Here is a 57,671-nt window from a genome sequence, read left to right on the forward strand (position 1 = left end):
ATTCCGAAAAGCCATTCAAGCAAACAAAGCTCAAATCACTGACTATTTTCATGATAAATACAACACTCAACAGTCAGCTTCCTTTTGGAGTACTTCCTACGGAGGAGAAATCCCGCTGGAGTTATTAAAGAAAAAAGCGTTGGAAGATTGTGTGCGCATTAAAGTTCAGCAGATTATCGCAAAAGAGCAGGGAGTAATGTCGGATATCAGTTACGAAGGTTTTCTGAAAAGCTTAAAAATTGAAAACGACAGAAGGCAAAAAGCAATCAATGATCATAAGGTTATTTTCGGACCTGTCCAATACACGGAGAATGCCTATTTTGAATATGTGATGAGCAATGCGAAACTGGCCGTTACAAAAAATATGACAATAAATGGATGGAGGCCGGATGAGCAGCAGTCAAAACAGTTTTATGAAGCGAAAAAAAGTCTATTATACCAAGCGCCTGCGTCAGTTAAAGTGAAGCAAATATCGTTTTCCTTTCTCGATGCAAGCCAGAACATCAATGAACAGCTCAAAGCCGAGGCGAAGCTAGAAATGGAAGCGGCTTCAAGCAATATTTCTTCCGGAATATCATTTGAACAGGCAGCAAGAGAAATGGGACAAAATGTACAAGTTACGGAGCAGCAATATAAAATGGACAACTATGTCCATGTCTCCAGAAGTCCTGTCATTCAAGCTGCTCAGAATCTTGAGCTTGGAGAAGTCGGAGGAGTGATTGAAGAAAATGGCTCTTTTTATATCATCAAATGCCTTGAAAATGAAAAGCTTGGCTCAAGATATCTGCCATTCGATAGTGTTAAGGACAGAGTTGTAAATGACTATATGGATAGCAGGTATAAGGAGTTTGTTCATAAACGGTTATCCGATGCGCAGATTGTTTTGAATGAAGAAGAGTACCGGAAATTTGAAATGTAAAGCCTACATGGCATTACATAATTAAAAAATGAAGGGAACGATTTATTTGAGAAAATGCTTCAAAAAGATTGCTTGTATGTTCCTGGTATTTTCTATGCTTTGTACATGGTTTGTCGTTTCTCCAACAAATGCAATGGATACGGGAAAAACCTACTATGTCGACAGCACTGGAGGGGATGACAGTAATGATGGTATGAGCGAAGTTGCCCCCTGGAAATCGCTGGATAAGGTCAATGAGACTACTTTCGGCCCAGGTGACAAAATTTTGTTCAAGTCCGGGGAAAAATGGAATGGCAGACTGTGGCCCAAAGGTTCCGGAGAAGAAGGCAATCCGATCGTAATTGATAAGTACGGCTCCGACGACCCCGAAAACAAGCCATTAATAGCGGGTGTGACCTCCGAAATGGAAGCGGTTTATTTGAAAAATCAGGAGTATTGGGAAATAAATAACCTGGAGGTTACAAATAGTTCGTCACTTCCTTTTGATAGAAACTGGGAAAACATACGCGGTCAGCGTCGTGGAGTATATATATTGAATGAAGAAGCAGGTATTCTACATCATATTTATATAAAAAATATGAATATTCACGATGTCGATGGTTCATATACGACCCGCTCCGGGGGAATTATAGTTGACTCCGTCGGGTCAACAACACCAAGTGCTTTTGATGACATTCTAATTGACGGTAATACGCTGACGGATGTAGATGCTTATGGCATTTATATCGGTTCCAATTGTATATTGCGATACGGTATGGGGGATTTGTGGCCTTGGGTTCAAAAGCCTTATGGACCATGGACTCCCTCCAAAAATGTAAGGGTTTCCAATAATTCCGTGGTCAGAGCCGCAACAGGAGGGATCGCATGGAATGTTACAGATGGTGCTGTTGTCGAACACAACACGGTACAAGAAGCTACTTATCTGGCAACAAACGCTTCGATCTGGTGGGCATATGCGGACAATAATCTCGTTCAGTTCAACGAGTCCTTTGGGTCTGTACACGGAGAAGAGGATGGACATGGTTTCGATGTAGACGCAGGTAACATCGGTTCTCTGGTTCAGTATAATTACAGCCATGATAACGCCGGTGGGTTTATGCTTTATGTCAATGATACGTACTGGACGCTCAACACTGTCGTCCGGTACAATATCAGCCAAAATGACAAAGGCAGCATATTCCGATACAGCGGATCGATTGATAATGTTTATAATTACAACAATACGGTTTATGTGGGAGAATCATCCGGCAATCCGGTTATGAGTGATTACTATGTAAAGGCTTCTGGTGAACCGCGCAACATTAAAAACTACAATAATGCGTATTATAGCGTCGGAGATAAAGGATGGAATTTAACAGGTCAAACCTTCGACTACAATGCCTATTTCGGTGGAAACACGACAGTAGAGTCTGATGCCCATAAGGTAACTGCCGAACCGGGATTTATCGCTCCTGGAACAGGGGGAAATGGCATGGACACAGTCGGTGGATACAAGCTGCATGAAGGTTCTCCTTTAATTGGCGCAGGTATCCGCATTAGCGATGCCGGGGGACAGGATTATTTCGGCAATCCGCTATATAACGAAGCTCCTGATATCGGTGCTTATGAATACGAAGGAACTGTGCCTCCAGCCGGTGAAGATATGCCTGCTCCAATCGAAGTTGTTGAGCTCCGTCCTATCGACACCCCTAATGATGATTTGGCTCTTCAGGCGGTTGCAAGTACGAGTTTCACAACGTCATCTTCACAACCTGTAGCAAACCTTAACGACAAATATTATGATACTGCATGGTCTACTGAGGGTTCCCCAAGTTTTCCGAACGATATAACACTGGATTTTGGTGGAAAGACAGTTTCCGCCAATCAATTAAAGTTAAATATAAGATCCGGTAAAACATATGGTATAACGAAATTCGATCTGGAATATGAAAATGGATCTGAATGGGTTCCAATCAAGACAGACATTCATCTAAATTGGGATTCGGATAATGGTCTTGATGAGATTAAAACAGTCGAATTTCCTCTCACCAGGTTTTCTAAAATTCGGTTAAAGGTAAATGAAGGGACCGTTCAATCAGGGCCTATTGCAGTGAACGAACTCGAATTATATAACAATCCTGAGTTAAACATGGACATGGTCACCTCGACCTTCCCTTCAGGAGATAACCCAATTACAAATATTATCGACGGCAATATAAACTCAGCATGGGGAACACCTGGCAACCTTGATAAAAACCGTGACTTTCCAGGCTATATCACAATTAACTACAGCAATAATCCGATAACTTTCAACAAGCTCACTTTGTATACGCATTTTGGAAAAGATCAAGGAATTACAAATTTTGATGTGGAGTATTACGATGGCAGCGCCTGGAAGACGGCTTTATCCGACGCAAAGATAGAATGGAAGCTGAGTGACAGCACCAGAGAGCCTCAATCAGTCACTTTCCCAACGGTTACCGCACAAAAACTTCGTTTGAAGGTTACGGGTGCAAATTTGATATGGGACTGCATTGCGCTTACTGAACTTGTTGTTGAGTATATCCCAGATAAGGTACCCGTCACAGGAATTCGGCTTGACAAATCGGAGGTATTCTTTAATCCTACTTCCAGCAGCATAGCATTGCAGGCTGTAGTTATGCCAGATAACGCAACCAACAAAAAAATGACATGGAGAACGGATAATGTTCAGGTTGCGACTGTAGACGACAAAGGACTGGTGACAGCAGTAGGTGAAGGAAAAGCTGTCATTACAGCGACCTCGGAAGAAGGAAGCTTCCAAGTCTCCAGCAATGCTATTGTTGACTGGACAGCTCCGGTAATCACTATTGGTTCATTAGTAACCTCTGAGAATAACACGGGTCTTTTTCAACCGGAGAAATTTGAAGTGACAGATCATCTGAGCGGAATCGACAATACGAAAACAACCGTTATGTTAGACGGAAAGATCCTGACGGATTTAAAGGATATTGCGATGAACACGCTTGAGCTCGGAACACATAAATTTTCAGTTAAAGCCAGTGACTTGGCTGGAAATACTGCTACGAAATCTGTTGATTTTCATGTGAAAAGTACAGGCGGGGGAAGCACATCAGTACCTACGGCGCCAACACCAGCACCAGAGACTTCTGTTACAAGTGACGGCAATACTACAATGATAACTGTTGAAGTACAGACATCAACCGATATAGCAACCGGTATAGCCATAGCAAAGATTGAAGCCGGTACAATAACATCCTTGATTGACAATGTAAAAAAAGCTGAAGCCTCCGGACAAAAATCGGTTGTTGAAATCAAGGTGAAACTGGCGGAAGATGCAAAAGCTATTGAAGTGCAAATTCCCTCAGATGCTTTTAAGAAGATTGCTGAAACCGCAAAAGCAGAAGTGAAAATTGACACCGGAATTGGGACTATCATCTTTGATAAAAAAGCAATTGTCTCCATTAGTAGTACGGTATCAGCAGACATTATCAGCATTCAGGCTAAAAAGGTTGATAATACTTCCTTGACCGAGGCCGTAAAGGCAAAGCTAGGGAACAGACCCGTTTACAGTTTTACAGTACAGGCTGGAAGTACTCTAGTATCAAGCTTTGGCCGAGGAAGCGCACAGATAAGCATACCGTATACACCTAAACCTGGAGAAAAGTATAACTCAGTTGTGGTTTACAGTATTGATAATGATGGAAACCTAACTACTCTTTTGGGCAAATTTGACCCGGTAACAGGAAAAGTGAATTTTGCTGTTTCGCGTTTTTCACAGTATGCAGTAGGATATAATGAAGTAAACTTCAGCGATGTGGCCGAGAAAGACTGGTACAATGAGGCTGTCGGTTTCATGGCTGCAAGAAATGTTGTATCCGGTATAGGCGGAGACAGATTTGCTCCTAACAATAGTGTGACCCGTGCCGACTTCCTTATCATGTTAATGAATACTTATGGTATAGAGTTGGATAGCAGTATCAAAGACAATTTTGATGATGCGGGCAGCAAATACTATGCTAAGTACCTTGGCACAGCAAAACACCTTGGCCTCGTATCAGGAGTAGGGAATAACAAATTTGAGCCGGAAGCTGCGATCAGCCGGGAGGATATGTTTGTTATCTTATACCAGGCATTAAGAACTCTTGACAAGCTGCCAACGGAAATGAAAGGAAAAAATCTTGAAAACTTTAAGGATGCCGGGGAAACAGCAGATTATGCAAAAGATGCTATAAAATTGTTCGTTGAAACCGGAATTATTGCAGGAGACGGAACAAAACTAAATCCAAAGGGAATTTCTACAAGAGGAGAAACTGCACAGCTATTATTTAATCTGATTTCAAATGGTATTTTATAAAAACGAGGAATTTCTGCACTAAATGATAGGATGCTCCCCTTTGAGTAGATAGGTTTGTAAATAAACCGACTACTTGGAGGGGAGCATTGCTTTGTCAAAAATAGACACATTTACGATAACAAGTTAAACGAACTGGAAGACTAACGAAAATATAGATAAAAATTGATTATATATAAAGTTTACCTAGGAACTAGATGGCATTTTACAGTAAAATTTAAGGTAGAAAAGCTGAAAGGAACGATGTATCAATGTTAAACAAGGTGGTTTTCATTTAAGTCCACAGAAAAACTTTCTCATTTTTAGGATTATTTTGTGGTAATTGAAGTATGGGAAGTCGTTGCAAGAATTTTGACTGGAGGAGATATTATAAATTATAACGAGGTTGTTAAAATCAATAATGAGTATTTACTTACATTAGTATCAGAGTTGTTCGGATTAAAAGATTATGAAATCCAACTTATTCCCGCGCATGAAGGTGGACGAAATGTCGTTTATACCTGTGAAAAAGAGGGTGTCGACGCAAAAATACTAAGAATCGCTTTCTTAGCTGACAGGAACCGGGAAGATTTTCTGGGAGAAGTTGAGTATATCAAGTATCTATTTGAGCACGGAGGAAGTGTCTCGGATGTAGTCAGTTCTAGCACAGGGAATTTACTGGAAGTGATTACGTATGATAACCATACCTTTTATATCTGCTTGTTTAAAAAGGCCAAGGGAAAAATGCTCGTAGAGAATAATTATCAGTACCGGGAAGGAGCTCCAATTACCGAGTACTATTATAATTGCGGTAAAGTCCTGGGTAAACTGCACCAAATATCGAAAGGGTATACTCCCGTCCATCGCCGGTATAGTTTTTTTGACAAATACAATGCCGAATATATCGATAAATTGATACCAGAATCCTTCTCTCTGCTAAAGGAGAAGCTGGTAGAGCTCCTTAATAACTTAAAAGGATTGGATACGAACCAGGAGACTTTCGGTATGATTCATTTTGATTATAACGATGGGAATTTTTCGATAGATTTTGAAACTGGGCAAATAACCGTATATGATTTCGATAATTCATGTTTCGGTTGGTATATGTATGACCTTGCAGATCTCTGGACACACGGAGTAGGCTGGATTCAATTTGAACCAGACGCAGGTAAACGTAAAAAGTTTATGGATGATTATTTTGAAACAGTCCTCGCGGGATACAAATCCGAGACCAAAATTGAAAATTCAATGCTGGATAAGTTACCCTTATTTATTCAAGTCACCCTTTTGGAAAATATAATAGGTGAATTTGAGGAAATGCAGAGTAACGGTGAGGAACCAAACTGTGACGAGGAACTGTCATATCTCATAAAATGTTTGGAGGACGATATCCCATATAAGGGATTTTTCGATGGCATTTATTCTAGTAAAGAACCCTTTGAGTATGAGGAACGATTAACAGATACGGAGCGAGAATGTAAAAACTAGAGATGCCTCGATTATGAGTTAGACCGATAACATGAATACATGTTTTCTTGGTCAAAGTTATTCAATTAACGGGTTACGCTAGTTCAATACAATTGATTAAAACCTTTCATTAGAAGCAAGCCTAGATTTATTAGGTCTAATGGGAGGTTTTATTATGAATTTAAGTGAATTGTGAAGACTGTATGTAGCTAATTAGCAGATTCAGGGATTTAGTCCAAACACATTAAATGCATACGACTTGCAACTAAAAAAGGATAAGCGTATTCCAAGGTTCTTAATCGAGGAAGATCTGTGAAATAAAGTATTATAGGTTTGTAATAATATCAAGGAGGGACCGTATTATGACAAGCGGTAGGAAAGAGCAATTGGCAGAGGTTCAAATGGATGGTCGTGATATTTTTTTGAGATTTGCTCAGATGTCCGATCTGGATGACTATTTTACTTTTTTACAAGATCCTGAGAGTAATCGGCTGACGGGCTCACAAAGAGAATTCACTCGTGATGAAATTGCAGCTTGGATTAAGAAAATCAGCGTCATAAGCAGTGATCGTGTTGATTTTATGATCCTATTAAAAAGAACTAATGAGCTGCTGGGTGAAGTCGTGTTAAATGAAATTGATTCTATCAACCGAAGCGCGAGCATTCGTATTGCAATTCAAGGGAATCAGCATCGAGGTAAAGGTTACGGTACGGAAGCTATGATCCAAATGCTTCGATTTAGCTTTGACGTGTTAAAGCTGCATCGAGTATATTTAGAGGTTTATACTTTTAACCCACGAGCGATTCATGTTTACGAGAAAATTGGTTTTAAACGTGAAGGGTTACAGCGAGATGCTCTGTATATGAATGGCGAATACCATGATATGATCACGATGGCTATTCTCGAAGATGAGTTCCGATTATTACATAAGTCGCTACGCTAAATGGATACGTTAGTTGAACAATATAATCACCATTTAGTTGAAATCTGGGGATGAACATACGTTTTCTTTTACGTTATGATTATAAAGAATTAAAGTATTAACGTGATAAAATGAGGTGTGTAGTATCCTCAAGACGTATTACATATTGGCGACTCACTTACAAGCGATATCGCAGGCGCCCAAAGTGCAGGAATTAAAGTTGCTTGGATAAATCGTAAGAACAAAGAATTACCTCAAGGTTTTTCTCCAGATTACGTAATAAGTTCGTTTGAAGAACTATTGCCTATATTAGGATGACGATGTCTATTGAACTAACGGGAAACGATAGTTGAATAATACACATTAATGAGCGCTTCGGCATTTTGCTCTTTTTATTAAGATTACGAATAGATTAGCTTGAAAGGAAGAAAAGAAATATTGAGAGTTGAAGACGTGATTAACTTGGGGGTGGCTTCTATGAAAGTATGGGTGAAACATCAAAATCCAAACAATAAGTATGGAGCGAAATATACTTTAGGTGAAAGAGATGTACAATTACCGGAGAGCGCTATTATTTCAGTTACACGCGGAGAAAGATTCAATTTTATCAGAACAATAATTAATGGAGTTATTAATTAATTTGTAAAGAAACAACTTAGAACGAATGAAAATTTATTATATGTAGAACTCTCCGGACAACTGCAGGGGGGGGGGATTGGTCAGACTGTTACAGTATGGAAAGATGGACACGCAATGAGTAATTTTAGAAATAGAGGATCCCATAAATTTGCAAAGAGGTTTTTTAATCTCGACTGTCTAAGGACTCGAGGGCGCCAAGTGGGGCTGGACGAACTGGTGCGGCAAGCTTGAAAAGGTGTTGGAACAATAATCGCCCGTTTATTACGAAAAAATCAAAACCGGCTGCAGGCTGTTTGCAGCCGGTTTTGATTTATATCAAATGGACAATATATGCTACTTCATTAGAATTGGGAACAGCCACTTTATTACGGCGATCGATAGTTGAACGGAAAATGGAGCAGCTGCCGCGGCAAACTACTCCATTCATTATTTTACAAACGAGCAGATTTCTTCAATTAATTTTAAAAAAGGTAATGGTCATTTTGGGAAGAATATGTAGTAATCAAGAAAGATAAAGGAAGGTAGAAGTGAACTAGGGTGGGTTTTCGTTTACAATACTAAGCTTAATGCACCGTAATTTTTCATCACCAACGATGTTTGAGCACTCAGATAAAAACTAGGAAGAGACTTTGGACAAAATAAAACAATTAGCTGGAAAATTAGAAGATATTACAAATTTAAAAAGTGAATCGAGGTTTGAAAATGATTGTGAAACGAATTGTAGCCAATATAAATACGCAGAATGTTTCGGCAGCGAAAAGCTTTTACCAGGACATGCTCGAACTTGATTTATTGATGGATCATGGTTGGATTGAAACATACGGCTTACTTGGGAAGGAGAACATTCAAATAAGTTTCGCCTCACAGGGCGGTTCCAATACGCCTACGCCTGATCTTTCGATTGAAGTTGATGATGTCGATGCAGTGTTTGAACGCATGAAGAGTGCTGGTTACAAGATAGAGTATGGACTTGCTGATGAGCATTGGGGAGTTCGGCGATTCTATGTCCGCGACCCATTTGGCAAGCTTATCAACATCCTTGCTCATGGACATTAGACCAACGGTCACCGCGAGCAGAAACCTTGCTTGTTAAACTATCAGGACGGGTAACGATAATTTAACATATATGGAGCAGTTTGCTGCTGCAGCTGTTCCCTTTATTTGTTAATCTAACGGGCAGGATAGTTTCAAATACAGGACTTCATGTTGGTTGTAGAAACTGGTTGTTAATTTTCTTGTCTAGTTGTGAACAAATAATTGAACTAAAACGTTTTCTATGGTAAACTAACACTCGATAGTGAAACTAACGACCGATAGTTAGTTGAGGGGGCGAGTAAAATGACTGCACAAAAAATTATGAAAATTGCGCTTAGCCATTTTGCTAAAAATGGATTTGAGGGTGCCTCGCTTGCAGATATCGCTGCTGAAGTTGGGATTAAAAAACCTTCTATTTATAATCACTTCAAAGGAAAAGATGATTTATTCATGGCTGTTTATCAGGATGTAGCGTCGAGAGAGTTACACTTTGTTGAAGAATATCTAAAACCAAATCGTTTATCGTCACTTGAAAATCAGTTGTTTGGTTTTTTGATAGGGTACAAGGAGCGATATGAAAAGGAAGAGGACACGAAGTTTTTTTTACGAATGTCTTTTTTTCCTCCCGTACATTTGCAGCAAGAATCGATGAAGTTGAGTCTGTTTTATGTCGATAAAATGGCTGAATTAGCCAAAGTATTGTTCCAATCAGCAAACCAGAATAAATTAATTCATTCAGACGTTTCGATTGAACATGCTACAGGCGCATATATGGCGGTTCTCGATAGTTTATTTGTTGAGATGCTTTATGGTGATCAAGATCATTTAATCAAAAGACTTGAAGCATCTTGGCATGTTTTTTGGCGGGGAGTAAGAACCATTTAGATTCAATTAGAAAAGTTAAATAAGGGAGGAGGTATTACAAATGGAACTATTCAAATGCGAAGCTGATCATTGGGGACCAGTGTAAATAGAATCGGTCTTCATTGCAATTAAGTATACTTTCATTAGCTACGCTTACGCGCAGAGTAATGTAATAATTATGAAGCATATGCATGTTTCGAAAAGGCAATAAGTAAAGGTATATTAGTGAATTAGCTGGAACTTGCATGATAAGAAAAAAGCTTGCCATTTAAAATGTTTTCTAGGGTTCCGCGATTTCTAAATCGGCTGGTCCGAGAGAAAACTCACAGCCCATAGGCTGTGTCACGGAGGGATAAAAGCCTGGGAGATAAACTGTTGAGAAACAGTTCGTTTCCCAGGCTTTTTTATATTTTTGCTACATTTATTAAATACTACTTGTAGCATAATTCTGTTGAGGAGTGTGGTAGAAATGAACAAAACATGGTTGTCTGTCATTATTGCTGCTGTATTTGAGGTGGGTTGGGTTATTGGTTTGAAACATGCTAGTGGGTTTCTAGAATGGGGAGCTACAGTGATTGCCATCATTATAAGCTTCACTTTAATGATTAGGGCTTCTCGATTCTTGCCTGTGGGAACTGTATATGCCGTTTTCGTTGGTTTAGGTACTGCAGGTACTGTTTTTGCGGAAATTATTCTATTCGGTTCACCTATCCAAATTAAAAAAATGGCACTCATTGCATTGCTGCTACTGGGTGTCATTGGTCTAAAAATGTTAAGCAAAGAGAAAGAAAAGGAGGCGGCATAATACATGAATTGGGTATTTCTAATTTTAGCGGGGATATTTGAAATGATCGGAGTCCTTATGATTAATAAGTTAAACAAGGACCGTAACTTGGTCTCATTTCTATTGTTAGTTACAGGATTTGGCTTAAGCTTTTTGTTCTTGTCCTTTGCAATGAAAACTCTGCCGATGGGGACAGCATATGCCGTATGGACAGGAATAGGAGCATCGGGTGGAGCTATTCTAGGTATGATTTTTTATGGTGAACCAAAAAATATCTTGAGAATTGTGTTTATTGCCATGGTGCTTGGATCTGCAGTAGGATTGAAATTGGTAAGCTAACTAGACATTAAAAGAAATTTTCGAAAGAGGAGCTAATGGATAAGAAAATCCAAACACTTCTGTTAAACATCCATCTGATGCTTTCGTGGCTGTTGATATAGTTTCAATTTCAGAACCTGTTGTAAGGGAAGCTTGTGCTGACCTGTTAAGCTAACTGGGAACGATAGTTGAATAAACAGAGAGCAGTTTGCTGCGGCAGCTGCTCCCTTTCTTTGTTAAGTTAACATGTTTTCTTTACATTTCAATTGATAAAGGTAGACCGAACAACAACAGCTCGTGCTATAAAAAAACTAGAATGTAATGGATATATTGAAAAGAATGATGATCAATATAACAAGAAAATAAAAAAACAATTTCCTACAGAGAAAGGGATGACTGTCTATCCTTTTATAAAAAGGGAAAACGATTATTCCAATATGGTCGCACTATCTGGATTCTCCGAACGTGAAGTAAAAACGATGTTTAACCTGCTGCAAAGAGTTAGAAAAAATGTAGAAAAAGACTGGGGGCTTGTAAAAAAGGGAAACAAGAGAAATTATTGATTTAGTAAAAGGAGGACAAATAAAATGACTATAACCATAAAAAAGTGCACATTTGAAGATCTAGAATTACTTCAAGAAATTAGTGTTGAAACATTTAATGAGACATTTAAGAATCAAAATTCACCTGAAAATATGAAAGCCTACTTGGAAAAAGCATTTAACTTAATACAATTAGAAGAAGAATTATCAAATTCCTCTTCGGAATTCTATTTTATTTATTCTAATAAGGAAATTGCCGGGTATTTAAAGATAAACAACAATAATGCTCAAACTGAAACAATGGGCTATGATTCGCTTGAAATCGAGAGGATTTATATAAGGGGAACATTTCATAAACAGGGGCTTGGGAAATATCTAATAAATAAAACAATAGAATTAGCGATAGAACGGAATAAAGAGAAAATCTGGCTAGGGGTTTGGGAAAAAAATGAGAGCGCAATTATCTTTTATAAAAAAATGGGCTTTGTTCAAACGGGAGTCCACTCTTTCTATATGGGGGATGAAGAACAAATTGATTTTATAATGAGCAAAACACTCATATAACATTTTCTCTGAAATGGTATTCAGATAACGGCGAACGTTTCTTCAGTGATCCAGAGGTCAGTTTTCCGCCACGGCAGTTGTTGCTTCTGTCATTAAGCTAAACGCTAATAGCTTGTGATTCATTTGATCTCTCCATCATGTAGAGTGACCAGCAGCCCCTAATTATTCTTCTTGCCGCTCCATAGCATGGCTTGTTATACGGAATCTCAGGTACCAACCAACCTCAATCATGGTTATGAAAAGTAGGGGAACATTATAGCTCTCGGGATCGAATCCCAAAGGCAGCTACGTTCGAACCACTACTTTAATCCTCTATGCTTAGATATTGAATGTAATATCAAATCACTTGTAAAGAGGTGTCGTGGTTGCAAGTTGGAAAGATTATTTTACACTCAGATTGGGGCAGGGATATTTCTCACAAACACATAAAATAATGTCGGATGACAAGAATATGAGGCGATTAATTACCGCATAAGTCGCGTTTTTTTGTTATATAGGTACATATTTTCGCAATATCCAAGTTCAAGAATATATACCGATTGCCGATAAGCTAACGGGCAGTTATGTGCAACAAAAGTTACTACATAACGTCTATTTATATGAATAAATAATGTGGTACTCGTTGAAAAAAATATAATTTGATTAAAAATCATTGTTCTCATAACTTATTTACACATTTTATGAAGTAAAACTAATTCGTTAGATGAAATATATGCGTCCAGCGAAAGAGGGGTTAGATCTTAATGAGAAATCGAATGGTTTTATCCGCTTTACTATTATTTTTCATTATATCAGCTTGCAGTTCTAAGTCTTATAATTATGAAACTGCAATTAATAATGGAGATGTCGTTGATCTACATGGTAAAGTAAATAATAGTGAAAGACTAGAGAAATTCTATGGGAACTTATCATTAACGATTAAAGATAAAATTAGAATTACTCGATTTACAATTGAGGGAGATCCATTATTCTATGATCTAGAATATAATGGAAAGGAAATAAAATATACTTATGATAACTCCTATGACAAACATGGGACACCAAATAAAAAAACCACAACTTGTAAGTCTCTTATTAATACAAAAATGGATAATGGAACCCAACATACATTGGATGGGTGTTACGGAAAAAATAAAGAAATTGGACAGGACTTCAAGTTCTTGATACAAGGATAATCCTAAAAGGCATACATCACTTACCACCGAATTTTTATTTATAAATCGACTTCATTATGCTAACGGGTAATGATAGCTGAATAACTAAAAGAGGGCAGCCGGTTAGTTCGTACGGCTGCCTTTGTTCAACTAACGGTCATTTATTATTGCGTTCTCTTTTGCCAGAGTAACACATCCGCTTCACCTACAATATGATGAGTCTAGAAATCTAAAGAGGTGAGCCAATGGCAGTCGTAAAAGCCAGGAAACAGGATGTTGATATGTTGGCAAGGTTGCTTCGAGCTGAAGCTGAGACCGAAGGTGAAATGGGCATGCTCCTTGTTGGAAATGTTGGCATTAACCGAATAAGAGGGAATTGCTCCGATTTTAAAGATATACGGACAATTTCCCAAATGATCAACCAGCCGCATGCGTTCGAAGCGTTGCAACATAGTATGTACTATCAAAACGCAAGAGATAGGGAACGCCGTCTGGCGCAACGGGCTGTGAATGGGGAGCGGAATTGGCCAGGCAAATTTTCCCTATGGTATTTCCGTCCAGGATCATTCGAAAATCCCGGACCATGTCCGCCAACTTGGTATAATCAGCCGTTCGTAGGACGATGGAAGAAGCACTGTTTTTATGAACCGACCGCGCAAGAATGTGAAAATATATATAATACGTTTTAATTTTATAATCGAGAAGAGCTCATTAGGATTTCTTAACCTGACTTGTCACAGCTATGTGTCGGGTGACAAGAATATAGTAACATTGAATGCCGCAAATATTGCGGCTTTTTTTTTAATGTTGTCAAGTTCTTGTCAAAATGAATGACAAGAACTTGATAGCATTCCCGAGGAGTGATCAGAACTTTGTAACATTACCGATAAAGTGCACTATACGAGGGCAAACATTTGAGAGCATGCCACAGTAAACATACAGTAAACCACTCCCATGATAGGAGTGGTTTTTTATCTATTCCTTGTACTGATCCATACTGTCTCGCAGAAGCTTGAGCACCATATCTCTCAGCCCGGGTGGGGATAGGACCTGTACATCGGGGCCAAAGCGGATCAATCTCCGAGCCATAAACGAAAATTCTTCCAGCGGAACCTGGCCGCTCCAATGACTGTCCGTAACCGTATAGAAAAATGGTTCGTCCTTGGCGAGGCGCGCACCAAAAGAGGAAAACCGAAGTAACACTTCGGCTGTCTCACGATTATCGGGAGTTTGCATCCACTCGGCGAGGGACGGAATTTCGGGATCAACCGCGCCAGTTCTCTCCACATTTCGGATCCGATCCACCCGAAAGAGAAGCACCATGTCCTGGTTACGAGCAGGCATGTACCAATAGCCGTTTTCGAAATATATGCCGAAGGGGTACAATTTGTGCTCCTTTTCCCCTTTGGCGGTCCTATAGGTGATCCGGATTTCCTGCTTGTTGATCGCCGCCTCCAAAATTCCTGTCGTCCAGGGTGCAGGTTCATATAGCTGCATCATCCGGAAGGAAATGTGGCTGCGCATCTGATCGATGTTCGTCTGCACATCGGAAGGCAAGCTTCCATAATACTGTACGGCCAGGTGGGAGCGAATCGCGTCAAACGGGAAATCGGGCACTTTTTCCAGTATTTCAAGCATCAGGAACAAGCCGAGCGCCTCGCTCTGGGTCAACTGCAACGGCGGCAGGATGCGGTTCTCCATCGCGCGATATCCGCCATGGGCCCCTTGTTCGCTGTACAGTGGAAAACCGATTTGCTGCAGGTAATCCAGGTCGCGCTGGATGGTCCGAACCGAAACGTTAAAGCGTTCTGCCAGCTCGCGGGCCTTAAATTTCTTTCGGGAGTCGATGATCCGCATCATGGCTAATCTCCGCTCGTTCATGGCATCCTCCTAATTACGTCAAGTTTTGTCGTAATTCTACTGTAACATACAGGATAGAAGGGAGCGATCTAGAATTGGAAAACTCGAAAGTGCTATTGTGTATATCTAGCATCAATCGGATGAGTTTCTGGCGGTTAAGATGGTGCCTGCTCGTCGGGTAAGCAAAGAAGATCCTATAGCTGGTGGAGCCTAAACAAAGTTACGTTTCATGAGACTTTAGTGTTCTAGTCGGACGACAAAATATCTATACAAAGCCATATTAGGACAAGAACATCTATACAATCCCGTGAGAAAAAAGCAAATGACTTATCAAGCTAACTGACAGTGATTAACGAAAGGAGTAACAAATTATGAAACGAAGAATAATTTTAGATTTAGCGGTTACTTTAGATGGTTTTATTGAAGGGAAAAATGGTGAAGTCGATTGGTGCATTATGGACTCTGAGATGGGGTTTAATCATTTTTTAAATCAAATTGATACCATTTTATATGGAAGAAAAAGCTATGATTTATGGGGACAATTTACTCCGGAAATTGAACATACGGATTCTGAAAAAGAATTTTGGGAATTAGTTCATAGTAAAGAGAAATATGTGTTTTCCAGAACGCACAGGGGGACTGATAATAAAGCAATATTCATAAATGATAGTATCTTTGAAGAAGTAAATAAATTAAAGAATAAGCCTGGTAAAGATATCTGGTTATATGGTGGTGCAAGTCTTATTACAACTTTTATCAATTTAGGACTTGTCGATGAATTTAGATTATCTGTTCACCCTGTTGTTTTGGGAGAAGGGAAACCGCTGTTTGTGGATATAAAACAGAGGTTGGAATTAAAAATGGTAAATACAAGAACGTTCTCCTCAGGCGTTGTACAACTAATTTATCATTTGGATAGGATCTAATAATATTACACTTTCCAATGATAAAATCGTTAGTTTCATATTAACAGCGGCAGGTCTACGACTTTTATTTCTGGACTTGGACCGCTGCTTTTTCATTTATTGGGTTCAGCTGCTTAACGAGATAATTACCTGTTTTGGTTTCGCTTCTTGGAGCTTAACAAAAAGCATGATGAAGCAGAAATCCAAAAGGTGTTGTTGCTCGATTCGTGCAGGAAACTGAATTGGAACACGGTGTAATCTTTTAGAAACGGCTTTGCTCCTGGAGGTGCAAATAATGATTAATTCGGCTGAAGAGTTTGTTAGACTACGGCTAAATAAAGTTATGGATGAATACCTTAAAGCTGCATAGGATGGGGCACCTTTAGAAGTTGGGTTGGAGGTGCTTGAAAAGTACCCTGACATGCGTGAATGGGTAGCACATAACAAATTTATCCCTGTCGAGATAATGGAAATCCTCAGTTTTGATAGCGATGCAAGAGTTAGGTTTATGGTTGCAACTAAAAATCGTCTACCAGGACACTTGCAAATAGAACTTGCTAAGGATTCAGATTTTTCGGTCAGACAACGAATGGTCTATAACAAAAAAGCGACGTTTCAAGCTTTAAGCAATCTGTTAAACGACGAAGATTAAGAAGTCAGAACGATGGCAAAGAGTAGAATTGATGAAGGACGATTCAAATAATCACTGAAATTGCACTTTTATAACTCTTTGATTTAGCAACAATCTTTACGAAAAGAGCGTACTTTTTTAACGGGATTTAAACGGGTATCAAACTCGCGAAGCTGTCTGTCACACATAAATTTTTCTTATGAGAATGAAATAACGACTTTTTTATACAAAGGCTGTAGTTATCCCCTTCACAAATTCCCAAAATGATTTTATAAACAGGATGCGTGGACATAATGATTTTAGTGACGACGAGCAAGAACATTACCATGCAAAATCATACGAGAATAAGAGGGAGATGCGCTTAGTTTATGTCAAATAAAAAGAGTTACTATACTTTCGAGGATCCATCTGGCACCACAATTGAATTTCAAGCCACCAGCTTACAGCAAGCCATGGTGACAAAGAAGAAGAAATAGAAGGCCCTAGAACTACGGATTCCTAAAGAGGATTTTGAACTAACGACTATACGCAAAAAACCAAGCCAGAGCGTATAGCCTGGCTTGGTTTTAAATGAAGGAAACATTTAGAGGACAGATATGTGTGAAAGCATTTCAAAGATGGTTACATTTCGGTTTCAAAATTCTCATTTTTCGAAGAATTTATCCACACAAAAGCAAATATCTATTTTGAGTTTATATAGAGTTAACTTATATTCCGTGGTTAGTTAATTTTTCTAGTCATTTTATTGAAGTCTTCAGCCAAAAATATCCCTAATAACGTTAGTTCAATAAAACAGCAGCAGTCTAGGACTTTGTTATCTAGTCCATAGCTGCTGCTGTTCTTTTATCAGCCATATATATACCAAATTCGCACGGCAGATCTAAAGGATAATTGACCCGGCTCAATGGGGCTTGTGACGCTACCCTGCGACATATCTGCAGCTTTGAAGAACAAAGGCTGCGCTCCAGGCTGCGCTACTTCCTCGACCTTGCATGGAACCGCGGACAAGGAAACGCTGAGTGCACGGGCGATGGTGGCAGCCTTCTCCTCTGCATCTTGCACTGCAGCAATCAGTGCTGCTTGCCGCGCCTTAGTACCCTCACTAGAATCAAACTCTATCGAAGTAACCAAATTCGCCCCATTCGCAACGGCTGTATCGATTAGACGTCCAACCTCCGTAACATTGTCTAGTGTCACTTGAAGAAGATGGGTGACTTTGTATCCGCGGAACTCTTGCTTTCCGTCTATATAATCGTATTGAGGTTCAATTACAAATTGCGTAGTTTTGATGTTCTCATTGGCAATGCCCGAATGCTTTAGTGCTTCAATAATCGCAGTCACCTTTGTAGCATTGTCGGATTGGACTGATTCCAGTTCTACCCCTTCACTTACGGTTCCCAGTGCAACCAATGTACGGTCTGGAACTATTGTTACCACACCTTCTCCCCACACCTCTAGCGTAAAATCACATGAATTTTCTTTATACTGAGCCATAGCCGCATACTCCTCCTTTATCATCGTATCTATAATTAAAGTATGACTACTTATCACTTGAAATTCAATGCATCTACCTTTGATTGGAGCGTTGTAATCGTTGCAGCAAACCTTTGTATCAATAATGTGAAGAAAAGAGTTTAAGGGTTTAAATGGAGGAGGAGTCGCGGGAACTGCCTTTACTTTCGACTATCGTTTAGTACCAGAGATTATTGTATTTTACCTGTAATAAATTTCCTTATGTCAGTATAATGAAGGAAATAGTAAGGGAGGGCAACTACGAATGTATAAGCTGTTAATCGTAGATGATGAACCAACTGTACGTTACGGTTTACAAAATTACTTCGATTGGTCTGCTTATGGCATCGAGGTTGTCGGAGAGGCTGATGATGGTGACGTCGCACTGGTAGAAGTTGAACGACTGAAACCCGACCTCGTTTTTACGGATGTGAAGATGCCTAACCTCGATGGAATCCGGCTATCTAGAGAGCTGCGTGATCGGTATCCTGATATTAGGATTGTATTTATTAGCGGGCACAATGACGCTGACTATTTGAAGTCTGCCATGCAAATCAACGCGGTGGATTATATTTTCAAACCGGTAAATATGCAAGAACTAAAAGCAGTAGTCGAGCGGATATCAGCTGAGCTTAAGGAACAGGAACGCCTACGGAACCTTTCAAATAGCATGCACGTTAAACTTCGGGAAAGTATGCCTCTTCTACGAGAGAAATTACTGCTTGCTCTCATTCATGGACAATCACGTGCCATGACAAACTTACAGGAGCGCATTGAATTTCTGGAATTGTACCTGCCAGTCGATGCTGACTATGGCATTTTGGTTATGAGCGTAGACAATTATGCTGAAACGCTTAATGCCAGATCAGAGCGGGATCGGCAACTATTAACTTATGCTGCAATTAATATTTGTCAGGAGCTAATCGATCGTGACATAGGGGGATACGCTTTTGAAAGCGGTAATGGCGAATTCGTGGGGCTTCTTCGTTGGAAAGACGATGTGGGACATGAAGAACGGCTTTTGGCACTGGCCCATGTGATCCGAGAAAACCTAGAACGTTGGATGCAAATCGGAGTGACCATTGGTGTTGGCGAGCGTAAGAAGGGGCTTAGACAGGTGAGTGACTCTTATGTCCAAGCGCGGGAAGCCGCCGGGCATAAGTGGTATCTAGGCAAGAATCGTATCATTACGATGGATAGTTTAGAACCGCTGGATGATCGATTTATTCGTATCGATCATGCACAAATTGAGAAGTTAACGACTCTTATTAAGGCAGGAGATGGGAACCAACTTCATCTGGAGCTGGAATATGTGTTCGCACAAGTGGCCCGAAATCGAAACGGCGGTGTAGGATACCTCCGTAATCTGAGTCTGCAAATTGCATTACTTGCTGACCAGTTAATGTTGGAATTAGGAGTTGGAGCATCTAGTTTAGAGGAGTCTGCTATCTGGGAAACGTTGATCCATAAAGAGACAATTGAGGAGCTTCAGGTAACTTTGGGATCCTATTTAGTTGGGGTTTGCAGCCAGATCGGGGAACGACGCAGTGGTAAATCCAGAAACTTGGTAGGGAGGGTACAAGCCATTATCGAGTCCAGATTCTCTGAGAATTTAACCGTTACGGATATTGGCAAAGAGGTCTATCTGACGCCGACATATGTTAGCTTGCTATATAAGCAGGAGACTGGACGAACGGTTAATGAATATTTGACGCAAGTAAGAGTTGATCAAGCGAAAGAGATGCTGCGTAACCCGCAGAACAAGTTTTATGATATCTGTTACGCAGTGGGATATGCGGACCCCAGCTACTTTACAAAGCTGTTCAAGAAAATGACCGGTGTTACACCAAGCGCATATCGTGATCAACTTTTGTAAAAGGCGGTGCTACTCATGAAGAATGTCATGTCAAATTCTAAAGCAAGCTGGCTAAAGCGGTTGTCGCAGCCCTATTGGGTGTTGCGAAAGTGGCTGCTTCTTTATCTACTCGTTATCGTCGTGCCCGCATCTGTGCTGCTATATAGTTACTATCAGCGATCAGCCTCTATTCTCGAGGAGGAAGTGTCCCGTTCCATACTTCAAACGCTGAATCAAGCTGGAATTCATTTATCTTATCGCATTCATCAGATTGAAAATATCTCTAACTCATTGCTTATGAACCCAAATCTGTACAAATATCTTGGACAAGCCGGTGAAAACCCGTCTGAGGGAATACAACTGGACAATGTAAAAGATTTGCGGAATCTAGTGGATACAGTGGAAACAAATTCGGACGTTTTTCACGTCCGTTTTTTTGTTGATGGAAGAAAATTGATTGCAAGCGATCAAATTAACTTCTTCTCAATAGAAAGTATTCAGGATAGATCTCTATTTACCGAAGTCATCGAATCGAACGGAAGAATCGTGTGGACAGGGGTCTACGAGGAATCGTTCATTGATAAGGATGACACTTACATTTTTTCCAGCGCCAGAATGATTAGGGACCCGGAGCAGTACGACAATGTGTTAGGTATTATACTGCTCGATATCCAAGAAAGGACATTTGCGGATATCCTTAGTCTCATTGAATTGCCTCTTAATTCGAAGCTTTATTTGGTAAATAAGGAAGGAACCATTCTATGGCACCCGGAAAGGACATGGGTCGGAACGACAATCGCTGCGGTTAAGGATGGGAAAAATAAGAGTTCAAATAGTGAGCTATATACGATTTCTGCACGAATTGAAGGTGTTGAATGGAGGCTCATTGCTGAGATTCCAGCATCGGAGATATCCAGAAGGGCGTTAGATCAAGGGAGAGAGTCTAGTATAGCGACTATTCTTAGTATATCTGCTGTATTCCTAGCTTTGATGTTCATTCTGCTGGCGCTTATGATCCGTACGATGAACCGCAGACTGCAACAGATTATTGTGACGATTCGCAAAGAAGGTGTGGAACGTCTTGATGAGGTTTCATCCCGAGAAGGGGACTTATTTATGCTTGAGCAAAGCGTAGATCATCTGATCCGACGGGTAAAGCAATCGATGGATCAAACCTATCGGGCACAAGTTCAACAGAGGGAAGCGCAGCTTAAGGCGCTTCAAGCTCAGATCAACCCTCATTTTCTATATAATACACTGGACACGATTAACTGGATCGCGATAGGGCGTAATGCAACGGACATCAGTGAGATGATAGATGCTTTAGCTAAGTATTTCCGATTGAGCTTGAACAAGGGACGCGATAATACAAGTGTCGCCGACGAGATTCAACTCGCTCAAGTGTATTTGGGTATCCAGAAAAGTCGGTTCCCGTCTAGCTTTGATTTAGAGGTATTTATGGAGCTGGGATTGGATGCGTATTTTATTCCCAAGCTGACACTGCAGCCAATCGTGGAGAACGCGCTCTTACACGGAATTCGCAAGTCAAAGACAAAATCTGGGGTCATTACGATCCGTGCTTACAAAGAAAATGAAGATCTCGTTCTGGAAGTGTCTGACGATGGAATTGGTATGGAAGAGGAAAGGGCAAAGAAGTTATTGACCGAACCGGCAAACGAGCTGGGTACGGATTCTACTGGCAGCTCTTATGGCTTATTTAATGTGGATGAGCGGATCAAACTGTTCGCAGGACCGACTTATGGATTGTCCATCCGATCACGACTTGGTGAGGGAACAACAGTAACCATCCGACTAAAGGCGTTGACAGAGGTTCTATTGGATTTCACCAGAAAGTGAAGCTTTGTCATCTACAACGTTTTTGAACCTCCTCTTATAATGAAATTACGAGATACAGGATAGGACGAAAGAGGAGATAAAGGATGGAGCTTACAACAACTAAGACGGTAAAGAAGGCAGTGCCGAACAAGAGGGGAGAGAAACGGCGGATCTTTCGCAATAATCTGGATATGTACCTGCTTCTAGTGCCCGGATTGCTGTTCCTATTCATTTTTAAGTACATCCCGATGTATGGGATTATTATCGCTTTCCAGGACTACAGTATTTTTGATGGAATTACTGGGAGTACTTGGGTGGGTATGGAGAACTTCGTCAAGCTGACCCACTCGGAAGAATTCAAGCAAGTATTTCGCAACACTTTGTTAATCAGTGTTTATAAGATCGTGATCTTGTTTCCGATTCCAATCCTAATTGCTCTCATGTTGAATGAAGCGAGAAAAATGTGGTTCAAGCGCACTGTTCAAACGATTATTTATTTACCGCATTTCCTATCATGGGTCATTATTTCCGGGCTCTTTGTCAACATCTTAGCGACGTCAGGCGGAATCGTCAATCAGGTCATTGTCTCACTCGGCGGTGAGCCAATTAGCTTCCTTCTCAGCAATGATTGGTTTCGAAGCATAATCGTGTTTACAGCCGGGTGGAAGGAAACAGGTTGGAACGCCATCATTTTTATAGCCGCGATTGCTGGTATAGATCAGGATCAGTACGAATCAGCTGCGATTGATGGTGCCAGTAGGCTGCAACAAATGTGGTACATCACACTCCCGGGTATCATGACCACCATCGTGTTAATCTTTATCCTTCGAATCGGCGGTCTGCTGGATGCCGGTACGGAACAGATTTTAACCATGTATAATCCGGTCGTATACGAGACCACAGATGTCATAGGAACTTACGTCTACCGAATCGGTCTAGGCAAAATGGATTACAGCTTCAGTACAGCTGTTGGGTTATTCAATTCCGTCATTGGGTTTGTGCTAGTCATCGTGGGTAACAAGCTGTCCAAGCGATACACCGGGCAAAGCATCTGGTAAATGGAGGAGGAAAAGGAATTACTATGATCAAAAAAAGATTCGGGGACCGAATACTAGATTTCGTTGTCTACTTTATGCTTGCCTTGTTCGCTGCATCCACTCTGCTTCCGTTTGCCAATGTATTCGCCAAGTCGGTAAGTGCCGAGTGGGCGGTTATCTCCGGCAAAGTCGGCCTTCTTCCGGTGGATTTTCAACTGGACACGATGAAATTCGTCGTTAGTTCTAGTCCATTTCTTAAGTCCCTCACTGTTTCAGTCACAATTACTCTAATCGGCAGCATCCTATGCATTCTACTGACCGCAGTTACTGCTTATCCATTGTCGAAGCGTCATTTGCCAGGTATTGGCCCCATCCTTCTGCTTTTTGTCTTTACTATGCTATTCAGTGGCGGCATGATTCCTAACTATATTCTGATTCGTCAAATGGGGTTGATGGACAGCATATGGTCACTGATTTTGCCAGCGCTCATCGGTGTGTTCAATCTCTTAGTCATCAAGAGTTATTATGAGAACTTGCCGGAGAGTCTTGAGGAAGCAGCCAAGCTGGAGGGTGCAGGGAATTTACGGATTCTCTTTAGTATCATTCTACCGCTCAGTGGGCCGGTATTGGCAACGATTTCGCTCTTCTATGCTGTATATTTCTGGAATGACTTTATCGGACCAATGCTATATATCAACAATCCATCCTTAAAGCCTCTACAGCTATATTTACGTGATATCGTGATGGATGCAGACACCGTTCAGATGGGAATGAACAAGACCGTGGATGACATGATGAACATTACGCCGGAGGGGATTCGTTCCGCCACTGTCATCGCTTCAACCGTACCCATTCTACTGGTATACCCTTATTTGCAAAAGTATTTTATAAAAGGTGTTCTGATCGGCTCTGTCAAAGGGTAGCGCATTAAACCGACGAGGTACCCGGCGGGTTAATGATTATATACGCATGCCGTTTAGTAGGAAAATAACAGGGAGGGTTTGTTGAATGGGACTATCGTTAAAAAGAAATATTGGACTACTTTCTATAATAGGTGTAATTGCCTTAACCGCTGCTTGTAGTAACACTAATAAAGCAGAGAATACACCATCACCGCCTGCTCCAACTGTTGACACCTCAAAGGAAACACCAAGTGCTTCACCAGATGAAACGAAGAAGCCGGAATTAAAGGCATTGCATATATGGCAAAATGATGATTATAACACTTATCCGGTTGCAAAGGTTATTGAAGAGAAAACAGGGTATAAAGTTCAGTATGATATGCTGCCACAGGATAAAGCAGATGACAAGTTGAATCTCTTGATCGCTTCAGGAGCAGAGTATGATTATGTATTTATGAATGGCGGAAGCAGCGGAAAAGCGCTGTATTCCGATTATGCAAAACGAGGTGCATTAGTTGAAATTGGACCTCTTATCGACGAGTTCGGTCCAAATATTAAGGCAGCTATTTCTGCAGCCTCATGGGAAGCAGTTAAGGTAGATGGTAAAGTTTTTGCCATTCCTACGAGCGCGTCGGATGGTGTGGGTTATGATTTAATCATCCGTCAGGATTGGCTTGATAAAGTTAAATTACCGATGCCAACCACTATAGAGGAGTTCAAAACAGTCTTGCAAGCGTTTCAAGAGCAGGATCCTGGTGGAAATGGAAAACAGAATGTTCCTTTCTCGACACGTGGGGATTATCCTATCCTTCCTAATCTGAACGGAGCGTTCGGAATTGCAAATGGCTACAACGAAGTAGACGGCAAGCTTGCTCCGGCAGCGCTTGATCCAGGATTTGAAAGTTATTTGGAATTCATGAATGATCTATTCGAACAGGGACTGCTTGAGAAGGAATTCGCTATCAATAAAGATGCAAATCTGAAGGAGAAGTTCACAAGTGGTAAGATTGGTGTAATTCCAGCTCACTGGGCAGAAATTCCGGGACTAACCGATACCCTGCAGAAAAATAAGCCAGAAGCCATCATCACCTATATTCCGCCGCTTAAAGGAAAAGATGGTAGCAGTGGATTGAGCAGTAGTGGAGGCGGGTTGGACCGAATCACGATTATACCTAAATCCTCCAAGCATGCAGAAGATACCATCAAGTTTATAAATGCTAAGCTCGAGAAGGAAACGCACAAGCTCATTGCCATCGGTGAAGAGGGCAAACACTATACATTCAAGGACGGAGCTTATACTCCTATTCTTCCGATCTTTTCAGATGAGCGAAACGCTGCAAACAATTATTTGAGTGGAGTAGATGAGGTTAACTATCCTATTTATTGGCAGGCTAGAGTACGTAAGGACCCTAGATTGTTCGCGGCATGGGAATCGATGAATGTGAAGCTGCCTGCAACAGAGCGGGAACCTGACCTGCTCGCAACAGCGCCATATATGCCAGAATATACAAAGAATAATCAGACACTTGGCACATTAGTAAATGAATATGCAGTTAGATTTATCGTCGGTAGTGAACAATCTAGCGGTATTGCAGCCTTTCAGGAGAAATATAAATCCTCCGGCGGGGATGCTAGCCTAAAAGAAATTAATGAATGGTATACCACGAAGTAAAGGGATCTCAAGAGCTGTGGGGTTATCATTGAGTTACCTCACAGCTCTATATGTATGATTTTGAGAGTTACTAACTAACAACCTTCCAATACCGCAGATATTCCGGGATTTGGAAAGTTGTTTTTATTTGGGGGAATGGTTAAGGAATGAACACATATCGCTTACAAGCGGAAGACATACCAGTAAGCCGAAAAACAGACGTATTAGTTGTTGGAGGAGGGCCCTCCGGAATTGCTAGCGCTATTGCTGCAGCTAAGAATGGGGCTCGAACTTTGATTATCGAGCAGAGAGGGTTTCTTGGTGGAATGGGAACAGTGGCGCTCGTACCGGCTTTCTGTCCATTCACGGATCATGAGAAGCCGGTCATTCGCGGAATTGGACTTGAATTAATGGAAACGATGAAGAAAAATTGTAACGAGCAATACCGTGAGCTGTATAATAATCAGCTGGATTGGGTACCTATCGATTCCGAAGTGTTGAAGCGTGTCTATGATGACGCCGTACTCGATAGCGGTACTGAATTGTTGTACCATACATTCGTCGGCCAAATCTGCATGGATCCAACCGGAAGCCGGATCGAAGGTGTCATCATTGTCAACAAGACAGGCCGCTCTTTCGTGAAATGTTCTTACGTGATCGACGCGACGGGAGATGCAGACATCGCCGCTATGGCGGGTGTGCCTTTCCATAAAGGCGGTGCGCGAGGAGAACTGCAGCCGGGAACGATGTGCTACCTATTAACGAATGTAGATAGGATTCGGTTTAACGAGTATCTTCGAGTGAGCGGTGACATCGCGCAAATTCCGATCGCCGTGCAGAAGGCACAGGAGAATGGTGATCTTTCAGAAGGGCGTAAAGAAGTGTCCGGTTTTTCATGGACTTCCGATTATCTAGTCGGGGTTAACTTCGGTCATATTTTCAAAATTGACGGTACGAAAGCGGAGGATCTCACCCGGGGAGCGATCGAAGGCAGGAAAAAGGTACAGGAACAGCTTCGATTTCTCCACAAATATGTTCCGGGCTTTGAGAACGCGCATCTGATCTCTACTGGGGAGCAGATCGGTATCCGTGAGACGCGAAGAATTGTCGGTGATTATGTACTTACACAACAAGATTTCATGGAAATGCGCACTTTCCCAGATGACATTGCTAGGAACGCGTATTTTATCGATATCCATATGGCAACAAGCAAGGATAACATGGCGATACATCACCTGCCCCCAGGTAAATCTCACGGGGTGCCTTACCGTTGCTTGTTACCGGTTGGTATCGACAATCTGTGGGTCGCTGGTCGAGCTGCTTCATCTGACCGCGTCGTCCAAGGCTCCCTTCGCGTGATGCCGAACTGCTTCGCTATGGGACAGGCGGCGGGGACGGCAGCTTATTTGGCTAGTATGAACAAAACAACTTCGAGACAAGTTCCTATCGAAGGACTCCAAGATTTACTTATTAGCCAAGGCGCTTGGCTTGGGAAATAGATTAATCGTTTCAAGTTTAAACTCCATAATAAATGTCAGATCGATCAGAATAGCAGTCATCTTTAGGAAGTAACATAAACCTTGAAAATGAAAGAGAAGTCGGGATCAAATCTTCAAAAATGATAGCGCTTCTATAATTTGAAAGGTGGAAGTAAGGATTTCATATCTATTAAAGAGAGTGGAATCATTGAAAATATCACCTTCATCGGGGGAAGAGTAGGAGTTTGAAACGGGAACTCGAACGCGATCTTCGATAATTTCAATTTCTCTGTTAAGGCGATCATGCCAGACGTTACGCCTCCGTCTGTCGTAACTAATGTTTATGTAGAAGGCATTACGGACAAAGGGTTTGATCTGCATTGGGATGCAGCTACGGACAATGAAGGTATCTTGGCCTGCGACATCTATAGTGGTGATTCCTTGCTGACCTCGGTGGGCAATGTCACGACTAATAAGTTGACAGGACTGGTTCAGAGTGCAAACTATTACTTACAGATCAAAGCACGAGATGCAAAGAATAACGATATGGTAAAAAGCGTGGATACGGATCTCCAAACCAAATTGCTGGAAAAGGGAATTAATATAAGTTTTGATGCTTGGCGCTCCATCGTTGAGATTTTACCGAATGATTATGACAGACTCAAGGGACTCGTTGATCTCCTTAAAAAGGATATAGTTCACAGATTGTACTTGGCCATGATGTGGCAGAAAAGTCGCATGGTGTAACTTATGGATATTACGTTTTAATTTTTTTACACAATTTATCCCTCCGTTGCTCAAACAGTTACAATTCGGAGATGATGTCTTCCAGAAGTAACAATCGACAATCCAGCAAGAATAATTGCTTACTAATTAAATAATACGTAACCGGCATGCGTCCTAGAGTATTCGAGGATCAGGCTTCATGTATGATTTTGAAGTTTGGTTGAAAGTAGATATAAAACATTCGCTTTGCTCAGCTTGTACGATTCAAGAAGATCTTGAATCCAAAGGGCGAACCGCCCAAAAACTTCATCATGATTGCCGAACTCTAGCGACGATCCCAAAGCAATACCACGGTAAATGACTGCACGTTTGAAGTGGAAGCGATGGTAAGAGTTTATATTAGTTAAATTCCTTGATTTTCAATACATCTTTTGTTTTCGCATCAATTTCAACTTTATATTTCCGGTGTTGAAATCCTGATTCGTTTTTAATAGTAATCACATCAAACCTGTAAACGGGATTAGTATTAAAATGAAATGACCAATAATTTCTGCCATCTATATGACTTATACGATACCCTTCTGATATTGGAGTTACCTTTTCGGCAATTTGAACGGCTTTTTGAAATGATATTGACGGTGTGTTGAAGATGGATAAAACAATCAAATAAGCGAGAAGGAAAAAACCAATGCGTAAGATAAATCTTTCCTTCATAATAGAGAACCTCCAAGAAAAATAATAATTTTTTTATCATATGCCATTTCATTATAAATGTTCTTTTGTTTTACTTAATCAGCATTCGCTTCTCAGCTAACGGACAGAATAGTTGAAGATTAATTCAAGTGAAAAGTAGGAAGAATCAGGACAAATGATCATGAAATAATCAAGAGTCAGGCTGAGTAAGAAAGCGATTAGAGGAGGCCATATCGTGGGAAGTTCATTCGCGAATTGGCATATCAAGTCGAAAAACCTTGAGAAGACTGTCGAAGCATTAAGAAAGCTAAGCGAAGGGCATGCCACAGTATTAGGCAAGCCAAATAATGAGGATCAAGAGATCAAAGTTGTCATGTATGTAAGCAAAAGCTACGAGAACTGGATTAGCGTAACGAAAGATGAAGCGCACACATCGATGAGCAGGCCGTACTGGAGTCTGCTCTTTTTGTTAAACTAATGGAGAGATTACGCAAACAAACCAACGTTTATAGGGACAGATTCCCCAAAGTCGTCCAATTTATCAAAGAAGTTAACATACATAACCCACATCTGGAAAGAGCTTTGTTAATAATATCTATCTAGCTCATAATTCAAAAGTTATGGAAAGTGGGATAGTATGATAGTAACCGCGTCGCATTATGAAAGCGAGTTGACGAGCAAGTTCCAGCCTTTGTTCGGATTAGCATGCGAGATGACTCGCAATGTGCCCTATACGCCGTAGCAAAATGCGGTCAATCGTCCCATCGCCGTTCATCACAAGGCAACAAGTGTGTTACAAGACATGTACAATTATGCCAACGAGCCTGCGGAGCATGGGAGCGTAATCGTTGAAATGCTGTCCAAACCAACTATTCAGGAGTAATTGTAATCCTTGGATAAGACGACAATAAACGTACGGAAGGGAAAAGCCCCGAGAACCTGCTTGAAACAGGATATTGGGGCTTTCCTATTTTTCTTAAGTGTGCTCGCCCGCTGGGCTGTGGAGCTTGTCGGCGGCTTGCTGCTGCCGGTACTGACCGGGGGTGAGACCTGTGCGGATTTTGAATATTTTATTGAAGTAGCTTACGTTCGCATACCCGATTTCCTTGCATATCTCCTCGATGGAAAGCCCCAGATGCTGGAGCAGTTCCATAGCCCGCTTGATGCGGAGCTGGATTAAATAATCGCCGACGGTCATTCCCGTAGCTTCCTTGAAAATGCGGCTTAAGTAGGAGGAGCTGCGCTGCACATGTTCGGCTACCGTATCTACAGATATGTTTTTGTTGAAGTTCGCATCCATATAATCGGTCGCCAGATGCAAGGTCACATCGGTCATCTTGGAGCGTTTCTCCCTGTGATAGTCGATAATCCGGTCGCACATCTCCGCGAGGCATTGCTCCATATCGTACAGCGTCTCGGCGCGCGCCAGCACATCCGTGTATGCCGCCCGGTCGCCGAATACGGCGGACATGTCGCCCCTTGTCTGAACAAGCGTCTTCACGATTTCTCCGCTCAGTTGGAAGAACAGCTGCTGAATGTTCGCTTTGCCAAGCTTCTTGTCGATCGCGGTCTGCGTGATTTGGCGGATCGTCTTGAAGCATTCCTCCTTATCCGTCTGAAGCAGCGCCTGCTGCAGCTTCGTTTCCAGCTCATACGGATAATAATAAGCCTCTTCCTCCGCCTTCCAATCTTCTAAAATAGCGTACGGCAATATCTCTCCTTTGCCGATGTACATTTTCAAATTCAGCGCTTCGATCGTATCCTCGAAAGCAGAGCGGACCGATTGTTCCCCCTTGTAGATCCGGCTGACGGCGATCGTAACGGATATGCCATATCGGGAAAGTACATGTTGCTTCAGCTTCTTGGCCTGCTCCAGGGGAAAGTCGTCTGCCTCCATGGGCACAGATAGAAGAATCACCGTCCGCTTGTCGTCCTTGGCGAACACCTCTCCGTCGATATCGGCGCCGAGCTCATCCATAAGACCGTATCGCAATAGATGAAAATGGAAGATGCCTTCGCTGCCCTTCACTGGATAAGGCTCCTCCAGCTCAAGCGTCAGCATGGCAAACCTGTCCAAATCGATCCGAAGTCCAAGCAGATCGACCGCTTGGTTGGTACCGCCTTCTGGACTACGTCCGCCGTTGTCTCCGTATTGAATGAGATCGTTCAAATATTTCTCTTTGATGGCCGTACGGTTATCGGTAAGCAAGGAATCCACTTGCCGCTTCTCCTTCATCAGCGACTCCCAATTGCGGATCATCGTGTCGAAGCGATGACGGATGAAGCCTGCTTCATCGCCTGCCGGAATAGGCGAACCGGTCTCGTCGCGCCGGCTGTCTTCGGAAGCGCCGATATACGAGATGACGCTTTGAAGCGGTCGGTATAATCTTCTGGATAAATAGAAGGAAATTGCGATAGCGGCAATCAAGTAAGCCGCGGCAACGGTGACGACGATGATTTTGATGCGATCCATCCCTGCCAGCAGAACAGATCGCTCGGTAATGTCGACGAATCTCCAGCCGGTCAGCTCCGAGGTCGTATAGGAGACGATCCGGTCGGAATCGTCGATGTAGGAACCGCCTCCGGCGTTTAGCCTGCCGAGGTCTATCCGTTGATGAAGAGTCTCGCCGGCAGCAGGCTCCGCATCGGAATAGAGCAGCTCAGAGTCTGGCCCCAAGACGAGGGTCGTGCCTTTTTTGTTATGGTAGTGGCTTAAATAGTCATCGAACAGCAAATCCAGCTTCAAATTGATTACGATGGCGCCGTTAACTTGGCCGATCAAGGGCATTTTCTGAAGCAGGGTGGCGGCGGGATGATCCGGTGCGAAGCCGTTCGGCCGACCTGTGATCCAAGTCGTACGGCTTTCCGATTGCTTGCTCCAAATATCCATCCAAGAGCGGTCCGCGAAGGTGGAGATAGGAGACGTCTTGATCTCGGGACGGGACGTTAAGACAAGCTCCAGCGGGGCATAATATAAATAGATGGAATCGATGTAAGGGCTTATTTTTTTCTGCTCCCCCACGAAGCCTGTCAAATCAATCAGGGAGCTGACGCTTAATTTGTCCCCTTTCGTCTGGTACAGGTAGGACTGGGTGGCGATCATGCCGGTCGCATTATATTTAATTGCGGTTAGCTCCTTGTGAATGAGCTCCTGCTGCTGCGTCAAAATGGATTCATTGTACGCGATGGCGTTCTGTATGCTGTTGTCCGCCGATATCGAATAGGTGACCGTGGCAATGAGCGCGACGGTGATGACGGCAATGGCGGTCAAGGAAAGAAGCAGCTTGACGAACATCGTGTTATGCTTGATCGAACGGTTTCCCGTCATCGCATTCACTCTCCTGTGATCTTGTTTGATTGCGCTTACATTTTAGGAAGTCAACTAATGGCACCAATAGGGGGATTATATCACAGATGCACGGATCGGGAAGAGGATGCCCGAAAAACATACAAAAAAACGAAAAACATAATTCGGTTATGTCCGCCAAAAACGCCAAAAACATAAAAAAGGAGCGAAAGAAATGATTGTGAACGCCACCGGAAAAGGGCTATTGTAAATATTGTAACCGCTACCATTACCCGGCCGGGAGAAAGAGCGAGGATACGGTCTATCATACCGAATGTATAAGGGGAGATTCTTTTGGAATTTAGACGGAACAAAATAAGCAATGCCTTAATGGCAGCGATCGTGGCGGTCGGCTTACTAGCAGGCTGCAGCTCCAACTCAAACAACTCAGTTAATAGTACGAACATTCCAAATGCCAGTCATACCGCAAGCACAGGTGAAGCAGCAGCGGACCCAGTAGAAATTACATGGGGCATCCACTTTCAAGCTGCCGGTGTCGTAGAGAACTCCCAGGTTCAGAAGTGGCTGGAAGAGAAGTTCAACGTGAAGATCAAGCCCGTGAAGGTGACTGATGCGAGCATCGCGTCCGGGGACATTCCCGATATCTTTATGCTAGGCGATCCGGCCAACGTGGCGGCCTATCAGAATCAAGGCGTTCTCATGAGCATCGATCCGAACATGTTAAAGGAGAAGATGCCCGAGTATTACACCGATATCGAGAAAAACAGCAAGCTGTTCCAAACCGTTACGTTCAATAACGAGCTATGGGCGATTCCGATGTTCATCGATCTGAAGCCTTATGACCTTGCGATGCTTTGGCGCAAGGATTGGCTGGATCAAGTCGGCATCACGAAAGTGCCGGAGACGCTCGACGAATTCGAGCAGGCGGTGTACGCCTTCGCGCAGAAGGATCCCGACAACAACGGCAAAAAAGATACGTTCGGCTTGACCGGAACGGCGACGTCCACCTGGTCCTCCGGTTTCTATTCGATCTTCGGGGCGTTCGGCGTGGAGCCGACGATGTGGCATGAGAAAAACGGGGAAATCGTTAACGGCTCTATCATGCCGGAGACGAAGGAAGCATTGACTAAGCTGCGTCAATGGTATGCGGATGGCGTCATCGACCCCGAATTCATTACGGATACGCAGGATTCCTACCGCAAGAAGCTCTACAACAACCGGATCGGTGTCATTGAGGAGCAGATTGCCAAGGGAGCGCTTCCGGAATCTGGTACCTTGACTGAGATGAAGTCCTTGAATCCGGATTCGGAGCTCGTATTTGCGAAGAACCCGGTAGGACCCGGCGGCGACGGTTCATGGGATTGGGGAGTTAAGAGCAACTTTGTCGTCATCGGCAATAAGGTGAATGACCAACCTGAGAAGCTCGCGAAGCTGTACGAAATATTGCGAGCCCAGAGCAGCGACGAGGAAACGATCAACATAACGAGCCTTGGCGTGAAGGGGACGCATTGGGATTTCGCGGAAAGTGGAGCAACTTCCGGCGCAACCAAGTTCTTATCCAGCTTCGAGAAGCAGGAGCAGCGCGACCAAGAAGGCATCCGTCTGTTCTCGCTCGGCAACATTACGACGCAAGCATACCGCCAGAAGTATTCCAATCCGAAGCTGAACGAAGCGATCCAAACGTATTCGTCCGCACCGGGGCACACCGATGCGCTGTTGTTCTCGGCATTGCCGTCCGACGGGAAATACAAGAGCGATCTGACTTCGCTGATGCAGAAATATTTTGCCCAAATTATTAGTGGTGAAATTGCGCTCGACGATTTCGACAAGTTCGTCACGGAATGGAAGGCCAGAGGCGGCGACGAGCTGACGAAGGAAGCGAACGAGATGTACCAGGCGCAATTCAAAAAATAACCGATTCCGCCGACACGCAAGGGCTGGTTACGGCTTACGGCTCTTGCGAATAAGGCGGCTAAGGTTCAAGGAAGTGTAGCATGAAAACTATACGCAAGCATGGAGAGCTATTTACGCTGTTTCTGTTTTCGTTTCTGTTTTTCTTCATTTTCAAATATGGTCCGTTGTACGGTGTAATCATAGCATTCAAAGATTTCCGGGTTATAGACGGGGTATGGGGAAGTTCGTGGGTCGGACTTCAACATTTCCAAGAGCTGTTTCAAAACAGCGACTTCTATCGGCTGCTCAAAAACACACTGCTCCTCAATTTGTACCTGCTGCTCTTTGCTTTTCCGGCTCCGATCATATTGGCACTGCTTCTTAACGAGGTTCGGTCCCGGTATTTCCAGCGATTCATCCAGACGACGATGTATTTGCCCCACTTCGTTTCTTGGGTCATTATGTCAGGTCTGATCATTTATTTTCTATCCCCGACGACAGGTGTCGTAGGCGATATCGTAGGTTGGTTCGGCGGAGAGCCGGTATTCTACATGGGGAAGAAGGAGTACTTCCGGTCTATCGTTGTCATTTCCGCCATCCTGAAGGATATCGGCTGGGGCTCGATCATTTATTTCGCCGCATTATCGGGCATCAATCCAGAGCTGCAGGAATCGGCGATCATCGACGGCGCGAACCGCTGGCAGCGGATTATTAAGATTAATATTCCGTCGATCATGCCAACCGTGGCAATCATGTTTATCTTGAGCCTAGGCGGATTCTTAAGCGCCAACTTCGAACAAATCTTCAACATGCTTAACCCGGTTACTTATGAAACCGGCGATGTTATCGATACTTACGTTTATCGGGTCGGCCTGCAGCAGTTCCAGTACAGCTATACGGCGGCGATTGGCTTATTCAAGTCGCTGGTCGGTCTTCTGCTTATACTAGGCGCCAATCTGACCGTAAGAAAACTGAGTCGAGGGGAGAGCGGGTTATGGTAGAAGCAGGAAAAAAGTCCGTCATGAAGGCAAAAAAATGGCAGGATCGCATTGCGCCCGTTATGATCTACATCGTATTAACGATGCTTGCGCTTATCGTCGTTTATCCGTTCATCCATGTTATCTCGGTTTCCTTCAGCGGCCGCGGAGAGGCGCTTCGGAGTGGATTTCACTTCTTCCCTCGGGACATCGAGTGGACAGCTTACCGTGAGCTGCTAGACTATCCGTTCATCTGGTCGGGCTATGCGAATACGCTGTTTCGCATGGGCGTGGGTACCTTACTGACGCTGCTCGTTACCGTCTGCGCCGCGTATCCGCTGTCGCGTCCTGATTTTCCAATGAAACGTGCTTTGGTGCTGCTCCTGCTGTTCACCATGATTTTCGACGGTGGGATCGTACCGAATTATTTGTTGATCAAGGAACTGCACCTGTTGAACTCGTTATGGGTTTATGTGCTGCCGACGGCTGCCAACGCCTTCCAAGTACTGGTGATGCTCTCTTTCTTCCGTTCGATTCCGGATGCCTTGATCGATGCAGCCCGCATCGACGGGGCAAGGGATATGAAGATTTTGTTTCGCATCGTGCTGCCGCTATCGATCCCGTCGCTGGTGACGATCGGACTTTGGTCGCTCGTTCATCATATCAACGCATTCATGGACAATCTGCTGTACGTGACCGACCAATCGAAGTATGTACTTCAGCTAGTTATTAGGCAAATTCTGATCGAGAACAAGCTGGACCCGTTCACGACGGCAACGAATCTGGTGCCGCCTGCACCAGAGAGTCTGAAGATGGCATCCGTCATCATATGCTCCCTGCCTGTGCTCGTGATATACCCGTTCTTGTTGAAATACTTCGAGAAAGGGACGATGATCGGATCGGTGAAAGGTTAAGATACGGGAACCGTATGGTTCCCTCTTCGGATATTCCATCTATGAGGAGGAATGAATGAAGGATGAAGAGAAAATGGAAATGGATGAGCGTTTTATGGATAATGACCTTGATAATGGGCAGTTTCCCCACTGCGGGCGTGCAGGCAGAGGAGTCCCCAAGTTCCGGAGCTGTATTTTACGTATCCTTAAATGGAAGCGATTCCAACACGGGGTCGGAGGCGTCTCCTTTCCTTACGCTGGAGAAGGCAAGAGATGCCATCCGCGGGCTGAAGCATAGCACGGCGGGACTGCCAGACGGCGGCGTTACGGTCTATTTAAGAGGCGGTGTATATAACCGGATCAGCAGTTTCCTATTGGAGGAGCAGGACTCGGGTACGGCTGACAAACCGATTACCTACCGCGCGTATCCAGGTGAGTCCGTTTCGCTGAACGGCGGTCGAATGTTGGATAAAAGCTGGTTCCTCCCCGTAACGGACGCGTCGGTTCTCAATCGAATCATCAGCAACGACGCCAAGTCAATGGTTGTGCAGGTTGACCTGACGGAGCATGGCATAACCGACTTCGGCGTCATGAGCCGGCATGGCTATTACAAAGCTAACGATGTCAGCCAAACCCCGCCGATGGAGCTGTACGTTGAGGGCCAAGGAATGACTCTCGCGAGATGGCCCAACAACGGAACGGTCCAGATTGGCAATATTCTCGATCCTGGCCCGACCCGCAAGGATTCTGATCTTCAGACACGGGGAGGTACCTTCACGTACACCTATGATCGGCCGGAGCTATGGGCCGAGGCGGACGATATATGGCTGGACGGGATATTCGGCTACAGCTGGGAATGGTCGTATAACCGGATTGCATCCATTGACACGGCGAATAAATCCATAACGTTAGCTTACGGCGAGATGAGCGGCCTGTTCAAAAACTGGTATCCAGACTTCCATTTTGCCCAGAACTTATTGGAAGAGATCGACATGCCGGGGGAGTATTATATTGATCGAAGCCAAGGCATTCTGTATTTCTTGCCGACAGCCGCTTTCCAAGCGGAAGCTCCCGAGATTACCGTAAGCATGCTGAAGACTCCAATGATCAATGCCGTCAATACGTCTTATGTAACCTTCGAGGATCTCATACTGGAGAACGGCCGCGATTCTGCGGCGGTCATCATGGGCGGCAGCTACGTTCGGTTGGTGCATTGCGAGATTCGCAACTTTACCGAAGGCGGAGTACGGATCAATACCCAGAGCCGATGGTTGTATGATGATTTTGCCAAGGCATCAGGCGTGAACCATGCGATCATCAGCACCCACATCCACCATGTCGGGGGGACGGGGGTCATTCTGAACGGCGGCGACAGGCTTACGCTGGAGCCGGGCAACAACGTGGTGGAGAACAGCCACATTCATGATTTTGCCTACTATCATAAAGCATATAATCCTGCCGTGATCCTGACCGGGGCGGGAAACCGCGTATCCCACAATGAAATCCACGACGCGCCTCACCCTGGTATTCTCATCTTCGGTAACGACCATCTCGTGGAATACAACAATATCTATGACGTTTGCAAAATATTCTCGGATCTTGGCGCCATCTATATGAATTTGGGAGCGGCGCCGCAGGAACGGGGCACGGTCATCAGGCGCAATTATTTCCATCACATCGGAGAAGGCAAAGCCGGCGTACAAGGTGTCTATCCGGATAACTTCACGATGGGTATTACAATAGAAGAAAATATATTTTACCGGATGGGCAATTCCGCCATTCTGAACAACGGCGGTGCTCATATCCGCACACGCAACAACCTCTTTATTGATGCCAAAGTTCCATATGATTACGCGGATCTGTACTTGGGCGACAAACCGGAACAGCAAATTCCCAAAAATTATATGGGCCCATGGCACGCGCTGTTTGATCGATTCAACGATTTCGTCGGAATGCCTCATTTGACTAAATATCCGGAGCTGGCAAACTTCTTCACGGAGAACCGCTATTATCCGGACACAAATACGTTCCAGAGCAATGTCATCTACAATCCGACGAAGCCGAGAAGCAGCACGACGAACGCGAATGGAGCTTATGATAAATTTAATCTCGTTCAATACGCGAACAACTGGGTCACGAATCAGGACCCGGGCTTCGTGAACCTAGCGGGCGGCGACTTAAATCTGAAGGCTGATGCGGCGGTATTCCAGCAAATACCGAGCTTTCAAGATATACCTTTCAGCGAGATGGGAATCGTAGGAAAGGCCGGACCTTATCTAGCTCCGGACGTTATTCCCGTCACGGACGTCGAGCTATATGACGACGCAATTACGATCGGCATCGGGAAAAACTATTCCCTGTATTCGGCGGTTCTTCCTTGGAATGCCACCAACTCTGCACTGCTGTATACCTCCAGTGATCCTGCCATTGTGAAGGTTGATGCGGACGGCAAGCTGAAGGGGATTAGTCTAGGGGAAGCTACCGTTACGGCGGTGTCCGCTGACAATCCGCTCCTCGGGGACGAGGTTCAGGTGACCGTCGAGGTCGGAGATGGCATTATGGACTTTACGAATTTCGAGAACGGCCGTAACAGCTGGCCGAGCGACCCGAACCGGAACATCGTGGAAGGGGACGGCGGTAACCACATGTATAAGCTGTTAAAAGGAGCGACCGCGCTGAACGAGAACGACTTCAGCGATTACGAGTTGACCTTCAAGCTGAAGACGCCACCGGTCATTCCGGAATTAGCTACGTTTTACGTGTTCGACCGGCTCAATCCGACTGGCAGCGGAGGCCGAATCGGATACAGGAAGTATGCAGACGGCACATCCTCATGGCTGCTCTATAACTCGGCTTGGGCTACTGTCAAGCAGAATACGATGGTCTCTCAGGATCTGCTTCCGGATACCGAATACGATATAAAAATTATCGTCAAAGGGGCGGAGATCAGCGTCTATGTCGATGGAGCACTTAAACTGAAGGCTGTCGATTCAACCTTTAATCCTTCGGGTAAGGTCGGGTTCTATGCGGGCGGCTTCGATTATCTAATGTTCGATGATATCAGGTTCAGCGTACCGACGACGGATGTAGCCGGCTTGCTGCTGGATAGGAGCAGCGTCAATATGGTAGTGGATGAACAACAGCAGCTGCAGGTTCAATTCGATCCGTCGGATGCCGCCGACCGTTCGGTCGTATGGCATTCCGCAAATCCAGAGATTGCTTCTGTCGATGAGAATGGTACGGTTACTGCTTTAGCGAAAGGAAAGGCCACAATTACCGTTACGTCTGTCGCCAATCCAGCAGCTTCGGCCACTGCACTGATTATGGTATCGGATATCCTTCATTTTACGGATTTCGATTCGGGCGCGAACGGTTGGCCGGTTGACCCGAACCGAAGTATCGTTACCGTTGGCGGTAACAAGCTGTACAAGATCGTGAAGGGTGCATCGGCTCTTCATACGAAGCTATTCACAAATTACGATTTGACCTTCAAGCTGACCATGCCTGCCGAAACGCCGGCCCAGGGGACGTTTTACGTATATGACCGTAACTCCTCCGGCACCTCGGGCAAGATCGGTTATCGGAAGCTGGCAGACGGCACTTCGCAGTGGATCCTGTACGATCCTACGTGGGCCGTGGTTCAAACGAAAAACGTTTCCACGGAAGATTTGCTGCCGAATACGGAATATGACGTTCGGATCGTGGCTGATGGCGCGAGCATCCGTGTATATGTGAACGGAGAGTTGAAGCTGAATGGTTCCGATTCCAAGCACCATGCATCGGGATCGGTAGGGTTCTATGTAGGTGGATTCAGCGAGATGTGGTTCGACGATATCAGGTTTTCGTTGATCGATCGGATAGCTCCCGTAACGACCCCCGTTGTAACCCCGGTGCTACCCGAAGAGATGGCTGGCTGGCATACGGTGCCTGTGACGATTGAACTAAATGCGGCAGATGAAAGTTCCGGGGTGTCGGGCACGGAATACAGCACCGATGGCGGCGGGACGTGGCAGCCATACGAGGAACCGTTGATTTTCAGTCAGGACGGCTATCATTCAATAAGCTACCTCTCAGTCGACAAGGAAGGCAATAGGGAGGCTGTCAAAACATTGAGTTTTAAGCTGGACACCAGCGCTCCCGAACTGACCGTCTTGGAGCCAGAGGAGAGGGCTTATGCAGGATCAGAAACTCTGACACTGTCCTGGAATGCCGTCGATGCGTTATCCGGAGTGGATTCCGAAAGTACTTCCGCATTGCTGGATGGTCAGCCTGTAGAGCTTGGTGCGACGATCCCGCTGTATACGCTGGCTTTAGGCTCGCACGCGTTCACTGTATCTGTTAGAGACGAAGCAGGAAATACGGAGGAGAGCACGGTAACCTTCACCACCTATACCGACTTGAACACGCTGAAGGATCTTGTCGTCCAGTTCAGGGCGATGTCTTGGATAGATAATCACGGCATCGCGAACAGTCTGAACCAGAAGCTGAATCACGGTCAACTGGAAGCGTTTATCCAGCATGTTGAGGCCCAAAGCGGCAAGCATATTGAGACAGAAGCCGCTGCTTATCTACTGCGGGATGCCAACCATATCATGCAAATGATAGAGTCGGATTAATAAAGGAAAGGAGGCGCCCGAATAGCCGCTGGCTTAGGGAGCCTCCTTTTTTTATGCTGGATATCAAAAAATACAATATAGCTTCATTCATTCCTATAGTCGAAGTTGAATGGTTTGTATGTTCATACCTTTCAAATCATACCCAAATACAGTTCCGGAAACACCCAAGCGTAGGATTGAAAATAGCCGCTGTTTCTATTCCGATTGCCAATTATCGGGCGATAGGGGGAGACGAATCGTTCGTATTCGGAGTCCTCGTACACCTTGGACATCGCATCGAACAAGTCGAGCGGCCATGTATCGGAAGCGAGCGGTACCGGAACGTTCTGCTCCTTGTCGAACGGCCATTCCTCGGTGTGGCCATCCGCGTAATAGAGCAAGGTGTCGAGAGCTTTCTTGATGCTTTTGCCGCTTGGCGACGTCCAGCGGAACAAATCCTCGCCAGTAACGTCCAGAATCTGTTTACACGCAGCCGTAAGGGGTGCGAGGGAGAAATAATGGTACCAGATGGCCTTCGTTCCTCTTGTGGTTTCTTCCGGAATGAATCCCGATCGTGCGAACGAAGCATCGATGTGCTCTTTGAAATGGTCAACTTCCTCGGACAAGCGTGTTTTGTCGCCCATGAATCGGAACAGCAAGAGCTGGGCGTAAAGACTCCAACTCCACCAATTGTTCCGGAGCGGGATTTGATCCCACTCCGGCAAGCAAACCTCGGTCATCCAACGCACGAACAGGTCACGTTGCTCCTTGCACCAGCCTTCATATTCTCTGATTAGCAGCGCCGCTTGTATAAATCCTGTTCCTAAGTAGGCGGACACAAGCGGGCCGTCATCGCCCGCCAGTTGCTGATTGACGGCCGCCCAGCCGCAAATTAGTTCTATTGCTTTGTCGGCGTAGGTATTGTCGCCCGTCAGCCTATACGCCAGCGCTGACACATAGGCTGCCTGAGCATCCGCTTCCATGAGAAGCTTAGCAGCCTGATGTCCCGCAGCATCGAAGTAAAAGCCGGGAATGGTCCATACGGCAACGGCATGGCAGTGAGTTGACAAACTTTCGTTGGCAAGCGGAAGCAACGCGTCCAAAGCAGTCGTTTTATTCATAAGTGTGTAATTTCCTTTCCCTTAACATGATTATGGCAATCCCGAATTCTTATTTGGGCTCCACTTCATCAATCGTCAGGCGGTATTGGAGATGCCGCAAATAAGTGCCGTCCATATTCCGGAATACAAGTCCGAAGCGGATATCTTCTTCCGAACCCGACACGATGGCGATGAGGCGGTTAATACCGGCTTGCAGCTCTAACCGATCCTCGGGATCGGGGACGTGGTTGCCGTTTATATAAATCTCGTAACGGCAGTTCGCATTCACTTGCAGTTTGCCGATACGCGTTTCGTTTAATTGATTTTTCTCCGATCCCAGCAGATGCACGAAGCAGCTCAGAAACCATTTCTCGCCGCCCGGATTTTGGATGCGGAAGGCTCCATCGGCGCGGCTGCGTTCCTTCTTCTGCATCCAGCCATACAATCCTTCTCCCAGATTGTTAAGCGAAAATTCGGGATCGGTATAATAGGCTTTCATCGCTTCGAAATCCATATACGGCCGGCAAGGGAGAGCCATCACCTTTTCGACAGCCCACGCTGCATCCCCTTTCGCACGCGCCAGAAGCTCGTCTTCGTACGCCGCGCCAAGATTGGCGAGCAGTCTCGTATACAGGCGAACGGACTTATCGCTCTCCGGCTCCATAAGTATCTGAGATAACAGAATTCGTCCTGTACCCGATTCCGTCAGCAGCACATAATTTCCCGAAGGCTGCGCCTTGTCTCGATTCAGTTCCACTAGAGCCAATCTGCTGTATTCATCCGTATGCTTCCCTACAAAATAATCCTTCCATGCCGTTCCTTCCACGCCCACGCAAAGCGCAGACGTACCGGCCGCCGCCAAGCTGTACGAAGCGAGCGGACGATTCACGACTTCCCGTGGGGACAGAAATACTTTGTCGAAGCCGAACAAGTCGACCGGGCTAAAACCTTGCGCTTCCGGCAGGCTGTAGTCGGCCTCCATGTGATACGTTACCTGCTCGCGGATGGTGACAGGACGCTCCAGTAGAGCGGTTAAAGCGGCTTCCTGATCGGTTTCCGCAGGGAGGATAAGGACTTTACCGCCCTTTGCCGCATACTCCCGTATCGCATTTGCCGATTCCGGCTTCACGAGCAAACGAGGTTCGACCAGAAGGAGACCGTATACATCCAGATATGCAACCGCCGGCTCCGGCAGTACGTCAAATGACAGGTTAAGCTTGCCAAGGAAATCATCGGCTTGCCCACCTGGCACTACGATAGCTCCCGTCCGTACCATATTTATGGCGGCGTTCCCTGCATAAGCGAGCAGATTACGCAGCAGGAGACAAGCTTGAGGCACTTTATGGAAGTTGGCCATAAGCTCCAGTTGGTTGGCAATGAAAAGTCCATCGCGGCTCTGGTATTCGATAAGAGGCGACCACAGATCGCCGCCGTCTCCAAAGTCACCTGCACTGCATTCCAGTATCATCGTGAAGTTGCCTCGGATGGACTTCTCGAAAGCTGCTCGAATTATTGGTAGAGGGCCGTCCTCGCGCAGCTCTTCGAGCCAGAACATCATGTCATCGTTGTCCAGTCCCTGAAGGACGGGATGATCGTAGCTGCCGGAATGGGCTCTAATGAAGTCCTGCCTGGACAAAGCCAGATTGCCTAGGGTCAGATGGAGCTGCTCCAGCAGCAGAACCCGGCCGCCGACAGCGATAAAATGATTAAGCGCCTGCTCAAGCCGACCATCCTCATCCTCAAGCTTGCTTCCCGCAATAAGCAGATTATCCGGTGAAAGTTGCTCGATACTCGAAGTCTCAAGACGCTTGCATGCCGGCATAAGCGTGCTGATCATCTTGTAATCCTGTTCGCCACCCAAGTAAATGACCGGTCTCCCTACATGGACAGGCTCGGTCTTGTAATGTGAGGGGTAGAGCTTGTAGCTAATATCAAGCTCATGTACCGGCACGTCATCATGTTGCATCACGGCGTGAAGGTGCACATTCGATACCGCGCCAACAGGCTCCGGCTTCCATGTAACAGTAGCGGTAGAGCGATCGGCCGGCGCTTGCGCAAACTCGAGCAGCTCCTTGTGAATGAGCTTGCCGGCCTGCCGCACTTCGAATGCAATCCGAGTCCGACGAGGATGAAGGGTATCGTTGTAGACGTCGAAACTTCTGACAATCGGTTTATCGTCGAAGAAGGAGCGGTTATAATCTGCAGCAATCATGGTTGCGGGCTTGAAGGAAGCTGCCAGTAAATCGAATGACGGATTTTTCACATACAACGGATATTGTTCCGGCAGCATGCCGTTGTTCAGTGATAAGGAATACCGCGGGATGACAGTCGGCTTCGGCCCCGGCGTATTCGGACTTGCGACCTGAAGCGGAATATCCCTTTCAGGCATTGCGCGCATGAAGTAATGGGCAAAGTTGAAGGTGGATATTCCGGATACGCCTTGCCGCCTCGCATATTCGATGAATAGACGCTCTTTCTCGGCCAGTCCCTTTACGCATTCATCGGTGTTCCGATACGCTGCAAGTCCTACATACATACTACTGTTCTGAGGACACACATACCACCAACCGCCATGTTCGCCGAATACAAGAGGCGTCTTTCTATCCCACTGAGCGATAGTGCCGTCAATGTTATAATGCAAGCTCTGGACCTCTGTAAGCTCCTTGGGAAGAAGCCGATTATCGCCTTCAAGAATGATAGGGCGAGTAGCATCAAGATCGCGAATGATGTCCATCATGGATGGAATTTGTTGCTTAAATCCGTCGCGTCCGTCAACCCAGCGCATCTCGTTCTGAAGGCTCCACATCATAACGGATGGATGATTCCGATCTCGTTCCACCAGTCTTCGGACATGGTCATTACAGTTGGTGATAAAATCGGGATGATCCGCCTGCATCGACTTGCTTGAGCCGTATATAGCGGTTTCGTCGACGATCAGCATACCTTCCTCGTCGGCAATATCCAGATAGTAGGAAGGGTGAGGTTCGGCGTGGAGCCGGACGCAATTGACTCCAGCTTCTCTGCACATGCGATACCAATTACGCACATACGCCTCCGTTTGCTGCAAGGCCCCTTGGAAATGCCACGAATCGCCGCGCAGGTTGATAGGTGTTCCATTAAGAATGAAACGAGGTCCTTCCGTCCAGATTTCACGGAAGCCGAACCGCTCCGCCACCACATCTACAACCCGATCGCCGTCCAGAAGCTCGAGGCCCACTTGATAGAGGAACGGGCTATCCGGATCCCATAGCTTTGGGGCAGTCCAGTCGAGTCGGAAGGTGACCGGTACATGCTGCCCGAGATCGTCGGTATTCAGGATGCTTGCTTCGGCGCAGAGTAGGGGAGCGGTTGATGGCTTTCCGTATTCCCGCACAGTCAGTCGTACGTTAAGCGGGGCTTCGCTTGATAACGCGAGCGAATGGCTGACCGCAACGAAAGCATCCACTTCCAACCGCTTTTCCCGGACTGACGTGCGGATGGCGACATCTGACAACGAAAGGGCAGGCCTGCTCTCCACATATACATCTTGCCAAATCCCTCTGGCCATGGCGCCAAACCAAGAACCGACGAGGCCGGTAATTTTGGTTTGTCCGGAAGGCAGTGTCACTTTGTCAAAGTTTCCGCAGACGACATGTAGCTGGTGTGTAGTTTCCGATTGTATACATTCTGTCACATCCACCAGAAGTGGGAGATAGCCGTCTTCCCAGAGCGCGATTAATTTGCGGTCCAAATAAACGGCGGCTTTCTGCATAATGCCGTCAAACCGCAGGAAGATACGTGTTTCCGGCTCCGTCATCGTATCCGGCAGTTGGAATTCCCGATGAAGGACGCCCGCATCAGCCCGCGTCCATTCCTTCGGATAGCCGTGCAAATCATAAGGGGCATACCCATGTTCGGGTATTTCCCCGAAGCTTTTTCCCGAAGCTCGAACGTAGGAAGCCCTCCAGCTGGAGGGCACCTGTATTTTCCGCTCGTGATAATCAAGCTCTATTGGGAGGTCAAAGCACGAGCCGTTTTCAAACAAGGGCATGAAGTCCCATTCGCCGTTCAAGCATATCGATTTCCTCATCACTGTACGCTCCTCTTCCTTCACAGTCATCGTCAAACTTGAATCATCAAGGGGATTTCCAGCCAAATGAGAGAGCCATCCGTCTCATCGTCCCACATGATGAAATGCGGCTCCATCGCACCCACCCAGTCCGAGGGCGTGCCCGAGGTGGAGAGCTTGCCTTCATAAGGGGGAAGTTCGATAGTGGCTGGCGATTCGGAATAAAAAAACATCAGATTCTCATGAAGGGCGATCATCCCGTATTTGTCTCCGTCGCCGGGACGTTCCTCTTGGTATTGGTAATGATAGAAAATATAGCTGGCCACCTGCTCAGGCTTTAGCCGGGCGATTCGGGCAAAAGGTTTGGTCGAAACCTCACTTCGACGCCAATGCTCCTCGCTAACAGGCTGCTGATAGTGAAAGATGTCCATCATCGGCACCCATTTTCTGTTGATGTCCGTTCCCGGCCAGTCTTCCAGCTCCGCCTCGCAATCGTGAAAGAGGCGATGGGGATCGACGTTCTCCGCCGCGCTTTCGTAATAAAGAAACAGCTGGGCACCCCAGCTGAACAAACTAAGATGTTGAACGCCGATATCGCGTATTCGGTTCTTAAGCATGGGCAATGCTTCTCGGAAATACGTTTCAGGATCGATTCCATTGCGGTATTGAGCCCTATAGTGATAACGATGCATAAAGTAAATCGCCTCCGGTTCTTATTAGCCAATCCGATCTCGTTACCGTTCATACCAATAGCCGGGCACTCCGCGTTCCAATCGCATCAAAGCTTCCAGATAGAAGTAGTCGCCCCAGATGACATAATCATCGGGGGAGATATTAAGCCGGACGGCATAGGAACCCCGATTCAGAAGTCCTTGAACGTCTTGATCTCCCTTCGTGGAATAGCTCGCGGCAAGCGAAGCGACCATTCGTTCTGCTGCGCTTGTCAGCCAGTTCCGATCGGCATCGCCGTCCGGAAGCAAAGAGGCTATTTCGAGCATACCTGATGCGGCGATGGCTGCGGCTGAGCTGTCCCGTTTGGTTTCCGGCACCTGAGGTGCGTCAAAATCCCAGTACACTACACCGTCCTCGGGCAGCCGGACAACGAAATATCGCGCCAATCGCTTCGCCGTATCGAGCAGTTCAGGTTGCCGCATATAGCGATAGGCAAGCGCAAATCCGTAAATTCCCCAGGCTTGCCCTCTGGTCCAAGTTGATCCGTCCTGTTTGCCCTGATGAGTGCCGCCGCGGATCGAATCTCCGGTCATTAAATCAAAGTAGAACGTATGATAGGTAGAGTCATCCCCGCGCACGAGGAATCGACGGCTTATAGCCGTTTGTTTGTCGGCAGCTTGGCGGTAACGCCCGTCGCCAGTTTGCTCGTAGGCCCAATGCAGCAGAGGCAAATTCATCAAACAATCCACGATGATGCGGCCGCCGTTCTGCGGATCATCCTTTGGACCCCATGCCTGCAGAATACCCGGCACATCGCGCCATCTCTCAAGTAGAACATCAGCAGCTTGCAAGGTAATCGAACGGGATTGTTCGTCTCTTTCCACAATCCAATGGGCTTTGGTAGAGAGGGAATATAGAAATCCGATGTCATGGTGGTCCAGATTTACCCGGTTCTCAAGGCGGTGACGGAAGCTGGCTACCGTGTTCATAGCGGCATTCCTATAACGGGAATCGTTGGTGTATTCATAAGACAGCCAGAGAAGTCCGCTCCAGAAGCCTTCGGTCCAATCATTGTTAGGAGTCAATCGATAGATCCGGTTTCCTTGGGAGCTTGTAAGGGGAAATTTGTCTTCAAATCTTTCGATATTTTGAGAAACGACAGTCAGCGCATCTTCGATCGCTTGTGCCCACATGGCGGCAGCCTCCAATTCTTTTATGAAAATCTGCCTCAATTATATAACCGGACGAATGATTCTAGGTTGTGCTAAAATATAGCTAAATTGCGATTCTCGTAACGTAGGGGGCGATAGAATTGACGTCTCGAATAGAGCATGTGGACCCGGGTCATAGCAGTTTTTTCTTTGCGTTCCGGGATGAGTGGAATGATGATCATTTTCTCAAATTCCATGCGCATCAAGGGTTGGAGTTGTTGTTTATTCACGAGGGTCAAGGACTCGTAGAGGTAGAAGGCACAGGTTATGATTTAGAGGGCGGAGTGCTGTTCTGCTTCCAGCCTTACCAGCTGCACCGGTTGGAAATTCCGAGCCGAAAGGATGCCAGGTATGTGCGGACCAATCTTACTTTTGATCCGCGCTACTTGGAGCCTTATCTCGCTCCGTATCCCAAACTGCAATCTTTTCTTCATTTTCTGGCCAAAGGAGCTTTGCCCACACCGAAGTTCGCATTCGAGGAAAACCAATTGAGGATGCTAATGGAGGGGCATGCCGGAGCCATTCGGGAAGCAGGGGAGGATCAGGAGGAGGCACGCATCTTATTTTTGATTGCTCTTCTGCGCCATCTTCAGCTGTCGGTTGTTACCCATGCAGAGCTGTCGCCAGAAGGCTGGTCTGTGAATATGACCGGTCATATTGAAGTGATTATGGACTGGATCGAGGAACATTTCAGGCAGCCCTTCCGTTTGGATCAGCTGGCTGGAGAGCTGCACCTGTCCTCCTACTATGTATCCCATTTGTTCAAGCAATACACCGGCGTATCCATTATGGATTACGTCACAGCAAGAAGAATTCGCGAAGCCTGCGTTTTATTAGGGAGCTCGGACAAATCGGTAGGGCAGATCGCTAGCGAGGTCGGTAGACTAAGCTCTCCTTATTTTTGCAAGTTGTTCAAAAAACATAAAAGCATGACGCCGCTGGACTACCGCTCGGCGCTGCATCATTCCACAAAGTAGCACCTTGCTTATGCTCTGCCTATTCGGGCAGACCGGTATTGTCCCGGCGTCATTCCCGTTTGTTTGCGAAACAAGCGATTGAAATAGTTGGCATTCTCGATGCCGATGCGCTGGCCGATTTCGGATACGGAAAGCTCCGAGCTCTCCAGAAGCGATCTGGCTTGCTTGATTTGCAGATCATGCAAGTATTGAAGTGGGCTCATGCCCGTATATTTCTTGAGGCACCTGGCGAGATAGTCGAAATGAAAGTGCAGACTATGCTCCATATGCTTCGCGTCGAAGGGCTGGGTCAGATGCTGCTGCAGGTAGGCAATTGTTTGATCGCAGAGCAGTCTGGAGCGGGGGACATACCTGTTATGCACGACCGTTTGCAGCGCTACGAACAATTCGGCCAGCTGCGTCTGCAACGGCAAGGAGCTTGCTGGCGATAACGTATGATGCAGCTCCAGCATCCGCTGGAGGAACGGGAGGATGTTCGGTGCGTGCACGCTTGTGAACTTCGGAATATACATGACCTGCCGATGCGGTTCAACATCGTGATTCGTACCTTTGGCAGAAGGTAGCGACCAAGGAATTTGCGCGCTGTCGATCGCTCGGACAGGCTCAGGATGAACAAAATGAATCCAAACGATTTCGGTAGTTTCTTCGCAGGGGCGATGCCCGACATGCGTCCGGTTAGGCTCGAGTACAAGCATGTCACCTTCCTTGATCTCGTAAGGCATATCGTCTTCCGTAATATACAAGGTTCCTTTCAAGACGAAGAGCATGTCGTATACATTGAATGAGCGGACAAAGTGCTGTTGACCCGGCGGCCAGAAGGCATGGCCGATCATCAATAACTGCGGCAGTGGAGGAATCGATAGTTCCAGGCATTGCATGACTGGACAGCTCCTTTTCAGAGGTAATCATTATCTTATTCTAGCATGCCTTATGATCTAGAAGGTAGAAATCGTGCTATAAAAAGTCGCTTATGAACCTGTGCGCCCAACCGCGGAGCTTATATAGTTAAGCTATACGAACCGGAAAGGGAGATATAGCTTATGCGATTCCGTCAGGTCCATCTCGATTTTCACACTTCCGAGGCGATTGCGCCGATCGGATCCCGTTTTGACAAAAAGCAGTTTCAGGAAATGCTGCGGCTGGGCCGCGTCGATTCCATTACATTGTTCTCCAAATGCCATCACGGCTGGGCTTATCATCCAACGGATGCGAACGAAATTCATCCGGGACTTAACTTTGATCTGCTCGCTGAAATGATTGAGGCGGCACATGAGATTGATGTCAAGACGCCCGTATACTTATCGGCCGGACTCGACGAAAAGTTGGCCAGACGGCACCCGGAATGGCTCATTCGCGATGAGAATGATGATACGAATTGGGTCAAGGGCTTCTTGGAACCGGGTTATCACCAGTTTTGCATGAATTCGCCTTACCTGCGCATCCTGCTCGGTCAAATCCGCGAAACGTTGCTGCGCTATGAAGCCGACGGATTGTTCCTCGATATCGTCGGTGTGCGCAAATGCTACTGTCATCATTGCGTTCATAGCGCGCAGGAAGAAGGCATCGATCCGCGTGATGCGAAGACGATGCGGCAAGTATGGGAGAAAACGTATGCCAACTATACCACTAAGGTCAAGGAAACGGTCGAATCGGTCAAGCCGGGTCTGCCGATCTTCCATAATGGAGGACATATCGCCCGGGGTCGCCGCGACTTGGCAGCCATGAACAGCCACTTGGAGCTGGAATCCCTGCCGACAGGCGGCTGGGGCTACGATCACTTTCCGCTTTCGGCCCGATATGCGCAGACGCTTGGCGTCGATTTTCTCGGCATGACGGGGAAGTTCCATACGTCGTGGGGAGAATTCGGCGGCTATAAGCACCCGAACGCGCTCCGTTACGAAACGGCGCTCAGCATAGCCAATGGCGCAAGATGCTCAATCGGAGATCAGCTGCATCCGGACGGTCATATGGACGAAGTAACCTATGCCTTGATCGGTGCGGCTTATCGCGAGGTCGAGAGCAAGGAAGCTTGGTGCGTGAAGGCGACGAACGTCGCCGATGTGGCCCTTCTGTCACTCGAAGCGACCGGCATGCATACGAAGTCGGAGGCGCGCAAGTCGAATTCGGATGCCGGCGCTGTTCGCATGCTCCTTGAGGGAAACTTGCTGTTTGACGTCATCGATACGGAGCATGATTTTTCAACATATAAAGTGTTGATTTTGCCGGATTATGTAGAAGTGGGCGATGAGCTGCGGAGGAAACTGGAGTCTTACTTGCAGCAGGCTGGAAAAATTCTCGCAACGGGCTGGTCCGGACTGAATCCGGAAGGCAGTGATTTCGCAATCGACCTTGGAGTGCGGCATCTGGGGACAAATGCGTATCGTCCCGATTATTTTCGCCCTCTCTTCCAGCCGGAGAGCTTGGGGGAGGCGTCCTACATTTTTTACGCACAGGGACAGAAGATTGAGCTGGACGGCGGGATTGAGCTTGGACGGCGCGAGGATCCGTATTTCAACCGCGACGCGTTTACGTTCTGTTCGCATCAGCATACGCCAAGCAGCTACGCTTACGGCGGGCCGGGCATGGTGGAGAGCGGCAGCGGGATTTATATCGCATGGAACGTATTCGAAGATTATGCGTCCAAAGGCAGCCTGATCTTGAAGGAAGCGGTGCTGTATGCATTGAATCGTCTGCTGCCCGACAAGACGCTGCAAACGAGTCTGCCTGCGCAAGGCATAGTCACGCTTCAAGAGCAGAAGGATGAGAATCGGCTGGTTAATCATCTGCTCTATGCGTCCCCGGTTCGCCGAGGAGAGGGTATCGAAGTCATTGAGGATATCATTCCACTTTACGATGTAAGAGCTTCCGTTAGGACGGCCATTCCCGTGAGCCAGGTGTACTTGGCGCCGCAAATGACGCCCTTGCCGTTCAGCTGCGAGAACGGAACCGTTACGTACACGGTACCTGAGCTGAAGTGTCATCAAATGGTAGTGATCGATTTTATTTAAATGAATGAGTGAGTGACATTTTCTAGACGACTACATTATACAAAAGGATGAATGATATGGATTTCAAACCATTAGCTTCATTTATTGACCGTGTGACCTCTTGGCGTATCCCTTGGGCGGAGGTGCTGGTCATGCATCGTAACGAAACGGTATTCCGTTACAGGAGCGGTCTCATCAACCTAGAAGAGGAAACGCCAATCAGCGACGGCAGGATCTTCAATATTTATTCGATGACGAAGATCATGACCTGCGCGGCGGCGCTTCGCCTTGTTGAGAAGGGAGCCATTCTGCTCAATGATCCACTATCAGCATACCTGCCGGAGTACGCCGAGATGAACGTAAAGAAGAGGCTTCTGAGCGGCGAAGTTGTGCTTGAACGGACGAAGAAGCCGATCCGGGTTCGTGATCTGTTCACGATGACGGCAGGCTTTTCCTATGATTTAGGCGCGCCTTCCATCCAGGAGATCGTGGAGCGTACAGATGGCAAAGTACCAACACGAGCCTTCGCGGAGGCGCTCGCTAAGGAGCCGCTGCTGTTCGAACCGGGGACCCGATGGAGTTACAGCTTATGCCATGATGTGCTCGGAGCACTCGTCGAGGTTGTGGACGGTCGAAGCTTCGGCACCTATATTCGAGAGGAGATTACAGCACCACTGGGCATGTTCGATACGGGCTTCGATCTCTCGATGGAGCAGCGAAGCCGTCTCGCTCCACAATATGATTATAATGATGAGCTAGGCAAACCCGTACGCAAGGACGGAAACGGTTTCCGGATCGGAACGGAATTCGAGAGCGGTGGGGCGGGACTGCTGTCTACCGTGAGTGACTATGCGCGGTTCTTGAACGCTTTGACCAATCAAGGAACAAGCACGGACGGCGTACGCATCCTATCGCCAGCGATGGTGGATCTGATGCGCACGGATCATTTGAACGATGACATGCGCGGCGATTACTCCTGGGATCAGCTGATGGGTTATGGCTACGGGCTTGGCGTTCGCACGCATATTGCCAAAGCGGTCAGCGGTTCGCTTAGTCCGATCGGCGAATTCGGCTGGAGCGGCGCCGCCGGCTGCATGGCCATCATCGATCCGGAATCACAGCTGACCGTCATGTACGCGCAGCATCTCCTGAACAATCAGGAGTCTTACGTGCATCCGCGGTTAAGAAATGTCGTGTATAGTTGTTTGTAATACTAGTGTTTTATTGGATGACCGAAATTACTTGGGAATTATATTGTTAAGATAGGGCAGCATCATCTACTTTGTAAAATAGTTGGAAATTGCCTCGTAAATATCTCCTCGTTTCAGGTGAATGGGTCATTTGGCAATAATTGAAATAAGTATTTCCGGTTATTCTGCGCCACTTGAGTCATTTCCAAAAAATAACCGAAGAAATTCCTTTTCATTCAAATCACTAGAATTGCCTTAGAAATGAAACAAAAGAGCCTATCGAAAGCCGCAATCGGCATTTTGATAGGCTCTTCGTTGTTAGTCGCCCCAGACGCTGGCACCGTCCCAGCCGAACTCTCCACTTTGGATCAACGCGTTGTTTTCCTCTCGGTCAACCAAGGCCCGTACGCCAAGACCATAGCTGTAGCTGCTCTTGCTGACCCCGCCGAATTTGGCGAGATCCCGCTGCGCCTCATTGTACAAAAGCTTTGTCAGCATTTCATAAGGCCAACTTACTTAATATCTTATAAGAAATTCTTAAAATTCCAGAAATTTATCTGATAGGGGGATGCTATTATACAAATATAAATAAAGACGAGGTGATGACATGCAATCGAAATTGGCAGTGGAAGCCATTCCCCTCTCCAAAAAGCGGAATTCGTGGATAAGATCCATACAAAAGTATAAAGTGATGTACGCTCTTTTAATTCCGGCATTAGTTTATTTTGCTGTATTCAAATACATTCCTTTGGCGGGAATCATTATAGCTTTTAAAAACTACAATCTAGCTTTGGGGTTATGGGATAGCCCATGGGTGGGATTGAAAAATTTTAAAGATTTTATTAACGGCGTTTATTTCTGGGACATCATGAGAAATACGATTATTATATCGTTGTATAAGCTATTGTTCGGTTTCTCCGCTCCCATCGCACTTGCTTTGCTTCTTAATGAAGTTCATACCAAGTGGTTTAAGAATATCGTACAAACCATTACTTATTTACCCCATTTTCTGTCTTGGGTCATTGTTTATGGATTGATGGTCGCTTTATTAGCCCCGGGTGATGGCCTATTTAATATGATTTTGAAGGAAAACGGTATTCACCCCATTTCCTTCCTAACAGAGCCTGCTTGGGGAAGACTGCTGGTCATCTCATCTGAAATATGGAAGGACATTGGTTGGGGTGCGATACTGTACCTTGCCGCATTAGCAGGGATTGATCCAAGCTTATACGAAGCGGCTCGAATGGATGGCGCTTCCAAATGGAGACAGCTCTGGCATGTAACCTTACCCGGCATTCGAGGAGTCATTATTCTGATGCTGATTCTTAAGTTGAGCCATATTCTGGACGCTGGTTTTGACCAAATCTTCATGTTTGCCAACAGTTTTAACCAGGAGAAGATCGATATTATCGACACATGGGTATACCGCGAGGGGCTGGAGCGTCTTAAGATTGGCCTCGCTACTGCTGTGGGATTGTTTAAAGCTGTCATCGGATTTATTTTAGTGTTGGCTGCGAATAAGCTCGCCAAAAAATTCGATGGGCAAATTTGGTGAGGTGGTATGAGCTATGGTTAAGCTGACGATTGGGGAAAAAGTATGGCAAGCATCCGTTTATTTTATTCTTATTGTGCTATCACTGATTTGCTTACTTCCCTTTTTATATGTGGTCGCTGTTTCTGTAACACCGGAATCGGAAGTGTTAAGAAGAGGGATTGTGATTATACCAGAATCCTTTACCTTTGCAGCCTATAAGGAAGTATTCATTTCTAATGGTATAGGTCAGGCGTATAAAATAACGCTGTTCCGAACAATTGTAGGCACTGCGTTAAATGTGTTTTTTACGGTAATCGCGGCGTACCCATTATCCAAAAAATATTTGCCGGGACGCAGTCCGTTTTTATTATTCATTGTGTTTACCATGATGTTTAGCGGGGGATTAATTCCGACTTATTTGTTAATCCGCTCTTTGGGGATGTTAAATAGTCCATGGGTTTTAATTATTCCGCATCTCATTAGTGCATTTAATCTGGTGATCATTAAAGGCTTTTTCGAGCAATTGCCTGCTGAAATTGAGGAATCGGCGAGAGTAGACGGCGCAAGTGAACTTCAGTCGCTATGGAAAATCATTTTACCGCTGTCCATGCCTGTCCTCGCCACGATTTCCCTATTTTACGCAGTAGGGCATTGGAACAGCTATTTCGATGCGATTGTGTATATCAATGATGCGAATTTAATGCCACTTCAAGTTGTCTTGCGCAACATTCTGCTTAACATTGCAAATCAAAGTGCTGAGTCGATTGCCAATACCGGAACGGTTAGCCAGTTCGCTGTTCAAATGGCTGCTGTTGTCGTGACTACGGTCCCCATTCTGATCGTGTATCCATTTATGCAAAAGCATTTTACCAAGGGTATGCTCATGGGATCGATTAAAGGTTAAAAGCAAATCTTATCTAGGTTGTTACGGGAAACCGTGATAATATACAAGCAAAGGAGAGGTCAATATGCAAAGAACAAAGATTTCATTTGCCATTCTGGCTGCTATTGTAGGGCTGGGAACGCTATTGTCGGGATGTGGGGATAAAGAAGAGGGTGTTAAGCCGACAGCTTCGAGCAGCTCACCATCCACGGATAACGCGTTTGCGAAAAAAATGAAAATCACGATGTTTAACCAAGGCACGTTCAACGCTGCCGCTCCGATTCCTCCACGCGATGAAGACATTCAACGGCAAATGCTGGAGAAGGCAATGAACATCGACTTGGATATGATGATTCCTCAGGCTGGGCAATCAACAACCAAACTAAATACGCTTATTGCAGGCGGGGATATCCCGGATTTGCTTTTCTTGAAGAGTCGGTCCGATCTCGCGCAATATTATGATCAAGGCGTTCTTGCGGATTTGACACCGTATCTGGATCAATTCCCTGAACTTCAGAAACGTTTTAGCAGCGACTCCTGGGAGGCGATGTCCTATCAAGGGAAAACCATTGGAGTTCCAGGTTATGATAATGTAAACGGTATCAGCCGAAGCTTCTTCATCCGCAATGATTGGTTGAAAAAGCTGAATATGGAAGTGCCAACGACACCTGACGAGCTGTTTGAAGTTATGAAAGCCTTTACAGAGAAAGACCCGGACGGAAATGGCAAGAACGATACGTACGGATTCATCGGCGGCATGAATAAAGAGGGCAGTTTGCAAACCTACGGCTTCGATAGCTTGATGTGGATGTTTGGCGTCAATCCTCCATCAGCCATTGAAGTGAAAGATAATGAACCGGTATTTCTATTTATCGATCCCAAAATGAAAGAAGCGCTTGCTTACATTAATAAAATGATGGCAGCCAATGTGGTAGACCCCGATTGGGTGACGATGACCTCGCCTGATTTGTTGGACCAAAAGCTATTTAAGGGGAAAGTCGGCTTCATGATCAGGGATGCGCGAAGGCTGGAGCCGGATTATCAGCAGAAAATGAAAGAAATCAGCGGAGAGGTGCCGGAATGGATCGTGATTCCTCCAATGATAGGTCCTTACGGCGATCAAATCGTTGAGAGAAAATCGTTCCAAGGCAATTCATGGGCCATCTCCAAGAAAGCGGATAAGGACAAAATCATTCGGATCTTATCCATGCTGAACTACCTCTTTACTGACGAAGACGCCTATCCGAATTTTGCATACGGGATCAAAGGGATTCATTGGGACGTGGTGGACGGCAAGATCAAAAATAAAACGTCCGAATTATCGAAGGAAATGAAAGAAAAGTACCTATGGGTCGATCATTACAGAATGCCGCGCCGTGGTGACGATGCAGAGTACTTCAGCTTCCAGAATCCTAAGACGGCAGAAGCTTTCGTGAATAATCAGAAATATGTGGGGCCAACGCTACCTGGAAACTTATTGACCGCAGACCCTAGCGATACCTTGGCAACTGACCGCTCGCGTTTCATTAATGAGAGCTTAGTCAAATTTATGACGGGCAAAGACCCTCTATCCAATTGGGACAATTTCCTCCAAACGTTGGATACCAAGTTTGACATGCAGAAATATAAGGAAACAGCAATCAAGCAATTTAAAGAAGCAGGCTTAATCAAGTAAATGAACGAAGAGAGTGGCTATTCGTAGCCCCTCTCTTTATTGTCATTTTAATACGGACTCAAAAGGAAGATGAGCAATGCGAAGAAGAATCAGCTTGCCTTTAAAATTATTTTTTATCGTGTTTGCGTTTGTATTAGGCTGCATAATCTTGATAAGCCAATTGTCCTATCGCTATGTCCAAAAGGAAATAAGAACCAATGACATCTACTACACCAACCAAATACTTGACAAGGTCGATCAGTATTTCACCGTTAATTTTTCCTCCTTCCAGACGATCCTGTTCTCGGTCGAAACATCGGTGAAAGCCAACATTGAAAATACGGAAGTAATCAAAAAGCAATTAAGAGAGCTATATGAACTCAACAGTAATTACGTCAGTAATATTTATTTGATCAAAAGCGATTTATCCATTGTAGGCGGAAGTACACCTACCCGGATATTCGATGAACCATTACCGGAAAGAGAGCCTTTATTTGATGCGGCCGACAAGAACAGAAGGACTACCTTTGTCAGTGATCCTTACAAATCTAAGTATTCTGGCTGGACAGTTACGATGGTTCGATATCTGAACCACGCTCCGTTTCCTATGGCCATTGCCGTAGATTTGGATCTAAATGCCATTGAAGAAACCTTATTCAAGATTAATAAACAGGAACAAATGAATCTGGCTCTGATCACCGCATCGGGTAAGATCATTGCCGGTTTTTCGGAAAATAGAGGACCACTGAATATTCAAGATCATACTTTTTCAATCGGGGAAACGTCAGCGGAACAAATTCTGGATACTGCAGAAACAAGCCTTCAACTGCATACCAAGGATGGCCTGCCGGTCTCCCTTCTGAAAAAACCGACGGAGAAATTCAATTGGACCATCATTTCGATCAACGATGAATCACGCTTGAAAGCCGCTCTGTCCAGATTGGAAACCTATTATCTCGAGCTTTTAGCGGCAGGACTTCTCTTAAGTTTGTTCATTTCCTTTTTTATTGCCAAGTATATAAGGAATCCGCTCTATGCGCTCAAAACAAAAATGAAGCGGGTGGAGCAAGGCTGGCTCACAACTACAATATCGATTAACCGAAACGATGAGTTCGGAGATCTCTCCCGAGCCTTCGATCGTAT

Annotated in this window: 44 protein-coding genes, 4 pseudogenes and 1 riboswitch (2 of these 49 cut by a window edge); of the genes and pseudogenes, 37 read left to right on the plus strand and 11 right to left on the minus strand. The window is 45.4% G+C overall.

Going from position 1 to position 57,671, the window contains the following annotated elements:
- The 14 genes and pseudogenes from AC0YOD_RS05505 to AC0YOD_RS05570 form a co-directional block, all read left to right on the plus strand.
- Positions 1-919 carry the 3' portion of a peptidyl-prolyl cis-trans isomerase gene (locus AC0YOD_RS05505; protein ID WP_475798214.1) on the plus strand. The gene continues 170 nt to the left of window position 1, outside the view, so 919 of the gene's 1,089 nt are visible here — the last part of the coding sequence; its start codon lies beyond the left edge, outside the window; its stop codon occupies positions 917-919.
- Positions 920-1,013: 94 nt separating this feature from the next.
- Positions 1,014-5,255, plus strand: a complete 4,242-nt coding sequence (locus AC0YOD_RS05510) for an S-layer homology domain-containing protein (protein WP_475798215.1) — start codon at positions 1,014-1,016, stop codon at positions 5,253-5,255.
- 312 nt (positions 5,256-5,567) lie between these two features.
- Positions 5,568-6,719 carry a phosphotransferase gene (locus AC0YOD_RS05515; protein WP_475798216.1) on the plus strand — a complete coding sequence of 384 codons (1,152 nt, stop codon included), beginning with the start codon at positions 5,568-5,570 and terminating at the stop codon, positions 6,717-6,719.
- Between the two features lie 341 nt (positions 6,720-7,060).
- On the plus strand, positions 7,061-7,642 hold the full coding sequence (locus tag AC0YOD_RS05520; protein ID WP_475798217.1) for a GNAT family N-acetyltransferase: 582 nt from the start codon (positions 7,061-7,063) through the stop codon (positions 7,640-7,642).
- Between the two features lie 138 nt (positions 7,643-7,780).
- Positions 7,781-7,939: pseudogene (locus AC0YOD_RS05525) on the plus strand (HAD family hydrolase); the annotation flags it as partial.
- Between the two features lie 159 nt (positions 7,940-8,098).
- Complete coding sequence (locus AC0YOD_RS05530) at positions 8,099-8,260, plus strand: hypothetical protein (protein ID WP_475798218.1); 162 nt, start codon at positions 8,099-8,101, stop codon at positions 8,258-8,260.
- A 702-nt stretch (positions 8,261-8,962) separates the two neighbouring features.
- Entirely contained in the window at positions 8,963-9,316 is a 354-nt protein-coding gene (locus tag AC0YOD_RS05535) for a VOC family protein (RefSeq protein WP_475798377.1), read from the plus strand.
- 282 nt (positions 9,317-9,598) lie between these two features.
- Entirely contained in the window at positions 9,599-10,180 is a 582-nt protein-coding gene (locus tag AC0YOD_RS05540; RefSeq protein WP_475798219.1) for a TetR/AcrR family transcriptional regulator, read from the plus strand.
- 248 nt (positions 10,181-10,428) lie between these two features.
- Positions 10,429-10,528: riboswitch (guanidine-I (ykkC/yxkD leader) on the plus strand.
- Positions 10,529-10,628: 100 nt separating this feature from the next.
- On the plus strand, positions 10,629-10,964 hold the full coding sequence (locus tag AC0YOD_RS05545; protein WP_475798220.1) for a DMT family transporter: 336 nt from the start codon (positions 10,629-10,631) through the stop codon (positions 10,962-10,964).
- A gap of 3 nt (positions 10,965-10,967) precedes the next feature.
- On the plus strand, positions 10,968-11,282 hold the full coding sequence (locus AC0YOD_RS05550) for a DMT family transporter (protein WP_475798221.1): 315 nt from the start codon (positions 10,968-10,970) through the stop codon (positions 11,280-11,282).
- Positions 11,283-11,524: 242 nt separating this feature from the next.
- Positions 11,525-11,824, plus strand: a pseudogene (locus AC0YOD_RS05555) (MarR family winged helix-turn-helix transcriptional regulator); the annotation flags it as partial.
- A gap of 24 nt (positions 11,825-11,848) precedes the next feature.
- Positions 11,849-12,367 (plus strand): spermidine/spermine N(1)-acetyltransferase, encoded by a 519-nt coding sequence (gene paiA, locus AC0YOD_RS05560; RefSeq protein ID WP_475798222.1) that lies wholly within the window; start codon positions 11,849-11,851, stop codon positions 12,365-12,367.
- A gap of 743 nt (positions 12,368-13,110) precedes the next feature.
- The gene (locus AC0YOD_RS05565; protein WP_475798223.1) at positions 13,111-13,542 is read left to right on the plus strand and encodes a DUF4362 domain-containing protein; all 432 of its coding nucleotides are present in this window, start codon (positions 13,111-13,113) and stop codon (positions 13,540-13,542) included.
- 224 nt (positions 13,543-13,766) lie between these two features.
- Positions 13,767-14,210, plus strand: coding sequence for a cell wall hydrolase (locus AC0YOD_RS05570; protein WP_475798224.1), 444 nt, complete (start codon positions 13,767-13,769; stop codon positions 14,208-14,210).
- Between the two features lie 286 nt (positions 14,211-14,496).
- Here AC0YOD_RS05570 and AC0YOD_RS05575 read toward each other — a convergent pair whose 3' ends face one another.
- A complete protein-coding gene (locus AC0YOD_RS05575) occupies positions 14,497-15,402 on the minus strand; it encodes a helix-turn-helix transcriptional regulator (protein WP_475798225.1) in 906 nt (301 codons plus the stop codon).
- A 350-nt stretch (positions 15,403-15,752) separates the two neighbouring features.
- On the opposite strand from AC0YOD_RS05575, the gene AC0YOD_RS05580 reads away from it, so the two are divergent.
- The 3 genes and pseudogenes from AC0YOD_RS05580 to AC0YOD_RS05590 all read left to right on the plus strand — a co-directional run bounded on the left by AC0YOD_RS05580 (position 15,753) and on the right by AC0YOD_RS05590 (position 16,938).
- Positions 15,753-16,307 (plus strand): dihydrofolate reductase family protein, encoded by a 555-nt coding sequence (locus AC0YOD_RS05580; protein WP_475798226.1) that lies wholly within the window; start codon positions 15,753-15,755, stop codon positions 16,305-16,307.
- Between the two features lie 120 nt (positions 16,308-16,427).
- Positions 16,428-16,544 (plus strand): annotated as a pseudogene (locus AC0YOD_RS05585) (IS1595 family transposase); the annotation flags it as partial.
- 163 nt (positions 16,545-16,707) lie between these two features.
- Complete coding sequence (locus AC0YOD_RS05590) at positions 16,708-16,938, plus strand: hypothetical protein (RefSeq protein WP_475798227.1); 231 nt, start codon at positions 16,708-16,710, stop codon at positions 16,936-16,938.
- A gap of 825 nt (positions 16,939-17,763) precedes the next feature.
- Here AC0YOD_RS05590 and AC0YOD_RS05595 read toward each other — a convergent pair.
- Positions 17,764-18,411, minus strand: a complete 648-nt coding sequence (locus AC0YOD_RS05595) for an SIMPL domain-containing protein (protein WP_475798228.1) — start codon at positions 18,409-18,411, stop codon at positions 17,764-17,766.
- 283 nt (positions 18,412-18,694) lie between these two features.
- Here AC0YOD_RS05595 and AC0YOD_RS05600 point away from each other — a divergent pair, with 283 nt between their 5' ends.
- The 7 genes from AC0YOD_RS05600 (at position 18,695) to AC0YOD_RS05630 (ending at position 27,935) form a co-directional block, all read left to right on the plus strand.
- Complete coding sequence (locus tag AC0YOD_RS05600) at positions 18,695-20,305, plus strand: response regulator transcription factor (RefSeq protein WP_475798229.1); 1,611 nt, start codon at positions 18,695-18,697, stop codon at positions 20,303-20,305.
- 27 nt (positions 20,306-20,332) lie between these two features.
- Entirely contained in the window at positions 20,333-22,141 is a 1,809-nt protein-coding gene (locus AC0YOD_RS05605; protein ID WP_475798230.1) for a sensor histidine kinase, read from the plus strand.
- Positions 22,142-22,224: 83 nt separating this feature from the next.
- Positions 22,225-23,178, plus strand: coding sequence for an ABC transporter permease (locus AC0YOD_RS05610; RefSeq protein ID WP_475798231.1), 954 nt, complete (start codon positions 22,225-22,227; stop codon positions 23,176-23,178).
- A 23-nt stretch (positions 23,179-23,201) separates the two neighbouring features.
- The gene (locus AC0YOD_RS05615) at positions 23,202-24,080 is read left to right on the plus strand and encodes a carbohydrate ABC transporter permease (RefSeq protein ID WP_475798232.1); all 879 of its coding nucleotides are present in this window, start codon (positions 23,202-23,204) and stop codon (positions 24,078-24,080) included.
- Positions 24,081-24,165: 85 nt separating this feature from the next.
- Positions 24,166-25,731, plus strand: coding sequence for an extracellular solute-binding protein (locus AC0YOD_RS05620; RefSeq protein WP_475798233.1), 1,566 nt, complete (start codon positions 24,166-24,168; stop codon positions 25,729-25,731).
- 146 nt (positions 25,732-25,877) lie between these two features.
- Entirely contained in the window at positions 25,878-27,209 is a 1,332-nt protein-coding gene (locus AC0YOD_RS05625) for an FAD-dependent oxidoreductase (protein WP_475798234.1), read from the plus strand.
- A gap of 282 nt (positions 27,210-27,491) precedes the next feature.
- Positions 27,492-27,935: a hypothetical protein gene (locus AC0YOD_RS05630; RefSeq protein WP_475798235.1), complete on the plus strand. Its 444-nt coding sequence runs from the start codon at positions 27,492-27,494 to the stop codon at positions 27,933-27,935.
- A gap of 378 nt (positions 27,936-28,313) precedes the next feature.
- On the opposite strand, the gene AC0YOD_RS05635 is transcribed toward AC0YOD_RS05630, so the two are convergent.
- Positions 28,314-28,628, minus strand: coding sequence for a PepSY domain-containing protein (locus AC0YOD_RS05635; protein WP_475798236.1), 315 nt, complete (start codon positions 28,626-28,628; stop codon positions 28,314-28,316).
- Positions 28,629-28,842: 214 nt separating this feature from the next.
- On the opposite strand from AC0YOD_RS05635, the gene AC0YOD_RS05640 reads away from it, so the two are divergent.
- Complete coding sequence (locus tag AC0YOD_RS05640) at positions 28,843-29,085, plus strand: hypothetical protein (protein WP_475798237.1); 243 nt, start codon at positions 28,843-28,845, stop codon at positions 29,083-29,085.
- Positions 29,086-29,583: 498 nt separating this feature from the next.
- Here AC0YOD_RS05640 and AC0YOD_RS05645 read toward each other — a convergent pair whose 3' ends face one another.
- A complete protein-coding gene (locus tag AC0YOD_RS05645) occupies positions 29,584-31,935 on the minus strand; it encodes an AraC family transcriptional regulator (RefSeq protein ID WP_475798238.1) in 2,352 nt (783 codons plus the stop codon).
- Positions 31,936-32,283: 348 nt separating this feature from the next.
- On the opposite strand from AC0YOD_RS05645, the gene AC0YOD_RS05650 reads away from it, so the two are divergent.
- The 5 genes and pseudogenes from AC0YOD_RS05650 (at position 32,284) to AC0YOD_RS05670 (ending at position 40,293) form a co-directional block, all read left to right on the plus strand.
- A complete protein-coding gene (locus tag AC0YOD_RS05650) occupies positions 32,284-33,828 on the plus strand; it encodes an extracellular solute-binding protein (RefSeq protein WP_475798239.1) in 1,545 nt (514 codons plus the stop codon).
- Positions 33,829-33,908: 80 nt separating this feature from the next.
- The gene (locus AC0YOD_RS05655) at positions 33,909-34,808 is read left to right on the plus strand and encodes an ABC transporter permease (RefSeq protein ID WP_475798240.1); all 900 of its coding nucleotides are present in this window, start codon (positions 33,909-33,911) and stop codon (positions 34,806-34,808) included.
- Positions 34,802-35,698: a carbohydrate ABC transporter permease gene (locus tag AC0YOD_RS05660; RefSeq protein WP_475798241.1), complete on the plus strand. Its 897-nt coding sequence runs from the start codon at positions 34,802-34,804 to the stop codon at positions 35,696-35,698. Before AC0YOD_RS05655 ends, AC0YOD_RS05660 begins: the two co-directional genes overlap by 7 nt.
- 1,163 nt (positions 35,699-36,861) lie before the next feature.
- Positions 36,862-37,443, plus strand: a pseudogene (locus AC0YOD_RS05665) (right-handed parallel beta-helix repeat-containing protein); the annotation flags it as partial.
- Between the two features lie 138 nt (positions 37,444-37,581).
- Positions 37,582-40,293 (plus strand): Ig-like domain-containing protein, encoded by a 2,712-nt coding sequence (locus tag AC0YOD_RS05670; protein ID WP_475798378.1) that lies wholly within the window; start codon positions 37,582-37,584, stop codon positions 40,291-40,293.
- A gap of 131 nt (positions 40,294-40,424) precedes the next feature.
- Here the strand turns inward: AC0YOD_RS05670 and AC0YOD_RS05675 are convergent, their stop codons facing one another.
- The 5 genes from AC0YOD_RS05675 to AC0YOD_RS05695 form a co-directional block, all read right to left on the minus strand.
- Complete coding sequence (locus tag AC0YOD_RS05675; RefSeq protein ID WP_475798379.1) at positions 40,425-41,255, minus strand: alginate lyase family protein; 831 nt, start codon at positions 41,253-41,255, stop codon at positions 40,425-40,427.
- Positions 41,204-41,356: a hypothetical protein gene (locus AC0YOD_RS05680; protein ID WP_475798382.1), complete on the minus strand. Its 153-nt coding sequence runs from the start codon at positions 41,354-41,356 to the stop codon at positions 41,204-41,206. The genes AC0YOD_RS05675 and AC0YOD_RS05680 overlap by 52 nt, the downstream gene beginning before the upstream one ends.
- Positions 41,357-41,442: 86 nt before the next feature.
- The gene (locus AC0YOD_RS05685; RefSeq protein WP_475798242.1) at positions 41,443-45,471 is read right to left on the minus strand and encodes a glycoside hydrolase family 2 protein; all 4,029 of its coding nucleotides are present in this window, start codon (positions 45,469-45,471) and stop codon (positions 41,443-41,445) included.
- Positions 45,472-45,473: 2 nt separating this feature from the next.
- Positions 45,474-46,112 (minus strand): hypothetical protein, encoded by a 639-nt coding sequence (locus AC0YOD_RS05690; RefSeq protein ID WP_475798243.1) that lies wholly within the window; start codon positions 46,110-46,112, stop codon positions 45,474-45,476.
- 42 nt (positions 46,113-46,154) lie between these two features.
- The gene (locus AC0YOD_RS05695) at positions 46,155-47,285 is read right to left on the minus strand and encodes a glycoside hydrolase family 88 protein (protein WP_475798244.1); all 1,131 of its coding nucleotides are present in this window, start codon (positions 47,283-47,285) and stop codon (positions 46,155-46,157) included.
- 119 nt (positions 47,286-47,404) lie between these two features.
- Between AC0YOD_RS05695 and AC0YOD_RS05700 the strand changes: the two genes are divergently transcribed.
- A complete protein-coding gene (locus AC0YOD_RS05700) occupies positions 47,405-48,280 on the plus strand; it encodes a helix-turn-helix transcriptional regulator (protein WP_475798245.1) in 876 nt (291 codons plus the stop codon).
- Between the two features lie 8 nt (positions 48,281-48,288).
- Here AC0YOD_RS05700 and AC0YOD_RS05705 read toward each other — a convergent pair whose 3' ends face one another.
- Positions 48,289-49,047, minus strand: a complete 759-nt coding sequence (locus tag AC0YOD_RS05705; protein ID WP_475798246.1) for a helix-turn-helix transcriptional regulator — start codon at positions 49,045-49,047, stop codon at positions 48,289-48,291.
- A 273-nt stretch (positions 49,048-49,320) separates the two neighbouring features.
- Here AC0YOD_RS05705 and AC0YOD_RS05710 point away from each other — a divergent pair, with 273 nt between their 5' ends.
- Positions 49,321-51,288: a beta-galactosidase trimerization domain-containing protein gene (locus tag AC0YOD_RS05710; RefSeq protein ID WP_475798247.1), complete on the plus strand. Its 1,968-nt coding sequence runs from the start codon at positions 49,321-49,323 to the stop codon at positions 51,286-51,288.
- 56 nt (positions 51,289-51,344) lie between these two features.
- Positions 51,345-52,478 (plus strand): serine hydrolase domain-containing protein, encoded by a 1,134-nt coding sequence (locus tag AC0YOD_RS05715; protein ID WP_475798248.1) that lies wholly within the window; start codon positions 51,345-51,347, stop codon positions 52,476-52,478.
- A gap of 297 nt (positions 52,479-52,775) precedes the next feature.
- Here AC0YOD_RS05715 and AC0YOD_RS05720 read toward each other — a convergent pair whose 3' ends face one another.
- Entirely contained in the window at positions 52,776-52,955 is a 180-nt protein-coding gene (locus tag AC0YOD_RS05720) for a hypothetical protein (RefSeq protein WP_475798249.1), read from the minus strand.
- 109 nt (positions 52,956-53,064) lie between these two features.
- Between AC0YOD_RS05720 and AC0YOD_RS05725 the strand changes: the two genes are divergently transcribed.
- From AC0YOD_RS05725 to AC0YOD_RS05740, 4 genes are all read left to right on the plus strand, one after another.
- Positions 53,065-54,012 carry an ABC transporter permease gene (locus AC0YOD_RS05725; protein ID WP_475798250.1) on the plus strand — a complete coding sequence of 316 codons (948 nt, stop codon included), beginning with the start codon at positions 53,065-53,067 and terminating at the stop codon, positions 54,010-54,012.
- 13 nt (positions 54,013-54,025) lie between these two features.
- Complete coding sequence (locus AC0YOD_RS05730) at positions 54,026-54,895, plus strand: carbohydrate ABC transporter permease (RefSeq protein WP_475798251.1); 870 nt, start codon at positions 54,026-54,028, stop codon at positions 54,893-54,895.
- Between the two features lie 64 nt (positions 54,896-54,959).
- Positions 54,960-56,549: an extracellular solute-binding protein gene (locus AC0YOD_RS05735; protein ID WP_475798252.1), complete on the plus strand. Its 1,590-nt coding sequence runs from the start codon at positions 54,960-54,962 to the stop codon at positions 56,547-56,549.
- 76 nt (positions 56,550-56,625) lie between these two features.
- Positions 56,626-57,671, plus strand: the 5' portion of a protein-coding gene (locus AC0YOD_RS05740) for a sensor histidine kinase (RefSeq protein WP_475798253.1). 694 nt of this gene lie beyond the right edge of the window; 1,046 of the gene's 1,740 nt are visible here — the first part of the coding sequence; it begins with the start codon at positions 56,626-56,628; its stop codon lies beyond the right edge, outside the window.

The sequence above is a fragment of the Paenibacillus sp. J31P13 genome, from assembly GCF_056269295.1.

Excerpts from the sequence above, each read along its gene's own strand:
- AC0YOD_RS05735 (WP_475798252.1), top strand. The coding sequence starts at position 54,960 with ATGCAAAGAACAAAGATTTCATTTGCCATTCTGGCTGCTATTGTAGGG.
- AC0YOD_RS05650 (WP_475798239.1), top strand. The coding sequence starts at position 32,284 with ATGGCAGCGATCGTGGCGGTCGGCTTACTAGCAGGCTGCAGCTCCAAC.
- AC0YOD_RS05550 (WP_475798221.1), top strand. The coding sequence starts at position 10,968 with ATGAATTGGGTATTTCTAATTTTAGCGGGGATATTTGAAATGATCGGA.
- AC0YOD_RS05600 (WP_475798229.1), top strand. The coding sequence starts at position 18,695 with ATGTATAAGCTGTTAATCGTAGATGATGAACCAACTGTACGTTACGGT.
- AC0YOD_RS05610 (WP_475798231.1), top strand. The coding sequence starts at position 22,225 with ATGGAGCTTACAACAACTAAGACGGTAAAGAAGGCAGTGCCGAACAAG.
- AC0YOD_RS05710 (WP_475798247.1), top strand. The coding sequence starts at position 49,321 with ATGCGATTCCGTCAGGTCCATCTCGATTTTCACACTTCCGAGGCGATT.
- AC0YOD_RS05630 (WP_475798235.1), top strand. The coding sequence starts at position 27,492 with ATGCCAGACGTTACGCCTCCGTCTGTCGTAACTAATGTTTATGTAGAA.
- AC0YOD_RS05620 (WP_475798233.1), top strand. The coding sequence starts at position 24,166 with ATGGGACTATCGTTAAAAAGAAATATTGGACTACTTTCTATAATAGGT.
- AC0YOD_RS05540 (WP_475798219.1), top strand. The coding sequence starts at position 9,599 with ATGACTGCACAAAAAATTATGAAAATTGCGCTTAGCCATTTTGCTAAA.
- AC0YOD_RS05565 (WP_475798223.1), top strand. The coding sequence starts at position 13,111 with ATGAGAAATCGAATGGTTTTATCCGCTTTACTATTATTTTTCATTATA.
- AC0YOD_RS05645 (WP_475798238.1), bottom strand. The coding sequence starts at position 31,935 with ATGACGGGAAACCGTTCGATCAAGCATAACACGATGTTCGTCAAGCTG.
- AC0YOD_RS05615 (WP_475798232.1), top strand. The coding sequence starts at position 23,202 with ATGATCAAAAAAAGATTCGGGGACCGAATACTAGATTTCGTTGTCTAC.
- AC0YOD_RS05635 (WP_475798236.1), bottom strand. The coding sequence starts at position 28,628 with ATGAAGGAAAGATTTATCTTACGCATTGGTTTTTTCCTTCTCGCTTAT.
- AC0YOD_RS05510 (WP_475798215.1), top strand. The coding sequence starts at position 1,014 with ATGCTTTGTACATGGTTTGTCGTTTCTCCAACAAATGCAATGGATACG.
- AC0YOD_RS05570 (WP_475798224.1), top strand. The coding sequence starts at position 13,767 with ATGGCAGTCGTAAAAGCCAGGAAACAGGATGTTGATATGTTGGCAAGG.
- AC0YOD_RS05730 (WP_475798251.1), top strand. The coding sequence starts at position 54,026 with ATGGTTAAGCTGACGATTGGGGAAAAAGTATGGCAAGCATCCGTTTAT.
- AC0YOD_RS05545 (WP_475798220.1), top strand. The coding sequence starts at position 10,629 with ATGAACAAAACATGGTTGTCTGTCATTATTGCTGCTGTATTTGAGGTG.
- AC0YOD_RS05705 (WP_475798246.1), bottom strand. The coding sequence starts at position 49,047 with ATGCTCTTCGTCTTGAAAGGAACCTTGTATATTACGGAAGACGATATG.
- AC0YOD_RS05675 (WP_475798379.1), bottom strand. The coding sequence starts at position 41,255 with ATGGAAGCGGATGCTCAGGCAGCCTATGTGTCAGCGCTGGCGTATAGG.
- AC0YOD_RS05720 (WP_475798249.1), bottom strand. The coding sequence starts at position 52,955 with ATGCTGACAAAGCTTTTGTACAATGAGGCGCAGCGGGATCTCGCCAAA.
- AC0YOD_RS05670 (WP_475798378.1), top strand. The coding sequence starts at position 37,582 with ATGGGCCCATGGCACGCGCTGTTTGATCGATTCAACGATTTCGTCGGA.
- AC0YOD_RS05530 (WP_475798218.1), top strand. The coding sequence starts at position 8,099 with ATGAAAGTATGGGTGAAACATCAAAATCCAAACAATAAGTATGGAGCG.
- AC0YOD_RS05605 (WP_475798230.1), top strand. The coding sequence starts at position 20,333 with ATGTCAAATTCTAAAGCAAGCTGGCTAAAGCGGTTGTCGCAGCCCTAT.
- AC0YOD_RS05690 (WP_475798243.1), bottom strand. The coding sequence starts at position 46,112 with ATGCATCGTTATCACTATAGGGCTCAATACCGCAATGGAATCGATCCT.
- AC0YOD_RS05625 (WP_475798234.1), top strand. The coding sequence starts at position 25,878 with ATGAACACATATCGCTTACAAGCGGAAGACATACCAGTAAGCCGAAAA.
- AC0YOD_RS05695 (WP_475798244.1), bottom strand. The coding sequence starts at position 47,285 with ATGTGGGCACAAGCGATCGAAGATGCGCTGACTGTCGTTTCTCAAAAT.
- AC0YOD_RS05580 (WP_475798226.1), top strand. The coding sequence starts at position 15,753 with ATGAAACGAAGAATAATTTTAGATTTAGCGGTTACTTTAGATGGTTTT.
- AC0YOD_RS05655 (WP_475798240.1), top strand. The coding sequence starts at position 33,909 with ATGAAAACTATACGCAAGCATGGAGAGCTATTTACGCTGTTTCTGTTT.
- paiA (WP_475798222.1), top strand. The coding sequence starts at position 11,849 with ATGACTATAACCATAAAAAAGTGCACATTTGAAGATCTAGAATTACTT.
- AC0YOD_RS05535 (WP_475798377.1), top strand. The coding sequence starts at position 8,963 with ATGATTGTGAAACGAATTGTAGCCAATATAAATACGCAGAATGTTTCG.
- AC0YOD_RS05660 (WP_475798241.1), top strand. The coding sequence starts at position 34,802 with ATGGTAGAAGCAGGAAAAAAGTCCGTCATGAAGGCAAAAAAATGGCAG.
- AC0YOD_RS05590 (WP_475798227.1), top strand. The coding sequence starts at position 16,708 with ATGCGTGAATGGGTAGCACATAACAAATTTATCCCTGTCGAGATAATG.
- AC0YOD_RS05725 (WP_475798250.1), top strand. The coding sequence starts at position 53,065 with ATGCAATCGAAATTGGCAGTGGAAGCCATTCCCCTCTCCAAAAAGCGG.
- AC0YOD_RS05575 (WP_475798225.1), bottom strand. The coding sequence starts at position 15,402 with ATGAACGAGCGGAGATTAGCCATGATGCGGATCATCGACTCCCGAAAG.
- AC0YOD_RS05715 (WP_475798248.1), top strand. The coding sequence starts at position 51,345 with ATGGATTTCAAACCATTAGCTTCATTTATTGACCGTGTGACCTCTTGG.
- AC0YOD_RS05685 (WP_475798242.1), bottom strand. The coding sequence starts at position 45,471 with ATGACTGTGAAGGAAGAGGAGCGTACAGTGATGAGGAAATCGATATGC.
- AC0YOD_RS05520 (WP_475798217.1), top strand. The coding sequence starts at position 7,061 with ATGACAAGCGGTAGGAAAGAGCAATTGGCAGAGGTTCAAATGGATGGT.
- AC0YOD_RS05595 (WP_475798228.1), bottom strand. The coding sequence starts at position 18,411 with ATGGCTCAGTATAAAGAAAATTCATGTGATTTTACGCTAGAGGTGTGG.